Source organism: Nocardia acididurans, from assembly GCF_016741815.1.
Classification (GTDB): Bacteria; Actinomycetota; Actinomycetes; order Mycobacteriales; family Mycobacteriaceae; genus Nocardia; species Nocardia acididurans.
Map to the genome: position 1 here is coordinate 54930 of NZ_JAERRJ010000002.1, position 55156 is coordinate 110085.

A 55156-nucleotide genomic window follows, 5' to 3' on the forward strand; every position below is an offset into this window, starting at 1 on the left:
TTGTTCGTCGCCGACCTCGTACAGCGAGCAGAGCTCACGCACATCCTGCCGTCGCGGATTCACGGTGCGGCCGGTCTCCAGACGCTGCAGCGCATTGAAGCTCAACTGAACTTCCTTGGCCGCATTGGCAATCGACAGGCCCCGGCCCTCGCGAGCCTCGCGCAGAAACCTCCCCAGCTGCCGTCGCAGCAGTGTCGGCGGGGTGCCGTCTTCCCTTTCGGCCATGAATCGCTCCCGAATTTGTGAATGCCGGATCGAGCGGAATCTGCCTACCTATGTACCTCGAAACCGAATCGCATCTTGGCGTTTCGAATGAACTCATCTGAATATTCAGATTCCACTTATCCGGCGCACCCCCGGTGGTGTGCTGCGTCTGTCCGGTCAGCACCGTTCGTTCGATTCCCGAATCACGGGAGGTACCCACGATGGACGCCATGCGCGAGATCGAGCTCCGCGTACTGTGCGAGGTGATCGAGGCAGTCGAGGGGCTGCTGGTGAAGTTCGAAGCGACGGGCGGGGTGGTCGCCGTGACCAGGCCGCAGGCGTACGCGCTGGTCATTCAGGCGGTGATGGCCAGCGCGCGGGCCACCGGGCACCACGGTGCCGGGAGTCTGGCGCGTGCACCGCTACTGGACGCGATTCTCAGCGGCGCGGAGGAAACCCCCTGGGAGGCTGCGGTTTTCCGGGTACTCGTGGGGAGCCTGGCACTGCACTGATCCCGTCACGCTGCCCTCTGCGGAAAACTGGATGCGGAAAAGACTGGAACGGAATGCTTTGTTCCGATACTGTCGTAGGCAGAGCGGAACACCCCGCACTGCCTCCGAAGGAGCACGCCATGTCCGATATCCGCCCCTTCCGCATCGACATCCCGCAGGCCGACCTCGACGACCTGACCTACCGCCTCACCCACACCCGGTTCGCCGCCGAGCTGCCCGCCGAGCGCTTCGCCGGCAAGGTCGACCTCGGCATCCCGGTCCCGCCGGGGTGGGAGTACGGCGTGCCGGGGGCATTCGTCAAGCCGCTCATCCAGCGGTGGCGCGACGAATTCGATTGGCGCGCAGTGGAGAAGAAGCTCAACGAGTTCCCGCACTACCTCACCGAGATCGACGGGCAGACCATCCACTTCATCCACGTGCCCTCGGCGAACCCGGAGGCCACGCCGCTCATGCTGAACCACGGCTGGCCCAGCTCGTTCGTCGAATACCTGGGCCTGGTCGAGCGGCTCACCGACGACTTCCACCTGGTCATCCCGTCGTACCCGGGCTTCGCGTTCTCCGGCCCGACCACCGACATCGGCTGGACGCCCGAGCGCATGGCCGCCGCCTACGTCGAGCTGATGCGCCGCCTCGGCTACGAGCGGTACGGGGTGCACGGCAATGACGGCGGGTCCATCGTCTCCCCCGAAATGGGCCGCCTCGCACCCGAGGCGGTGATCGGCGTGCACGTCACCCAGATCTTCGCCTTCCCCAAGGGTGAGGAGGGCGAATTCGACGGCCTCAGCGAGCAGGACCTCGCCTACATCCAGTTCGGGCAGAAGTTCCTGGAACACTCCATCCACGACTTCACCCAGCGCGCCCAGCCGAGCACCATCGCCGCCGGGCTCTCCGACTCCCCCGCCGGGCAGCTGGCATGGAGCGGACAGTTGCTGGGCGCGCTCGATCCCGACGAGATCCTCACCAATGTCGCCATCTACTGGTTCACCAACACCTCGGCGTCCTCGGCGCGGTTCTACTACGAAAACGCCAAGGGCGTACACGCTTCCGAGCCGACCACGGTTCCGATCGGGCTGGCCTCCTTCGGTTACGACTACAAGCCGCCGCGCAAGTTCGCCGAGCGCGATCACGCCAATATCGTGCAGTGGAACGAGTACGCCGAGGGCGGGCACTGGTCGGCCTACGAGGTGCCCGATCTGCTCGCCACCGATATCCGTGGCTTCTTCGCCGCGCTGAAATAGCCCACGCAATCCGGCTCGGGGTCGTAGATTCGATGATCTGCGGCCCCGAGCCTTGTACATTTCATCCCCAGCGGATGAGGCCCCGGCGGCGATCACCCCGAATGATCGGTCGCAGGAGCCGAGTCACGTGGGAGGAACAGCATGACCTCACCGTCGGACAACCATCCGGTCTGGCAGGCGATCACGATCGGCGCCGCGGTCACCGCGGTGATGCTGCTGCTCTTGTTCGGCGCGATGGCACTGTTCCAGGGCCTCGCGACGACCTCGACGCTGTGCCCGTGATCGTGGCCACGATCCCACGCCGCGACACCGCGGTGCCCAGCCTCCCGGCAATTCGCACCTAAGCTGGAGGTGTGGGTCGCCTACTGTTGTTCCTCCTGGTCGCGGGCTTGCTGATATTCGTCGCGTGGTGGATTTCGCGGGAGTGGTCGGGAAACGCCGACCGCGTCGCCGCGGCCAAGGGCGAGGTGCGCGGCTACCTCGATCGGATGAGCAGCGAACTCATGCAGCTCGACCCCGACAACGACACCGCCTTGAACGCGCTCGGTGAGGCCGTCGACCGGATGACCGTCGCCCGCACCCAGCTGGCCTCCGCCACCACCCTCGGGCAGGTGCGCGTCGCGCGCGAAACCGCGCGTGGCGGACTGTATTTCATTCGCAAGGCCCGGGAAGCCATGGGGCTGGACCCGGGTCCGCCGATTCCGCGCTGAGCGGTGTGTCGGCGCGGACACACTCCGAATGTCGGTGCGTGAACGGACGCTTCACGCGGTGCACCGAACAATTGGCGGCATCACAACGACATCCGTCACCCGGAGGAAACCGTGTCCCGTTTGCGCATGATCTTGGGTGCGACCGCTGTAGCGTTCGCCGCGTCCAACGCACTGGCTCTGCCCACGGCGGTGCAGTCGCTGCCCGCAGCGCTCGCCGCACCCGCGAATCAGCCGGTTTCGATTCAGGCGCAACCGGTTCGGACACAGGGCTGGCTGAAGATCTACTCCGGCATCACCCCGCACGGCACCGAGGCCGTTCAGCTGCGCGTCGTCACCGATCCGACCGTCGGGCAGCGCGTCACCGACGGTGGCGGGCGCTCGCTGTACCGGTTCGACAAGGACACCGCCGATCCGTCGAAGTCCACCTGCGCGGGCGATTGCGCCGTCACCTGGCCGCCGCTGCTGGTCGCGAGCGGGCAGGCGCTGTATGTGGACGGAATCGACCCGGCCCAGGCGGGTTTCATCGAGCGGCCCGACGGAACCTGCCAGATCACCGTCGGCGGCTGGCCCGTCTACTACTTCTCGAAGGATCAGAAGGCGGGCGACCTGCTCGGGCAGGGCGTCGGCGGCACCTGGTTCGCGGTCGCGCCCACCGGCCAGAAGGCGATCGCCAAGTAGCCGAATCCCGCTACCGGACCGGCGAATTCGGCCGGCCGTCGCGGCGACGGTGCTGCACTCCTCCACATCACACGAGAGATCCGCGCACACCGAACCCCGTGCGCGGACCCCTCCACCCGATCAGCTGACCAGCGTCAAAAACTCCTCGAGACTGATCTTCTGGTCCCCGTTCAAATCCGCCTTCGCCAGAATCGCCAACGCGGCCTTCCGGGCATCCTCGTTCGAAAACCCATACGCCTCAACCGCCTGCGTGTACTCCTCGAGGGTGATGAAGCCGTCACTGTTGACATCGACCTTCGCGAATACCGCCTTGGCCTCCGCCACAGTAAACCCACCCATAACCCAACTCCTTCGTTCCGTACCGACAACCGAGCTAGCCCCAGGAGTATCGCACTCGCTCGATCAGGGTTTGCGGCCTACGCCGGACCAGCAGGAGACCTTGCTGTCGAAGGATGCGGGGAAGTCGGCGGAATCGCCCAGGGGCCAGCGGTGCGGGGGGACCACGCCGGGGGGCAGCAGATCGAGGGGGGTGAACCAGCCGGCGACCTCGTCGTGGGTGCGGACCTGGGCGGGGAGTTTGCGGACGCGGTAGACGTCTTGGGCAGAGAGCACCTGGTCGGGGGCGAAATCGGCGGTGATGGCGCAGATTACGAGGAAGGATCCGGGGGCCAGGGCGTCGAGGAAGGCTTTCAGGATCTCCGGGACGCTGGCCTCGACGAAATGCAGGACCGCGATCATGCTCAGCGAGACCGGCCGGGAGAGGTCCAGGGTGGCGGCGAGTTCGGGCGCCTCCAGGATGGCGGCCGGGTCGGTGACGTCGCCGTCGATGTAGGTCATGACGCCGGGGTCGCTGGCCGTCATGAGGGCGCGGGCATGCGCCAGCACGATCGGGTCGTTGTCCACGTAGACGACCCGGGAGTCGGGGGCGATCTCCTGGGCGATCTGATGCAGGTTGGGTTCGGTGGGGATGCCGGTGCCGATGTCGAGGAACTGGCGGATACCGGCCTCGGCCACATAGCGGGTGCTGCGCTGCATGAACTGACGGTTGATCCGCGCGGCGGTACGAATATCCGGCCACGCTTTCAAGATTTCCTCCGCGGCCTTGCGATCGGCCTCGTAGTTGTCCTTGCCGCCGAGAAAATAGTCGTACACGCGCGATGTATGAGGCTGGTCCAGCGAGAGATCTCCATCCATCCGAGCACCACTTCAATCGACTGATCGACACAAAGCTACATGCTCAGGCTAGACGCACCCGCCCAGGAACCGAGGGGTTTCAAACAGCAGGTCTTCGACTCTCGCTATCTGCCGGACAACTCCGGTGGAAAACCGCTCGGCACAACGCAACCGGCGCGCGTGCAGGAGAGGATCAGATGGGGCGGAAACCGGCTCCGACTCCGCCGGAGTTGTCGATCGCGGTCAGGATCGGGCCGATGGGCTGAAAGTAGGCCGGTGAATGCACGGGGAACGCGGCGGCGACACAGGGCACGTTGAAGCGGATTCCGCCGAGGCCGGCCAGCCGGCCCTGATTCATTCCCACGAGTTGATCGCCGACGGTGACCGGGCCGCCGGAATCCCCTGGCTGCGAACAGGATTGGTTGATCTCGCGACCGTCCACGGTGCCCCAGACCACACCGCAGTCGAAACCGCTGGAGCGGCCGTTGCCGCATACGGTGCCACCGGGGGCGGGCGGGCCCGCGAGTCCGGCAATGGTCGTGGCGCCGACCGTGCGCACCGGAGTGACCCGCGCCGGATCGAATTCGATGACCGCGTAATCCAACCCGGTTCCGCCGTCGGAGGCGGCGACGGTACCGATCACGCCCGCTCCGGGCGCGGCCTCGGCGCTCACCGCGGTGCCGGCCGGGCCGCAGTGCCCCGCTGTCAGACCGACCAGTCTCCCCGCGTTGTCGGTGCCGATGGAGGTCAGCGAGCAGGAGGTGGCACCGCCGAGGACGATGCCGGAGCTGCCGCCCAGCACAGCGGAGCCGGGCGCGGCCGAGGCGGTTCCCGCACTGAGAGCTGCCGCCGACGCGGCTGCGGCGACTACCGTCGCGGCACCGAAAATGAAGGTGGTTCGCATACTGTGCCCACTTCCCAGTTCGCCAGTGGCTAACTTTTAGCAATGGATGTTGAATCCTCCACCACGGCAGGAAAGGCAGCAAGCGGGATGTGACAGACGCCATGGATCCCGCAAAAGTCCAGCTTTCGCACTAATCGATCCGGGTGGGCCACCACCAGCTGACGTTTGCTAGAAGATTGCCATGTCGGCAACCGTCACACTCGCCACCACGACGCGCCACTAGGATCGCCGCGGTGCACGAATCCCTCATGTCCCTGCGCGCTGTCCGCCACTACCGGGCCGATCCGGTCCCTCGCGAACTCGTCGAGCGGATCGTCGCCGCGGCCCGCTGGACCGGATCGGCCCGCAACCGCCAGCCCTGGCGCTTCGTCGCGGTCACCACCCCCGAAGCACGCACCGCCCTCAGCCACTGCGGCGCTTACGCTCTGCACCTGGCCACAGCCCCGGTGGTCCTCGTCTTGGCCTCCACCGAAAACACTTTCAGCGACACCCTTTTCGATATGGGCCGGGTAACCCAATCACTCTGCCTGGCCGCCCACGAACTCGGCCTGGCCAGCTGCCCCACCACCTTTCACCCCCAGGACAACATCACCCGCGTCGCGCAGCTGCTCGAGCTCCCCGGCACCTGGCTCCCCCGCCACGCCATCGCGCTCGGCTACCCCGCCCCGGCACCGTCCCCCTCGGCCATCCCCACCGGCAGACTGCCCGTCGCCGAACTGCTGCGCTGGCATTGACCGAGAAGGCGGATCACCGTGCGGCGCAGGGGCTATGAGGCGACCTGGGTGCGGAGGAAGCCCAGCAGGGTTTGCACGTCCTCGGCGTAGTCGATGTGGGCGTTGGAGCCGTAGAAGGAGGCGAGGGCAGCGCCCTGACGAGCGAGTTGCACCAGTTCGTCGATACTTTCCGGACCGCCGATATCGAGGAGCGTGTCGACGGCGAGGGCCAGGTCGCCACGCACGGCGGTGAGCAGGGGGCCGAGGGTGGCGTCGGCGAGGTCGAAGACCGACGGGGTGAGGACGGCGAGTTCGGCGGCGGCCTGGAGATGGTCGTTGCGCGTGAGCGATTCCATTGTGCGCCAGAGTGTTTCCTGGATGTGACCGGCGGTGAAGGCGATGCGCTGGATGTCGACGTAGGCGAGGGCGTCGGCGATCACGCTGGCGGCGGAGGTCCAGCCGGACGGGTCCACGGCGGCGGCCGCCCGGATCACCGAGGCGACGAGGGTGAGATCGACGCTCGCGGCCGCCTGCACCATCGGGGACAGGGCGGCGTTCAAGCCGCTGGCGATCTGATGGGCGGCGGCGATGTCCCCGGAGGTGAGCAGGCGCGGGAGGGTGTCGAGGCCCTCCAGGATGGTGGGCAGGTTGGCGGCGGTGGCCGCCCAGCCCGCGCCGACGGTGACGGCCTGCTCGATGAGGGTGCCGGGGTCGGTGTAGGCCGGGATCAGATAGGCGATCGGGGCGGGATCGCCGCTGAGGACCTTGCCCAGTGCCGAGAGGAACGGGGAGGCGGTGGCATTGAGGGAGCAGTAGAGGTCGCCGTCGGCGCAGAGGGTGCGGACGCGCTCGGTGAGGGCGCCGAAGTCCTGGCTGCGGGCTCCGGCGATGCCGTCGCCGGGTTGCGGGTTGCCCAGGGAGAGGGTGGTGTCCGGGTCGCGGTGCGGGTCGGCGAGCAGGCCGACGCCGACCACTCGGTCGGCGCTGATCGGGCCCGCGCCGTTGCCGATCTCGGTGGCGAGGTCGCCGATGCCGTCGGCGCCCTGGCTGTAGCCGGCGAGGACGACCCGGGTCGAGCCGCACAGGGTGGCCACCATGTGGTGCAGGGTGGCTTCGAGGGTGCTCAGCGACTCCGCGTAGGTCAGGCCCTGGTCGAATGCGCTTGCGGCATAGGGCGCGTAGAGCACGGTGATGTCGCGGCCGAACTGCCATTGCAGGCCGTCGCCGAGGGGCCGGAGCATGCCGACGGGCACCGCCGGGTCGGCGTCGATATGCGTCTCCCAGGTTCCCGGGGCCAGGATCGCCGTGTATCGGGTGCAGGGCTGCGTCCGGGCCGTGTCCGCCCGCGCGTCGCCGACCACCGTGGTCCAGCTCGTCACAATCGCCACAACCAATGCCGCCGTGACCGAAGTCGCCAGCCTGCTCATTCGCCAATTCCTCAGGTGCCGAAGGGGTTTGGGTGGCGGCCCCGCAGGTACCCGATCCCGCTGTGTCGCCGTGGCCAATTCTCGCCATCGCGGCGCAATTTCGCAGGGTTTTCAGAATTATCCTTGTTTCAGATTCCTGATCGGCCTACCGTGGGCGGTTCACACCGCGCAGGCCGAACTCGGAGCAGGCGCGGTGTCGACACCGGCGAGGACATCGGTGCGGTACTCGAGCACCGGGCCGCCGAGAGGCTCGGTTCCCGCGAGCAGCCGCTCGACGGCACACATGCCCTGGAACCAGGCCGGGCCGATGCCGTGCATGCCCGGCAGCACGATGCCGTGATTCTCGCGGCCGGTGACGACCGTATAGAAGGACACCGGCTTACCCGCCGCGATCAGCGCGTCACGCAGATCGACCGACGCCTGGTAGGGAATCAGAAAGTCGTAGAGCCCGTGCACGAGAACGATGTGGCGCGCCTCGAGCGTCGGCGCGAGGGTGACGAGCGAACGGTCGAGGTAGGGCTGCGGGCAGACGGCCGGCGCGCAGCCACCGGCATCCCGTTCGAGCTGGGCGCGAACCGGCAGACCGAGCAGATTCGCCCTCGACCACAGCGCCCGCAGATCGCTGGGGCCGTAGTTGTCGACCCAGTAGTCGAACAGGCCGGCGGGAGCCTGCGCCAGGGCGAGACCCGTGACCGCGCCGCCCTGACTCCATCCCCAGAGCACCGTACGGCCGATGGCCGGATGCTCGGCGCGATACCACCGGGCCGCGGCGATGACATCGTGCGCACCGGCGGTGAGGTTGAACTCCCCCGCCTTCCACACGCTTTCACCGCCACGGGTGTCGAGGGTCAGCACCGGCGCACCGGTGCGGCGGGCCAGGCCCTCCATCAGATCCGGCGCCTCCGAGGCGGTTTCACCATTGCCGTGGACGGCGAGTATCAGCGCGCGCGGCTCCCCGCCCGCGCAGGCCGCCGGTTCGTAGACGCGGCCGGTGCCGAATTCTCCGTCCACGGGAAAGGTCACCGGCCGCATCGTCACCGCTCCACCGCATACCGGCTCGGCCCGTGCGGCCGATATCGGCCACCACGACATCGTCGCGACCATCACCGCCACGAGCGCCGCCACCCAGAATCCACGCCTGCTGCCCATGTCCCGAACTATGCCAGATATGATCGTTTATGATCGTTTTTCGCCATAACTTATAAGTAAACAATCACAGCGACGTAGCCGTGGGTGTCGGGCTATGTTGGCTTCATGGCGACACATCTCACCCACTGGGGTGCATTCGAGGCGACCAGCGACGGCACTCGACTGACCGAGGTGCGGCCGTGGCGCGGCGATCCGGAACCCACCCCGCTCATCACGAATGTGGCATCGGCACAGCATCATCCGACTCGCATCGATCAACCGTATGTGCGCCGAGGATGGCTGGAGGGCGGCCCCGGCCCGGCGGCCCGCGGCGCCGACGAGTTCGTCCCCGTCTCCTGGGAGACCGCGCTGGATCTGCTGGCCGGTGAATTGACCCGGGTCTACCGCGACCACGGTGCGGGCGCGGTGTACGGCGGCTCATACGGATGGGCCAGCGCGGGGCGCTTCCATCACGCGCAGAGCCAGGTGCATCGCTTCCTGAACTGCCTCGGTGGCTATGTGTCGCATCGCAACAGCTACAGCCTGGGCGCGTCGACGGTGCTGCTGCCGCATGTGCTCGCCGATATGGGCACGATCATGGCGCGCGCCACCACGAAATCGGTACTGGCGCAGCACTCCCGGTTGATCGTCGCGTTCGGCGGCCTGTCGCCGAAGAACTCGGCGGTATCACCGGGCGGCGTGTCCCGGCACAATACGCGCGGCTGGATCGAAGCAGCACAGGCCAACGGATGCCGGTTCATCACCATCAGCCCGCTGCGCGACGACATTCCGGGCGAGGCGCAGGCGGAGTGGATCGCGCCCCGGCCCGGCAGCGATGCCGCGCTCATGCTCGCCCTGGCCCAGGTCCTCGACGCGGAAGGGTTGGCGGACAACACATTCCTCGACGCCTACACCGTCGGCTATCAGCGGTTCGCACAGTACGTGCGCGGCGCGGCGGACGGTGTGGCCAAGACGCCGGAGTGGGCACAGACGCTCACCGGAGTTCCCGCGCAACGGATTCGGGAGCTCGCCCGCGAGATGGCGAGCACCCGGACGCTGATCACGGTGAGCTGGTCCCTGCAGCGCGCGCAGTACGGCGAGCAGCCGCTGTGGCTGGGCGTGGTGCTGGCGGCCATGCTCGGCCAGATCGGACTGCCGGGAGGCGGTTTCGGCCACGGCTACGGTTCGGCCGCGAATGTCGGCCTGGCCGTGCGGGCCGCCTCGCCGCCCCGGTTGCCGCAGGGCGTCAACGGCGTCGGCGACTACATTCCGGTGGCCCGCATCGCCGATATGCTGCTGCAACCGGGCACAGAGTACGAGTACAACGGCGAGCACCGCGTGTATCCCGATATCCGGCTGGTCTATTGGGCGGGCGGCAATCCGTTCCACCACCACCAGAATCTGGCCCGGCTGCGCCAAGCCTTCGGCCGGCCGGACACCGTGGTGGTGCACGATCCGTTCTGGTCGGCCACCGCCCGGCACGCCGATATCGTGCTGCCCTCGACCATGTCGATCGAACGCGACGACTACGGTGCGGGCGAGGGCGACCGCTTCTTCTTCCCGATGCGCGCGCTCACCGCCCCGCACGGCCAGGCCCGCGACGACTACTGGATGTTCGGCGAACTCGCCGAAAGGCTGGGATTCGCCAAGGAATTCACCGAGGGCCGCACCGCGCAGCAGTGGCTGCGGCACCTCTACGACGAATGGCACGAGCGCCTGACCGCCCGCGGCCACCACCTGCCCGACTTCGAAACCTTCTGGGCGGGTGCGGAAATCGAGCTGCCGATCGCGGACGAGGAGCATATCGCCTTCGCCGACTTCCGGGCCGATCCGGCGACCCACCCGCTGGCCACCCCGAGCGGGCGCATCGAGATCTTTTCCGAGACCATCGCGGGCTTCGGCTACGACGACTGCCCCGGCCATCCGGTGTGGCGGGAGCCGCAGGAGTGGCTCGGCAGCCCGCTGGCGGCGCGGTTCCCGATCCAGTTGGTGGCCAATCAACCTCGCACCAAACTGCACAGCCAGCTGGATGTCGGCGCGCACAGCCAGTCCACGAAGATCCAGGGCCGGGAGCCCGTCCGGATGCATCCCGACGACGCGGCGGCGCGCGGCCTGTCCACCGGCGATATCGTGCGCCTGTTCAATGATCGCGGCAGCTGCCTGGCCGGGCTCCTGATCGACGAGGCGGTGCGTCCCGGCGTGGCACAGCTGTCCACCGGAGCCTGGTACGACCCCGACCCCGCCGATCCGAGCTTCTGCCGCCACGGCAATCCCAACGCGCTCACCGTCGACCGCGGGACCTCCCGGCTCAGTCAGGGCTGCACCGGCCAGCTGTCGCTGGTCGAGATCGAACGCCACACCGGCCCGGTGCCGGAGCTGACCGTCACGAAAGCGCCGCGATGACGGCCGCGGCAGCCGGGAACGGGCGCACGGTGGAACTGCGCCGGATCACCGCGGACACCGTCTACGAGGTGTGCAAGCTGAGCGACACGCTGTCGAGTGATCAGCGGAAAGTGGTGGCGGACAACGGAATATCCATCGCCGAGGCGCACTTCTCGGATGCGGCGTGGTTCCGGGCCATCTACGTGGATGAGCAGGCCGTGGGTTTCGTGATGCTGGAACTCGGGATGGACGCCGACGAGCCCGGTGTGTCGCTGTGGCGGTTCATGATCGCCGGACCGCATCAGGGAAAGGGATACGGGCGGCAGACCATCGAGCAGCTCGCCGCCCTGCTGAAGGAGCGCGGAACCACCCTGCTCTACACCAGCTACGTGCGCGGCCCCGGAAGTCCCGAGGGCTTCTATCGGTCGCTGGGGTTCGAGACCACCGGCAACCTCGTGGACGGCGAGACCGAGGCGGTCCTGCGAATGTGAAGGCCCGGAATGTCGGCCGGGGAACACGGCGTTACAGGATTTCATGACGGCTGAACCCGAGCAGACGATGCGCGCCGTGGTGCTCGATGCTCCCGGGCCTCCCGAAGCCCTGCGGCTGCGCACGCTGCCGATTCCCCGGCCCGCGCCCGGACAGGTGCTGATCCGGGTCCGGGCGTTCGGGCTGAACCGCTCCGAACTGCACACCCGGCTCGGGCTCGCCGAGGGCGTCGTGTTCCCCCGCGTGCCGGGTATCGAGGCCGTCGGCGAGGTGGCCGCCGCGCCGGGCGGAGAGTTCGCGCCCGGTCAGCGGGTGGCCACCATGATGGGCGGCATGGGGCGCACCTTCGACGGCGGCTACGCCGAGTACACGTGTGTGCCCGCGGCGCAGGTGATTCCGTTCACCAGCGACCTGGACTGGGCCGTCCTCGGCGCGATTCCGGAAATGCTGCAGACCTCCTACGGTTCGCTCACCGTCGGCCTGGATGCCCGGCCCGGACAGTCGATTCTGATTCGCGGCGGCACCTCCTCGGTCGGCATGGCCACCGCCGTCCTGGCCAAACAGCGCGGCATGACCGTGCTGTCCACCACCCGCAGCCCCGCCAAAGCCGCGGCCCTCACCCGCCTCGGCGTGGATCACGTGCTCATCGACGACGGCGCGGTGGCCACGCGGGTCCGCGCCCTGCTCCCCGACGGCGTCGACACCGCCCTCGAACTCGTCGGCACCCCCACCCTGCCGGATACGCTGCGCGCCACCAGAATTCACGGCGTCGTCTGCTTCACCGGCATGCTGTCCAACCAGTGGATCGTGGAGAACTTCTACCCCATCGGATACCTGCCGCGCGGCGTCCGCCTGACCGCCTACGGCGGCGAGGCCGACGACCTGCCCGCACACGTCCTGCAGGGCTTCCTGGACGCGGTCGCGGCGGGCACTGCCACGGTCCCGATCGACCGCCGCTTCACCCTCGACGAGATCGCGAAGGCGCACGCCTACATGGAATCCGGTGCGGCCACCGGAAAACTCGTCGTCACCACGTAATTCCTAGGGGGCCAGCCGGTCCCGGAGGGTGGTGAGCCCGGGGCCGGACAGGTCGGCGCAGTACGCTGATCGGCCGGCCATCGCCATGGTCAGTGCGAGGGTGGTTCCGGTGACGAGGGGGCCGGACCCGGCGGTGAACGGTCCGTCGGTGGCCTCGAGCCGCAGGCCCTCGATGCTGGTTCGGCTGGAGACGGTGAAGTCTCGTTGCGCGTAGAAGCGGGCGACCTGGGTGGACGCCTCGATCGACGGGGTGCGGTGTAGGCCGAGCGGACGGCGGATGTCCTGGGCGTGGACGACGACTTCACCGAGCCAGGCGGCGGTGTGGCCGGAGGCCGCGGTCGTGCTGGTGCGGATCGCGTCGAATCGGTCGAGGGTCTGGGCGAGCGTGGCTCCACGATGGCGGGCGATCAGGCGGCGGTTGTGCTCGTCGAAGTCGAAGCGCGCACCGAGAACGCTGGCCAGCCAGCGGAATCGGCCGGTGCTCGCGCCGGCGACGAGGTGAGCTACGACGTCCTCCACCACCCAGTCGCCGCACAGCGATTTCTCGCGCCACTGCCGATCGTCCAGGAGGGCGAGATCCTCCGCCAGTGCGGCACGCTCGGCGTGCGCCAGCGTCCACAGGGTCTCGCGCGCAGCGATATTCGACACGGGATCCTCCGGTTCCGGCCGCCGAACGATGCGCGGCGCATGGGCTGTTCCGGACTTCAGACGACACGGGTCGCTCGGAATCATCGGTCGCTGTGCGCCGCATCGCCGCTACTTCGGGGTGGCGTTGCGGCGGAGCTGCCAGATGCGGGCTCCCCCGGCCAGAGCCATGAGCAGGGTGCCCGCGATGGCCGCGAAGAGAATCGCGACGCCGAGCGGCCACTCGAAATCCCAGCCGAGGAAGGAGATCACCACGCGCTGCAGGTTCTGCAGGATGAAGATCAACAGGATGATGAGGACCAGGGCCCCGGAGGCCAAGATCAGCCAGACTCGGCCGGTTCTGGTGTGTTTGATGGGGGTCCGCCGGTGTGGCTGGGCCGAAGGCGGTTCCGGGGGTGGGGTTTGCGGTCTGCCTGCCGGCGGCTGCGCCGGGGGCGGGGCCGGACGGGTTTCGGGCGGGGTGGGTAGTGGTTCCGGGGTGCTGGTCATGGGAATCGGGTACCCAGCACAGCCGGAACCAGCGGGTCAGTTGCGGCGGATGCCGCGGCGTTGGAGGCCGGAGCGGATGGAGGCGTGCGAGGCCCCGAGGGCATCGGCGATGCGCGCTATCGGTTCGCCGCCGCGGTAGAGCAGGACGGCCTGAGCCACCTCGGCGTCACTGAGCTGGCGGCCGGGGTCCGGGCGGGTGTGGCCGTTGCGGGCGGCCGGGGCGGGACGCAGGGTACGGACCTCCGCGCGCAGGGCCGTCAATTCACTGAGAATTGCTGCGAAGGCCGCGTTCTCGTCCGCGTTCTCCTGCTCGTGGCGTTCGCGATTCTCGTCCTCGCGAACCTCGTCGGCGGCACTCACCATGACGGCGAGGAAAAGGTTCAGGACCACGAAGGTGGAGATCAGGATATAGCCGAGGAAGAAAATCCAGGCGAGGGGCTTCGCCGCCATGACCTCGCGGGCGATATCGGGCCAGGCTTCACCGGTCATGATCTGGAAAAGGGTCCACATGGAGGTGCCCAGGCTGCCGAAGTAATCAGGGGTCACCGCGCCGAACAGCTTGGTCGCCATGACCGCCGCGACATAGAGCACGAGGGCGAGCAGACCGAGAATCGAGCCCATGCCGGGCAGGGCCGCGAGCAGATTCGTCACCACCTTGCGCATGCTCGGCGTGGCGGAGACCAGCCGTAGCGCGCGCAGAATACGGAAGGCTCGCAACACCGACAGACCGCCGGAGGACGGCAGCAGCGCCACCCCGACGACCGCGAAATCGAAGCAGTTCCACGGGTCGCGGAAATACTCGAATCGATAGGCGTACAGTTTCATCGCCATTTCGATGACGAAGATCAGCAAGGCAGCCGAATCCACGAAGGAAATCAATCCCCCGGCGGCGGCCATCATGGATTCGGACGTTTCCGCCCCCAGCGATACCGCATTGACGAGAATGATCGCGATGATGAACTTCTGAAACCTAGCTGAATCCACCAGTTTTCGGACACGTTCGCGCAGCAAAACAGAATTCCTCCTGATTCGGCACCGTACAGACGTCATCGTTGGCGTAACGAGCAGAGAGCGAAGGACCCGCGTTTCGGCCGAATTGTACGGTGCCGCACAGCATCCGGCACGAGAATGCCCGATCACGGACTACGCCCTGGACCACACCGAGGCTGCGTGCGCGGCCCGGCCCGCCCGGCCGGATGCCGCCGGAAGCTCTGACCGGCGGGACCAGAACTCGAACCTGCGGCCTGGATGCTGCTGCGCGGCTGCGTAATCCGACCGCGGTTGGCATGCGACCCGGCTGACGCGGCATACTGGGGTCGGGCGCGGGCGCAGGCAGGGCTGCCCGAATGGGTGCTGACCGATCAGCATGCCTTCGTTCCGACGCGCGATTACGTGCGGCTCTGGCGGCCGTTCGAACATGCCACCGACGACCCCGATATCGCTCTGCGCGTCGCCGCCGCCTCCGCGCAGGGAACGCACGGCCTGTTCGGTCATCTGTTCGCCACCGCACCCACGCTCGGCGCAGCCATGCAGCTGTACACCGGCCCGCACGTCGGGTTGATCAGCTCGCATATTCGTTTCGACCTGTGGACGCCGAACGAACAGGAGACCGTGTTCTCCGGGCCGACCGGAAGCTCTGTCGAATTATATTATGAGACAGCGCGATTCGGCCTTTCCGGACTAATCGTCCGCGCACGGCGGCTCACCGGCCAGGCGATTCGGCCGGTGCGGGTGTCATTCCGCTGCCCACCACCCCGCCACTCCGGCGTGTACTCCGAAATATTCGACTGCCCGGTCGATTTCGACGCGCCGGTCGATGCCATGACCTTCCGCAGCGCCGATCTGGCGCTGCCCCTGCGCACGGCCGATCCGAGCCTCGCCGCCATGCTGCGGCACTATGCCGCGATCCTGCCCGCCCCGCCGCTCCGGCCCACACAGTGGACCGATCGCTTCGAACGCGAGGTGGATTCCGCGCTGACCGAAGGAAACGCCACGCTGGAGCTGGTGGCGCGGCGGCTGGCGGTGAGTCCGCGCACCCTGCAACGCCGGCTCGCCGACGGCGGCACCACCTGGCGGCGCGAACTCGAGCGTGCCCGGCATCGCCGCCTGCAGGCCGCTGCCACTGCCTCGCTCACGCGGGGCGAGCAGGCGTCGCTGCTCGGCTACGCCGACACCGCGTCCATGCGCCGGGCCTTGCGCCGCTGGGCCTCCCGGAACTGACCACGCCCTCCCATGACGCGTCCGGCATGAGGATGTCGTCTTCGGTCCTGTGCCCGAGTCGTGCTCGTCCACCACCCTGATGACGGGAGGCCGCCCTCGAATTTGCCCAATTCCCGGCGGCCTCCCCTTGTCGCAGGATTCCGTGCGAAAACCTCAGCGCGGCACCGTGACCGGATCAGCGCAGCTGTCCATCGGGCGCGACCAACATGGACCGCAGGAGCGCCATTCGTAGTTGTCGGTGATGCGCCAATAGGTGCATCCGAGGACATCCATGCCGTCGGCCTTCGCACGGCGCAGCCAGTAGTCGTTCCCCCCGCAGGACCACGGCCCGGGTGTGGCCGTCGGCACGCGGTCGGGCGTTTGCCGGTCGGCATGCCGTTCGCCACCACATACAGCGGTCGTCCGGTGAAGCACCCGAATGGATGTAGCCGTAGATCTCCGGTGCGCCCGCGTGATCCGGTCGGCCCATCGCAGGCACGTCGGCGAGGCCGATACCGCCTGCGACAGCTCCGGGCACTTTCTCATTTCGCGTTTCCTTTCACCAATTCGCTGACGACGGCGGCCTGGACACACCTGGTAGCAATAGATTTCGCCAGTCCGGGTGTGCCACTCGGTATCGACCTTGCCTGTCGACGGGTCGCGTTGCGTCGTGATGCCAATTTGATGCCAATCCCATGCGGCCGCCACACCTGACGGTTCGGGTATCGAGTAGGGAACCGGCTGCGCGTCGATCGACCCGCGGACCTCCTTCGGGGCGCAACCTACGAACGAAATGACGCTACGCCGGGGTCGTGTTCGATCGGAATCAGCGCGGCGTAGCCCGCACACACCCCAGGAATTCGGTTCAGCACATACATGCAGGCAGTCGACGCGCCCCAGGGAAGGTCGATGGCCATGAGCAGCGAGCGCACCAAGGAACTGTTTCAACAGCACCTCGAGTACTGGAAGGCGGGTGATCTGGACGGGTTGATGAAGGACTTCCACCCGGACGCCTTCATGATCAGTGGCAGCGGAATCATCAAGGGCTCGGACAATATTCGCGACTTCTACGCCTATGTGTTCGCGAACGTCTTGCCCGCCGAGGTCCGTGCCGGGCTGACCTTCGACAAGCAGCAGTACGAGGGCGATGCCGCATTCAGCGAGTGGTCCGGGCCCGGGATCAAATACGCGGCCGACACCATGGTCGTCAAGGACGGACTCAAATGGGTGGAGACCTTCGCGGCCGTCTACGAGTAGCGCTGCCAGATATTGCCGGAGCGGACGTCAGGTCAACAGCAAATGGACCTGGAGTTCGCCAATGACGAACTCGAGCAACGCACCGACCGCGACGAGTTTCCACTCGTCTTGTTTGAAGGTGGGGCGCAGCAAGCCCTCGAATTCGTCGGGGGTCATCAGCTCCATCTTCGCCCGCTGGCTGTGAATGGCTGCGTGGCAAGGACATTCGCGAGGCCGCCGGCCGCGGTTCAGCGAGTCGCGATCGGCAGAGGCTGACGCGCGTAGTCAGTGTGCGCGGATCACGAGTACCGCACCACGCCACTGTGCCTCAACCTGCCCCCGCAACTGGTGCATCCTGCACCCCCACCTCGGTGCCGCCGATCGAACTCCCGTCGGTCAAACCGAAACGGGTTCTGCGGCTTCCGCTTTCGCCATCGATGGCAGAGGCAGTGTTTCACAGCACGCCGACATCCATCGCGAATCCGATCGGCCCGATCATCGCGTTGTGGCTGAACAGAAATCCGGCGAAAACCGCGATCATGGTCACCGCCGCCGCGGTGATCACTCGGGCGCTGCCGACGTAGCCCAGGCGCACCGCTTGCAGCGCTGAACTCATATTGCTGACATGGGCTTCCCGCATCCGGGACGTGAGGAAGACCTGGTAGTCCATGGCCAACCCGAACAGGACACCGATCAGCAGGATGGGCAGGAACGCCAGGATCGGGGCAGCCTTGTGCACGTTGAGGATCGAACCCAACCAGCCCACCGGTAGACCGCAGTGGTAGTGCCGAGTGCGACACCCAGCACTGAGCTCCATCGAACCGAGTGGTCCTATTCCGGACGGACCAAAAGATAGACATTTTGCCTAACTACTCGAAGGTTCTGGTCTTCACCTACGAAGACGGCCGCCCGGTGCACCCCAATTCGATCCGGGAGGGATTCAAACGTCTCACCGACCGTGCCGCCAGCTACATGCTGGGACGCCGTGAAACCCCCGCGACGGCACAGCATCCATGAAACTGAGTTTGGCTAATGATGCCAAACGTGATGCCAAACGAACGTGAAAACGGCCCGGAACCAGTAGGTCCCGGGCCGTTTCGCCTAGTAGCGGGGACAGGATTTGAACCTGCGACCTCTGGGTTATGAGCCCAGCGAGCTACCGAGCTGCTCCACCCCGCGTCGGAGTGGTTATAGCTTGGCACAGAACGGAGTTGGAAACCAAATCGCCTGGTCAGTGGGGGTTGTGTAGTTCTATGGCGAGGGATAGGAGGTCGGGCATGTGGGGGCCGTCGGTGGCGGCTAGGCGGAGGGCGTCGGGTGGGGGGAAGGCTTGGACTTCCAGGATTTGTTCCGCGCCTTCGGGATTGGTGGGTGGGCCGGTGAGGGCGACGTCGGCGGTGCACCAGAGCCAGGCTTTGTGGGGGTGGGGTTGCCAGGGGAGGTACGGGGCGGGGCGGTCGCTGGTGGTGTGGTGGGCGCCGATCCAGTGGGCGGGTCCCTGGAGCTCGGCGCCCGCTTCCTCGGCGAGTTCGCGAATGATGCAGGCGTCGATGGATTCTCGGGCCTCGCGGGTGCCGCCGGGGATCAGCCAGACGCCGCGGGCGTCGCGGCACAGGACTATTCGGTCGCCGACGAAGCTGATGACGTGGATGTTGGTGACCAGTTCGTCGGGCGGGAGGTCGGTGGAGAACTGGACGTCCAGGCCACCCCACTCCCAGCGGGCGGGGGCGTACAGCAGGGGGTAGCGGTCGGCGAGGGTCACGGGTTCACGGTAGCGGGCGGGCGGCGGAAGTGACTGGGGCCGTACGTGATTACCCGGAGCAGCCATTCGACGGGGCCGTAGCGGTGGTGGCGGACCCACCGGCGGGCCGCGGCCAGTTCGAGGAGGTAGAGAACGAGGGCGATCGCCAGCGCCGTCCAGACGGACACCCGGCCGGCGAGGGCGAAACCGTAGCCGGTGAAGATGATCGAGGTGAGCACGGACTGACCGAGGTAGGTGGTGGCGGCGATCTTGCCCGCGGGCGCGAAGATCGCGGTGACCGCGGGATGCGCGTGCATGATGCGCAGCAGGGTGGCGGCGTAGGCGGCGGTGAGCAGGGGTGCGGTCAGGGTGAGCGGGCCCATCAGCGGGAGCCAGTGGGTGCAGGCCACCAGGATGGAAACCGGTGCGCCGACACCGAACCCGATCCACTGGATGCGCGGGAGCACGGGCAGGTAGCGGGCGGGATCCTCCAGCACGCGGGACTTTCCGGCGGCCAGGCCGAGCAGGAACAGCGGCAGGATGTTCACCGTGCCGTAGGCGAGGTACAGCAGGACGCCGCCGGAGAAGTTCTCCCAGCGCCAGCTCGCCGCCACACCCCACCCGGCGCGCAGGGCCGCCACCCCGCGTTCGACCCGGGCGGGATCGGAGTCGGGACCGAGATTGTCGCCGGATTCGAGGAGGCTCAGAACGGTGAGGGCGGCCGCGCCGATCGCGAACAGGAAACCGGCCAGCCAGAGAGCGGCGCGCGGGCGTAAGGGGCTGAGCAGCAATAGGATCAGGCCGATCGCGCCGTAGCCGAAGAGTACGTCGCCGTTGAAGAAGAACACCGCGTGCAGCACGCCGATCACCATCAGCGCGAGGCAGCGGCGCAGGGTGCGCAGGCGGGCGCTGCCGCCGTCGCGTTCGGCGGAGCGGAACTGCATGGTCAGGGAGTAGCCGAAGAGGAAGGCGAACAGAACATAGAATTTGTTGTGGAACACCGCCTCGACCAGGCCGAGCGCCAGACCGCCGGAGTCCGGGTCGATACCCGCCATGACGGCGATGTTCACCAGAAATATTCCGCCGAGGGCGAATCCGCGGAGGGCGTCGAGTTCCGCCAGTCTCGGGACCTGGGTTGTGCGCGCCTGCACCATGGTCGAACCCTAGGTGCGGTCGGCGGTTGGGCGAATCACCCGCGAGTGTGAGAGCGGGGTCGCTCTGCGGGGGGTTGACCGAATCGGGTTGTGGGCTTCGCAATAGTTGCAGCGAGTATAGGTGAATCCGGGCGTTGATCAGTGTTTGTGTGGTGTGCGGGGCTGTGCCGGTTGGGCCGGTGCCGTGCGGGGTCGGTTGGTTGTCGGTGGTGCCCGTTAGGGTCGCCGGTGTGCGGGTGGTGCAGGCCTACAAATACGCGCTGGACCCGAACTCGACGGCCACCGCCGCCCTGTTCGGGCATTGCGGCGCGGCACGATTCGCCTACAACCACATGCTCGCGAGGGTGAAAGCCGTCCTCGGCCAACGCGCCGCCGAAATCAGCTACGGCCTGACCGGCGACGAGTTGACGCCCTTGTCGAACTGGTCCGCGTACGGTTTGCGCAAGGACTGGAACCAGCGCAAGAACACCGTCGCGGTCGACCGGGACACCGGGATGCCGTGGTGGAGCGCGTATTCCAAGGAGGCGTATGCGTCGGCGACCGCGGATCTGGCGGCGGCGCTGAAGAACTGGTCGGCCTCCCGTAGCGGGCAGCGGGCCGGGAAACCGATGGGCTTCCCACGGTTCAAGCGACGCAAGGGTGACGCGGTGGGGTCGGTGCGGTTCACCACCGGCACCATCCGCCTCGAGGGCCGCACGCGGGTGGTGTTGCCGGTGATCGGCCCGGTCAAAACCCACGAATCCACCCGCAAGCTGGCGCGGCGGGTCGAGGCGGGGACCGCGCGAATCATGGCCGCGACGATCAAGCGGGAGCGGGGGCGTTGGTGGGTGGTGTTCACCTGCGAGGTCGACCGCTGCGACCCGCCACCCCGGCAACCAGGGACGGCGGTCGGGGTCGATCTGGGAGTGAAGACCCTCGCGGTCACCAGTGACAGTGGCGTGCACCCGAACCCGAAACACCTGAACACCCGCCTGGCCCGGTTAAGGCGCGAGTCGCGGCGGGTGTCACGGCGGCAGGGGCCGGACCGGCGTGCCGGGTTCACCGGGTCGGCGCGCTGGCATCGCGCCAACCGCTCCCGTAACCGCGTCCACCACCGCGCGGCCGACGCGCGCCGCGACGGGCTGCACAAACTCACCAGCCACCTCGTCGGCACCTACGGTGCGATCGGTGTCGAGGACTTGAACGTGGCCGGCATGCTGGGTAACCGGCGGCTGGCCCGGGCCATCGCCGATTGCGGGTTTTCCACCCTGACCCATCAACTCGAGTACAAGACCGGTTGGCGCGGTAGTGTGTTCGCGGTGGCGGATCGCTGGTATCCGTCGAGTAAGACCTGTTCGGGCTGCAAGGCAGTGAAAACCAAACTGCCGCTGCGGGTTCGGGTGTTCGACTGTGACGTGTGCGGGCTGGTGTCGGATCGGGACCTCAATGCTGCCCGCAATCTGGCCGATCAGGTGTATGTCCTCTTCCCGGAGTGGCCGGGTGAGGTGAAACGTGGACGCGGAGGCGATGTCGGACCCGCAGTGTGGGCTGTCGCCGGTGAATCGTCTACCCGACGACCGCCTCTGGCGGTACAGGGACCTCCGGGCGCAAACGCCCGGATCACTGAGAATCACTGATACTCGAGTGAACGGTTCACCCTTGGCTGTGCCGCGAGTCGACGTCGTGGCCGGTGATGCCGTCGACGGTGAGGTCGCGCAGGCAACCGATCAGGCGGCGTTCGGTGTGGGTGCCGAGCGCCGGTTCCACCACGACGGTCCAGCGGCCCGCCGATTCCACCGGGCCGGAGACGATCCGCACGTGATTCACATGGCTGCGGCACTCTTTCCACAGGGTGAGCGCCGGATCCTCGGCGACGGTCGTACGGACGTCGGCATCGAAGGTGACGGTGGTGCGGCTGCCGGACGCGCCGGTGTCGGTGTGGAATTTCATGGACCCGGCCAGCCCGTACACGCCGCCGAGGAGGGCGGCCGCGAGCACCAGTGCGGCGAGTACGGCCCGCATGCGATCGACCTCTATCGCACGACGGGGCCGCGCAGCAGCCGCATGCCGTCGTCGACGGGGGCGAGGAATCCGTTGTCGGGCAACTGCAATCGGTCCAGGCCGGTGAGGATGCGCCGTTCCACCGCCGGTCCCGCGGTGACGCGCGCGACCCGCTCCACGACCCATGCCAGGCCCGTCAGCAGGACGCCGCCGGCGAGCAGCACGGGCACGAAAACGCCCAGCCGATCGGGTTTCCCGGCCAGCCAGCCGAAGGTCACCCGTGGGCGCGGTGAGGCGGCCTGCACGATGCGCTGGGTGCGCTGCCGATCACCGTTGCCGTCCAGCCGGGTCTGCACATCGCGCAGCCGATTGGTGAGCAGCATGGCGACCAGCGCCACCTCGGCGGCGATGAACACCGTAGCCGAGAGGATGGCCCGGTTCCACTCCCACCGGTACAGGTACACGAAAACGTAAGCGCCGGTGGCGATCACCGTGCCGATGGCCAGCAGTACCCCGATCCGCCGCGCGATCATGACAGTCCTCCCTCGTTGTCCGGAACCACCCGCACCTCCCCGGTGCGGCCATCCAGTTCGACCTGCGCCCCGTCCGGCAACCGCCGCGTCGCGTCCGCGTACCCGACCACCACCGGCACCCCATGCTCCCGGGCCAGAATCGCCACATGGCTGAGCGGGCTGCCGGTTTCGGCGATCAACCCGGCCAGCGTGGGCACCACCGCCGCCAGTCGCGGATCCAGATGCCGGACGACCAGGACCGATCCATCCGGTGGGCAATCACCGATATGAACCATGCCGCGCCCGCGCCCGCCGCCGGCGCCGATACCGTGTGTCACCGACGCCACGGAGCGCCGCACCGGAACCGGAACCTGGTCCGCGCTGAGCCGGAACTCGGCGGGTAGCGAAACAGCTTCCGCCGCACCGCGATTCGCAAAGTCCGCAGGCAGCAGACGCCGGGTGACCGCCTGCCGCAACTCCCCCAGCGAAAGCAGCGCGACCGTATCCGGTGCGCCGAGCAACCCGGCCGCGCTCAGCCGCACGCCGAGCTCAGCCGCCGCACGCGCCGCAAGCTCCTGCACCCAGCGCACGCGCAGCCGGAGGGCTTCGCGGACGAGGGCCAGCTCGTCGAACTCCGGAGCCCCGGCCGTCGCGCTGCCTGATCCCGCAGTCGCCGAGCCTTTTTCGCGCCGCGCATCGCCACCGCGGGCCACGACGGCCCGCCACGATCCCGCCTTGCCGTTCCCGGAAAGGTCGCCTGTCCCAGGCGGCTCGTCCGCTGGCGTCATTGCCGCGCCGCCGGTTCCGAGGTACTCCTCGAACGCGGTGTGGACCGGCCCGCCGATACGGGGTGGCACCAGCGCCAGGACGACGGGGTATTGTTCGACCACCTGCTCGGCGGGTACGCCCGCGGCGCGGGCGTCGGCGAGGGCTTCCAGGGCCATTGCCGCACCGGTGGGTGCGGATCGGCTGCCGGGGCCGAGCATTCCGGCGAGAGCCTCGTAGCCGTGCAGGCTGGTCAGCGCGGTTCCGGTGTGCTGCAGCAGGTCCAGCAGGTTGTCGTTGGCGAGTTGGGTGAGCGGCGGGACTTCGGCCAGGTCGCAGTCGACGCGTTCGCACACTCGGCGGCCGAGTTCGGGCAGGGCGGCGGCGAGGCGGCCGACCCGTACCGCCGCACCGAGACGGCGGGCGCCGGGGCGCGGGTCGATCCAGCGCAGCACTCCCCCGGCCGGGCGAACGACACCCAGTGCTTGCAGGTCGGCGACCGCGATGCCGGAAACCGACAGTGCGACAGGGCCTTCGCGCAGGCGTCGCGCGGGCGCGGCGCCCGCGAGCTCGAGCGCGACCCGCAGGCCGTCGTTCAGCGGGGTCAGCCAGAGGTCTTGCTCCAAGGGACGCAACGGATCCGGGAAGGTCTCGGCGAGCGGGCCGGGCCCGAGCACAGGGCCTTCACCGGGACCGTGCAGGGCGGTGATCGGACGGGCCTGCAGCAGAACGGGATTGCCGAGCTGGTCGATGGCCCATTCGATGTCCAGCGGCGCGCCGAACACGCGTTCGGCGCGCACCGCCATGCGAACCACGCTGCGCCGCAGCCCGATCGGGAACTCCGGCCCCTCGGTGGCGAGCACCTCACCGATTCGGCCGCCGCGGGTGAGGGTGGCGGTCCAGCCCGCGTCGATGCCGCCGACCACCACATCGGGTCCGCCACGGACCGCCGTGAGGACCATGCGGTCGCGCCGCCCGCTCACCGGGTCGGCGGTGAAAAGCACTCCGCCCCAGGCGGCCCGGAGGAACGGCTGCACGAGCACGGCCATGGCCGCGTCCTCCGGCACCTGGGTGCGCACGCCGTTCGAGTTCCCGGCGACCGCGTCGCTCATCGCCTGCGCGCCGGCGGCCGACGCCCGCACCTCGGCCACGGCCGCGCGGAACCTCTCCCAGCCGCGTACGTCCAGCACCGAGGTGAACATGCCCGCCAGCGACTGTTGCGCGCCGTCCTCGGCGACCGAGGACGAGCGCACCACCAATGCCCGCAGGCCGCCGTGTGACAGTCTGCGCCAAGGGTTTTGGGGTGGATCGCCGTCGCCGGGCCAGGCCGTGGTGAGGACGAAACCGTCCAGTACAGGGAGACCGTGTCCGGCGGCGCGCGCCAGGGATGCGGCTTTCGCGCCGGTGAGTGCGGGGTCGTAGGCTCGCGGGTCACGCAGCGACACGACACCGGGCTGCTGGGTGGTGATGACAGTCATCGAAACACTGCCTTACAGAAGCAACTTCGATTCATAAATAGGAGGTATCCCCTCCGCTTAGATCCGAGTGTTCACCCGGACTACACCCATTGTCAAGAACGGTCGTTCGTTTTAGATGACTGAAAGATCACAGGGGTACGACGGTAGAACTCGTTTCAGTATTGTGCTCCCATGGCCTTCGTCATCGACATCACCGTGGACATCGACGCCCCCGCCGAACTGGTGTGGCGCGTCCTCACCGACGTGGACAAATACGGCGAGTGGAACCCCTTCTGCCTCGAGTGCAGCACCACCCTGGAACCGGGCACGCCCATCGATATGAAGGTGCGTCTGGTCGGGTCGACGCCGAAGACGCAGCGCGAGTACATCCGCACCCACACCCCGGGCCATGAATTCAGCTACAGCATGAAGCCCGCTCCCCTGGGCCTGCTGCGCAGCCACCGCTCGCACACCCTCACCGATCTCGGCGACGGCCGCACCCGCTACGACTCGCACTTCCAGCTGGACGGCCCGCTCGCGCCGGTGGTCAGCGGACTGCTCGGCTCGGCCCTGAAGCGCGGCTTCGGTGGCATGACAGCCGCGGTGAAAACACGCTCCGAAACGCTGAAAGCCGCCGCGCGCGACTGATTCTCGCGGCGACGGCCGGGATACGAACCGGTCGCGCTCTTGGAATACGCAGGGCCGCTGGGTAATTCACCGGCGGCGGCCCTGCGTTACCTGAACCTTCGTGACCGGCACGGTCGCCGTTACCAGGCGACACGCCGAATCACGCCTCGAAGGGAATCACATTGCCGACCGCGTCGCGCTGACCGGCCTCGGCTTCGACCGCCTGCGCCAGATCCGTGACGGTCGACCAGGCGCGCGGCGGCTCACCCTCGAGATTGCCGATGGTGTACCAGACGTCCGTGCCGCGGTAGCGCACCAAACCCTTGCCCGCTTCGTCCACGGCGACATCGAGGTCGCCGGACACCGTCCCTTCCTCCTCGGTCATGACGGCAGCGTCGGCATAGATCGCGATGATGTCGATTATCCGAACCCTCCTTCACGCGTACAGGCATCCACTGCGGTGCGCAGCGCTGTCTGTTCAGCCGAATCGACGGTCAGTTCGTACTTTACTTTGATCTGCAGGTAGCGATAGATATAGGCACACCGGAACTTTCCGGGCGGCAGATAGTTGGCCGCGTCCTGATCACCCTTGGAGCGATTGGCCGTCGGATCGGACGCCTCCAGATTGATGGCGTCATTGGCGATGCGGCGACGGGTGGCCTCGTCCTTCTTGTCGGCGCCCGAGCGCCATGCCTCGGCCAGCGCGACGATGTGCTCGGCGTCCACGGCCGAGGGATCGGTGATGAACTTGTACTCCTTGAGGCTGCCCGCCTTGCGGTCGAGCACGCCGTACTCGTCGCGCCAGCCGCCGCCCGAACCGACCTTCAGCTCACAGGTTTTGGCGTCCAGGGTGACCGCGCCGGTGGCGTCGCGCAGCATCATCACCTCGCGCGTGGTGCATTTGGCGTACTGGGTGAACTGGTCGCCGAAACCGTGTTCGGCCTTGTTGGTGTCCCAGTGCGGGAATTTCTCCCGGCTGTAGCCGGTCATCGAAGCTTCCTTGGCCACAGTCAGTTTCGCGAGCAGCGCGGAGACGTCCCCGGCGGGTACCGACACCTTGTCGGGCGACCCGGTGCCCGCCTGCGGCTGCCCCGCGTCCTTCCCCTGCTCCACACAGGACACGGCGACGGCCACCAGGACCGCGACGAGCACCGAGCCGCACAATGTCGCCAGGCGGCGAAATCGGGGGGATGACAACACCTTCACACACCACACTTACTGTCAGAAGTCCGAATCAGCCCGAACACCGTCGCAATCCTGTACCGAAACAGCAAGCCGCACCGCCGGTTCGGAGACCGGTGTCACACCGTCACCCAGCGGAGGGGAGCTGCCGGCGAACGCGACGCTACTTACATAGTGAGGCCCGCCAAGATCGAGAACAATGGATTGGCAAATGAATTCGCAGGTCTTCGGCGCGCCGCGCTAGGCCTGATGCGACCACGCGACGAAAAACACCACGCCCCCGGCGAACAGCAGGATCGCCAGCGGGATGGGCCACCACGGACCGTTCCGGCCGAGCAGTCGCTGGGTGAGCCGCAGCTGGACCATCCCCAAACCCGCGAGCAGCACACCCCATATCGGCAGCAACCCGACCCCGAGCGCGGCATGCACCGCCCACGCTCCCGCCAATGTCGGCCCACCCCAGGAATTCTCGTAGCCGTCCGCGGCGACCAGCGGATAGGCGACGCCGCGGAAGGCGGCGACCGCCGCCAGGAACACCACGAACCAGGCCACCCACCCGACCGACGCGGCCAGCACGGTGTGCGCGATCGCGCGGACCGGACCGGGCGCGGCCAGCGCGAACGGGCGCTGGAACGCCCGCCGGGTCATCCGCGCGCGAACTTTGGTGGGCGCGAAGGCGAACGGCAGCGACCCGACCGCGTAGTACGCAGCCCGGGCCATGCGCTCATAGTTCGCCACGCCCACACCGTAACCCCACCGACACGCCGCGAGCCGAACCCCCACCAACAAATTCGTCGCGCCGCCGGAGCCGGACCGGGCGGTCAGCCGCCGGCGCGGGCGATGGCCTCGGCCACCCGATCCAGATGCTCGGACATGGCTCGGCGGGCGGCGTCCGGATCACCGGCTTCGATGGCGGCGACGATGGCCTCGTGCTCACGGTCGGAATCCGTGCGGCGGTCCTGGGTGGAGTTGAGGAATTCCGACTGCGGATCCAGGGCGCGGCGGGTGTCGGCGACGAAGGTGACCAGCATGGCGTTACCGCTGGCGGCGGCGATGGCGGTGTGCAGTTCGCCGTCGCAGCGCACCCAGTCGCGGGCGTCGTCGGCGGTCGCCAGACTGCCCAGGATCTCGAACAGCCGATCCAGCTGCCCGGGGGTGCGGCGCTCGGCGGCGTAACCCGCGGCGGGCACCTCGACCAGGCGGCGGGCCTCGATGAGGTCGGCGGCATCGATACCGGCGAAGGTGAGCCGCGGGTTCTCCTTCTTGCTGACGACGAATGTGCCACGGCCCGTGAACGTTTCGGTGAGTCCGAGGGTGGCGCAGGCGTGCAGGGCCTCGCGAACCACGGGGCGGCTGACGCCGAACTGCTTGGCCAGCGCCAGTTCCCCGGGCAGCCGGTCGCCGATGGCGTACCGCTCGCTGCGAATGAGCTCCTTGAGACGGCGAAAGACCGCTTCCGTGGCGCCGATGCGCTCCACCTGTCCTTCTTCGACCGTCACGCGACCAAGTATGGGGAGCCGGGCGAGTGAGCGTCAAAGCGCGCGGACCGGCATGTCGGGATTGTTGACACGTAGTGTGACCTCCATTACGGTCAACCTGTCTTACAGCCTGACAGCTAGGCAGGAACCGTGCATCGGGTCGCCGCGACAGGCTGGATCCCTCAGGAAGGTTTTCGATGCAACGCCACGACGAGCCGCCGTCGCACACGGCCCCCGCGCCTGCCACGGCACCGGCACCCACGGTCGACCTCGGTGACACCGGGTACCGGAAAGACCTGCGCAACAGGCATATGCAGATGATCGCCATCGGCGGATCCATCGGCACCGGCCTGTTCCTGGGCGCGGGCGGGCGCATGACCCTGGCCGGGCCGTCACTGGCCATCGTCTACATCGTGTGCGGCATCTTCACCTTCCTGGTGGTGCGCGCACTGGGCGAACTGGTGGTGTACCGGCCGTCCTCGGGAGCCTTCGTCTCCTACGCCCGCGAATTCCTCGGCGAGCGCGGCGCGTACTCGGTGGGGTGGCTGTACTTCCTGAACTGGTCGACCACCCTGGTCGCCGACATCACCGCCGTCGCCCTGTACGCGCACTTCTGGTCGATGTTCGTACCGGTGCCGCAGTGGCTGCTCGCGCTCATCGCGCTGGTGGTCGTGGTCGCGCTGAATGTGGTCTCGGTGAAGCTGTTCGGCGAGATGGAGTTCTGGTTCGCGCTCGTCAAGATCGGCGCGATCGTGGCCTTCATGCTGGTGGCCATTGGTTTCATCGTCACCGGCACTCCGGTCGACGGGCATGTGCCGGGTATTTCCACCATCACCGACAACGGTGGACTGTTCCCGCAGGGGCTGGCCCCGATGCTCACCATCGCGCTCGGCGTGGTGTTCGCCTTCGGCGGTACGGAGATGATCGGCGTGGCCGCGGGCGAATCCGATAATCCGCGGGCCGTGGTGCCGCGCGCGGTGAACTCGATCATGTGGCGGATCATCCTGTTCTACGCCGGATCGGTCATCCTGTTCACGCTCATGCTGCCGTGGAACGCCTACTCCGCCTCGGAGAGCCCGTTCGTGACCGTCATGAGTTCGATCGGCGTGCCACACGCCGGTGACGTCATGAATCTGGTGGTGCTCACCGCCGCCATGTCCAGTCTCAACGCCGGGCTGTACGCGACCGGCCGCACCCTGCGGTCCATGGCGGTCGCCGGCACCGCGCCGCGCTTCGCCGCCCGGATGAACCGCAGCGGCGTGCCCTACGGCGGCATTCTGATGACGGCGGCCGTGGGCATCCTGGGCGTGGTGCTGAACCTGCTCATGCCCGCGCACGCGTTCGAGATCGTGCTGAACCTGTCCGGACTCGGCATCGTCGGCACCTGGGCCTCGATCATGGTGTGCCACTGGATCTTCGTGCGGCGCAGCCGCGCGGGGCAGTACCCGCGACCGGAGTTCCGCCTGCCGTTCGCACCGGTGCTGAATATCGCGACGCTGGTCTTCCTGGCCGGGGTGGTGATCCTCATGTGCTTCGACGCCTCGATCGGCCGGATCACCGTCGCGGTATTCGGCATCGTGGTGGTCGCCATGGTGGTGGGCTGGTTCCGGGTGCGGGGCCGCCTGAACTCCGATGTGCTGACCGCGCAGGAGAATTCGTGACGCCGGGCGCCCGGCCCGGCGGCGCGATCGTGCGGGTCGACGTGCTGTACACCGGCGGCACCTTCGGGATGGCCGACCACGGTGCGGGGATGAGTCCGCGCAGCGGCCTGGGCGCCGAAATCGCGGAACTGGTCGGCGAATTCGTGGCCGAGACCGGAATCACCGTCGATCTGCGCTACGACGAGCTGGATCAGGTCATCGACAGCGCGGACGCCGATGCGGGCACCGCGGCGCGGATCGCCGAGCGGGTCCGTTCCGGCCGCACCGCCGGACGGGCACACGGGGTGATCATCATTCACGGCACCGACACCATGGCCTACGTGGGTGCGCGGCTGGCCTTCGAGCTGTGGGACAGCGCGGTGCCGATCGTGCTCACCGGGGCGCAGATTCCGCTCGGACAGCCGGGCAGCGATGCCCGCGCCAACCTGCACCTGGCCCTGCGATCGCTGGCCGCGCAACTCGATCCGTCGACCAGTCTGGCCTTCGGCAGCGGACTGCACCCGGCGGTGCGGGCCAGCAAGCGCGCGGTCGACGAGTACGCCGGGTTCATGACCGTGCGCGCGGCCACTCCCCCGGCCGCGCCGGTCACGCTGCCCGCCACCGCGGGCGGTCCGGGCGGCCCGGTCGGACTGCTCACCGTCTTTCCCGGGCTGCACGCCGATCTGCTCGAGGCGGCGCTGCGGCACTATCACGGCGGTCTGGTGCTCGAATGCTATGGCTCCGGCACCGCGCCGATGAGCGATCCGGCGCTGCTCGCGGCCGTGCGGCGGGCGTCCGAACGCGGCACGCCGATCCTGGTGATCACCCAGTGTGACAGCGGCGCGGTGGATCTCGCCCGCTATCAGCCCGGTCGCGCGCTGCTGGAGGCCGGGGCCGTCAGCGGCGGCGATATGACCAGGGAGGCGGCGCTGGCCAAACTCTCGTATCTGGTCGAGCGCGGCTACTCGGGTCCACAGCTGCGCAGGCAGTTGACCACGAACCTGCTCGGCGAGCTCTCCGATCCGCTCGCCGCGGTACCGATTCCGTCGGCGAAGGCCGACATCCCTTCTCGTGACAGGAGTTCCGTTGTCTGACCGCTACCGCGTCGAATCCGACTCGCTGGGTACCCGGCGGATTCCGGAGGACGCCTACTGGGGTGTGCACACCGCGCGCGCACTGGAGAACTTCACCGTCACCGGCGACAGCATCGGCAAGTATCCGGCGTTGATCACCGCGCTGGCCGCGGTCAAACAGGCTGCCTGCCGGGCGAATCGGGAGCTGGGCGTCCTCGACGCGCGACGCGCCGACGCCATCGAGCGGGCCTGCGCCGAGATTCGCGCGGGCGCGCTGCACGATCAGTTCCCGATCGATCCGATCCAGGGCGGCGCGGGCACCTCGACCAATATGAACGCCAACGAGGTGATCGCCAATCGCGCGCTGGAACTGCTCGGCCACGCGCGCGGCGACTATGCCGAACTCGATCCGCTCGATCACGTGAATCTCGGGCAGTCCACCAACGACGTCTACCCGACCTCGGTGAATCTCGCTGTGGTGCAGCATGTCCGGGGCCTGGTGGCGGCGCTGGGCCGGTTGGCGGACGCGTTCGAGGCCAAGTCGGCCGAATTCGCCGGAATCATCAAGATGGGCCGCACCCAGTTGCAGGACGCGGTGCCGATGACCCTCGGCCAGGAGTTCGCCACCTTCGCCGTCATGGTGCGTGAGGATCGGCTGCGGCTCGAGGAGGGCATCGCGCTGCTGTGCGAGAGCAATCTGGGCGGCACCGCCATCGGCACCGGAATCAACGGGCACCCGGGCTATTCCGCGCTGGCGTGCGCGCATCTGACCGAACTCACCGGGGAGCGGGTGACGCCCGCCGAGAATCTCATCGAGGCCACGCAGGACGCGGGGGCCTTCGTGCAGATGTCGGGGATTCTCAAGCGGGTGGCGGTGAAGCTCTCCAAGACCTGTAATGACCTGCGGCTCATGTCGTCCGGGCCGAGCACGGGTTTCGGCGAGATCCGGTTGCCCGCCATGCAGGCCGGGTCCTCGATCATGCCGGGCAAGGTGAATCCGGTGGTGCCCGAACTCATGAATCAGATCGCCTTCGAGGCCATCGGCAACGATATGACGGTCACCATGGCCGCCGAGGCCGGGCAGTTGCAGCTCAACGCGTTCGAGCCGATCATCGCCTACAGCCTGCTCAAGACGACCGCGCATCTGAGCGCAGGGGCCGACGCGCTGGCCACCAAGTGCGTGCCCGGTATCACCGCCGATGCCGAACATCTGCGTGCGGGCGTCTACCGCTCGGTGGGCATCGTGACCGCGCTGACGCCGCACCTCGGGTACGCGGCCAGTGCGGCCATCGCCAAGCAGGCCATGGCCACCGGCCGTCCGGTGGCCGAGGTCGTCGCCGACCTCGGCCTGCTCTCACCCGACCAGGTGGCCGAACTGCTTGCGCCGCAACGCTTGGCGGGAATCAGCTGAGTGCGATCCGCTCCGGGGTCGCCGGGGCCGTCTGCTGACGGTCCGGGCGACCCCGGCGGCTACGCGTTGTTGAGCTTGTTGAGCCGCTCGCAGGATTCGAGGTACTCGGTGATGAGGCGCTGCACGACCTCCGACGACCGCTCGACCTTGTTCATCATGCCGACGACCTGACCGACCGGGTTGAAGTTCACGTCCTTGGCGGCCTCGGGGTAGCGGTGGCCGCGCTTGACGCCGTCCAGGGCCACCATCATCTGCAGCGGCATGGGCAGCGGGTTCGGGGTGTCGGCCTGCTCCCAGGCTTCGGTCCAGTCGTTCTTGAGCATGCGGCAGGGCTTGCCGGTCCAGGACCGCGAGCGCACGGTGTCGTGGCTGGTGGCGTCGATGTAGGTCTGCATCTGGGCGGGCGGCACATTGGCCTCCTCGACCGTCAGCCACAGCGAGCCGGTCCACGCGCCCGCCGCGCCCATGGCCAGCGCGGCCGCGACCTGACGGCCGTTGCCGATACCGCCGGCGGCGAGGGCGGGCATATCGCCGATGGCGTCGATCACCTGCGGCCACAGCACCATCGAGGAGACCTCGCCGCAGTGGCCGCCGCCCTCGGTGCCCTGCATGACGACGAAGTCCAGGCCCGCGTTCTTGTGGTTGAGGGCGTGCTTGACCGAACCGCACAGCGCGCCGATGAGGCGGCCGGAGTCCTGGATCTGCTTGATCACGTCATCGGGCGGGGTGCCCAGGGCGTTGGCGACCAGTTTGGCCTTGGGGTGCTTCAGGATCACCTCGATCTGCGGGGCGACCGTGGTGGCGGTCCAGCCCAGCAGCTGGTTGTGGTGCTCCTCCGGCGGCAGGTGCGGGACGCCGTGGTCCTCGAGGATCTTCTCCGCGAAGTCGCGGTGGCCCTGCGGAACCAGTTCGCCCAGTTTGGCTTCCAGCTCCTCGGGCGAGAGGCCCTCGACGCCCTTGCCCTCGTACTTGGAGGGGATCACCAGGTCGACGCCGTAGACGCCGGTGACGTGCTCGTCGAGCCAGGTCAGCTCCACCTCGAGCTGTTCGGCGGTGAAGCCGACCGCGCCGAGTACGCCCAGACCGCCGGCATTGCTGACCGCGGCCGCCACGTCGCGGCAGTGTGTGAACGCGAAGATGGGGACGTCGATGCCCAGCCGATCGCAGATCTCGGTACGCATGGGTTGGTGGACTCCTCTGACTGTCCTGGACGGGAACGTTACGCCCATCACAGTAGAACAGGTTTCAGATTGGAGCTAGTACCTCCACGCAAGGTGACCGGAAGCTGTCAACAACTTGTTCTAATTGCTGGTCAGGGATTCGGGTGGCGGGCCAGCAGGCCATCGGCGAGGAGATCGTCGAACAGCAGCTGATCGACCGGTGGGACGTGCGGGCGATCGGCGTAGGTGAACCAGGCGATCTCGTCGATCTCGGAACTGGCGGCGAGGACGCCGGAGTAGTCGGCGGTGTAGCAGGCCATGCGCACCAGGGCATTCGGAATCGCGGCCTCGTAGGTGCCGACGTGCGCGACGGTGTCCGGGAGCAGTGCGACGGTCAGCTCCTCGTCGATTTCGCGCAGTAGGGTCTGCAGATCCGTCTCGGCCCCTTCACGTTTGCCGCCCGGGATGTAGAAGACGTCCTTGCCGCGCGGGCGCGCGCACAGGATGCGCCCCTCTTCGATGCGCACCCATGCCACCGTGTCGATCAGCCGCTGCTCCCGCTCCGTCCGCATTCGGACAGGCTAGCGGGCAGTGGGCGGCGACCTCTCACGCGCGGGATCAGGCCCGCGCGAAGGCGGGTGCGCGTTCCCGACGGATGCCGATGCCGCCCAGGTAGGCCGTCAACCCGGCCAGCGCGGGGACGCGGCCGACGAGCCGCAGCGCCCCGGGAACCGCGGTGAGGGTGTCGTCGAGCGCGGGCCCCAGCAGCGTGTCGTGCTCGTTCAATTGCGACTTCTGCGTCAGCTTGACCGGCCATTCGCGGCGACGCTGCACCTTGGCCAGATCCGCGCGCCGCAGCGTTCCGGTGCGCAGCGGTTCAGCGAGGATGCGGGCGGCGGCCACCGCGTCCTGGATGGCGAAGTTCACGCCGACGCCGCCGACGGGCGACATGGTGTGCGCGGCATCGCCCAGGCACAGCAGCCCCTCGGCGTGCCAGATCGGCAGGCGGCCCATGGTGACCTCGAGCAGCTTCACGTCGTGCCAGTCGCGAATGGCGGCGAGCAGTTCGGCGTCCCAGCCGAACATCTCCGCGAATTCGTCGCGCAGCCATTGGATTCCCTTGGCGCGCAAGCGTTCGTCCGCGCCCTTCGGGATGAGGTAGGAGGTCTGGTAGTAGTCGCCGCGATCGAGGGTGACCGCGGCGCGGCCGCCGCCGAAGCGGGCGAAGACCTGTGCGTCGTGTCGATCGTCGGCGCCGCGCGCGAGCGCGGGGATGCGGACCCACCAGACATCCATGGGAACGTCGAACATCTGCTGGCGCAGTCCGGCGGCCTCGCGGGCAGTCGATGCGCGGCCGTCGCAGGCGAGCACCAGGTCCGCCGAGAGGGTTTCGACGTCGCCGTCGCGGTCCCGGATCTCGACGCCGGTCACCCGGCCGGATTCCGTTGTGAGGCCGACGAACTCGGTGGCGACGCAGAGCGTGAAGCTCGGCTCCTCGGCGGCCGCCTCGGCCAGCAGGCCCAGGAAATCCCACTGCGGGACCATGGCGATGTAGCGGTGCGGACCGGGGATGCGGCGAAAATCGGCGGCCACGATGGTGCGGTCGCCGATGTGCATGCGCATCTGTTCCAGTTTGCGCTGCGGCAGTTTCGCGAATCGCTCCCCCAGACCGAGTTCGTCGAGCAGGCGCAGGGTGGACGGGTGCACGGTGTCGCCGCGGAAGTCGCGCAGGAAGTCGTGGTGCTTCTCCAGCACGGTGACCTCGACTCCGGCGCGGGCGAGCAGCAGGCCCGCCATCATTCCCGCCGGACCCCCACCGACTATGCAGCACTGCGTATGTGGCACTGTCCCAACCCCTTCGGCATGTCACCGTCAACTACAGGACCGACTACTACAGATGATAGTAGACGAATTCAGCACAGCGCGTGCTCCAGCAGCTTCTCGGTATCGGGCGGGCTGGACGGCGGTTCGGTGAGCGTGATGGTGACGGCGCGCCCCTCCGGCGTCGCGCCCGCCACGGTGAGGTAACCGAAAATGCCGCCCGTATGGCCGAAATACTGTGCGCCGCAGGACAATCGCATGGAGCCGATACCCAGGCCGTACTTGAAGGCACTGCCTTCCATCTGCGACTCCCCGGCGATCATCTCCTCCAGTTGCGTCCCGGCCATCAGCTTGCCCGCGAGCAGCGACATGTAGAAGTGATTGATGTCGGCGCCGGTGGACACCAGCGCTCCCGACGCCCACGGCACGGAGGGTTCGATCCGGGAGACGTCGGTGCGCACGCCGTCGATGGTGGCGTAGCCCTTCGGATGCGGGCCGCGGATATCGAGTTCACCGGCCGCCGGGAGGTAGGTGTCCGGAAGCGGCAACGCCGCGGTCACCCGCCGGGTGAGCTCTTCGGAATACGTGCTGCCGGTGACCTTTTCGATGATCATGGCGGCGATCAGATAGTTCGTGTTGGTGTACTCGAAGCGCGCGCCGGGCGCGAACTGCGCGGGGTTGCGCAGGGCGATCGCCAACTCCTGCTCCGGGGTCATGGTCTGCCCGCGCAATCCGGCGCGGTACTCGTCGATTTCGGCGTCACTGCTGAATTCCGGTAGGCCGCTGCGATGTTGGAGGATCTGGCGCACGGTGATGGCGCGACCGTCCACACCGTTGCCCGTCACCTTGCCCGGCAGGTAGACCTCGATCGAGTCGTCGAGCCGGATCTTCCCCTCCCCCACCAGCTGCATGATGATGGTGGCGACGAAGGTCTTGCCGATACTGCCCACCCGCACCTGCTGCGGCGGGGCCATCGGGATCGGCGCGCCGGTGGCGATATCGGCGACACCCGCTGTGAGAGTGACGGTTTGGCCGTTCTCGGTCAGGGTCGCGAGCACGCCGGCGATACCCGAGCGAACGATCTCGTCGATATCGGCGCGCACCTGGTCCACCCGCGTCGGCGATACGGTGACCGCCGACGGGGCGATCTGGGGTGGACTGTCCATATCCATGACCGAGCAGCCGGAAGCCGCCAGCACTGCCGCAATGACCAGGACGCTCGGCGCGATTCGCATGTATCGACCGTAGGAAGTCGGGCCCGTCGGGCACATCCGGGCCAACCCTGAGGCGGCCCCTGAGAACCCGGTCCGCCGCAAGGTTGATCACGTGTTGCGGCGCAGGCCCCGCACGGTGGTGCCGAGCCGGTCGCGCAGCAGAATCCGTAGCGCACTGGGACTTTCGTAGCCGACGGTGCGGGCGACCGCCGCCAGCGACATATCCGTGGTGCGGATCAGGTGGGTGGCCTGCTCGACGCGCAGGTTCTGCACCAGGCGAATCGGCGTGCAGCCCAAGGTCCGGACCACGGTGCGCTGCAGGGTTCGTTCACTCACCCCCAGATCGTGCGCGGCCTCGGCGATGGACAGCGAACTGTCCAGCCGATCACGCACCCACTGCTCGAAGCGGGAGACCAGCGGGTCGTAACGGGTGAGCGCGCTGGGGATGGCGTACGCGGATTGTGCCGCGCGGTCGTCGATTACGAGATAGCTGCGCACCAGATCGGCCAGGGCCGGGCTCCGCAGGGCCACGATGGCCAGCGCCAGATCCAGGTGCCCGAAGGCGGCCCCGGCGGTGGTGACGCCGTCGCAGCTGGTGACCATGCGGGTTTCGTCGAGATCGACCTTGGGGTAGCGCTCCCGGAACACCGGGGAGAGCCACCAGCTGGTGGTGGCGCGCAGGCCGTCGAGGACACCGGATTCGGCCAGCAGAAAGGTGCCCGTGCAGGAGGAGGCCAGGGGTGTGCCCCGGGCGCGGGTGGCGGCCAGCAGCTCGCGAATGGGCCGCAGGCCCGGGGCGCTGACCCGCTCGAGCAGTGCCGCCGGATCCCGTTCGGCCAGCGCGGGCAGCACCACCAGGTCGGCGTCGGCGGCCACGACCGGGGGTTCCACATCGATGCGATGCCCGAGCCCGGTGTGCACAACCGGCTGCACGCCTACCGTATGAATACCGAAACCCGCTGGGCGAGTGGACATTCGGCCTCGCAATGCGTTCGCCGAATGCAGCACGTCGAGCACCGCCGACACCCCGGAGTCGAAGACACCGTCCGCCACGAGAACCGCCACCTTCATGTCGGAAACCATATCAAAGGTGTCGTATCCGACTCTTTCGATCGGCTCGATCCGGTTCTACGTTTGCTGACATGACCATGACGCACGCCCTCCGGACCCGCACCCACACCTGGCAGCCCCGCCCCGAGATGACCCCCGACCTGCTGAACATGACCGGTCGCGAAATCCTGCAGGGCCTGATGGACGGTCGCTTCCCCGAGGCGTCGATCATGAGCACCCTGGGCTTCCGGCTGGTCGAGGTCGGCGACGGCGTGGTGGTCTTCGACGGCGACCCGGGCGACCACCTGCTCAACCCGATGGGCACCGTGCACGGCGGCTTCATGGCCACCCTGCTCGACTCCGCGCTCGGATCGGCGGTGATGAGCAAACTCCCCGCCCGCACCTCGTACACCACCATGCAGCTGAACATCAATCTGCTGCGGGCGGTGCAGGCCGACACCCCGGCCCTGCGCTGCACCGGCACCGCGATCCATGTCGGCCGCACAACGGCGACCGCGGAGGCGCGCATCGCCGGCACCCACGACGGCAAGCTCTACGCCCACGCCACCACCACCTGCGCGATTCTGCGCGGCTGAGCTCTCCCGCAGCCTGATTCGTGGCCCGGCACGAGGAGGCTGACCGCTTCTCAGGCGATGCGGACTGTCGGTTTCGACTGCCCGAGGGCGCGAGCTACGTGGCTCGCTTCTCGCTCCAGTTCGGACCGCGGAGGGGGCGCATCGTCGAACATGGTGACGGCGAGTTCGTCGCCGGTGGTTTCCCAGGTGCCCGCGATGCGGCCGTTCACCAGCACCAGCGGTGAGATCCAGCCGGCCGCGCGGCTCACCTTGGGGCGGTGCTCTTTCGGCAGCAGGGCGGTGTCGCTGGTCCCCGGGCCGAGTACGTACTGGTCGAAGGAACCGAGCAGGTGCACGGATGGTGTGGGCTTGATCGCGGCCAGCTCATCGACATGCTCGGTGAGCAGATAGCCCGTGCGGCCTTCCACCTCGACCTCGGTGAGGCGATCCCCGAGCTCCGAGAACCAGCGGCGCACAGTGGTTTTCTTGAGATTGCCGCGAGTCAGCCAGGCGTCGAAGGATTCCGGTGTGGCCGGGCCGTACGCGCCGAGGTACGCGGCGATGAAGTCGGGCGCGGCGGCATCGGCGTCGGGGATGCCGGGCCAGGCCGGGATGAGGTGCGAGGGGCTGGTGAAGGTGACCGTATTGCCCTGGGCGGGACCGTGACACAGCGCGCCCTGCCAGGCGAGCGGCTTGAGCAGTGCACCCCAGCCGGAGCGCAGCTGCTGTTCGAGGGGGTGGAAACGGGGTTCGGCGACCAGTGCGGTCACCAGTTCGTCGCGGGTGAGCACCGTGCCGTCAAGGATTTCGCCGACCGCCTTGACCAGTGCGGTCACATCCTCCGGGGTGGGCCCGAAATTCTTGGTCCACGAAGGCTTTTCCCAGATGCGGGTGGCCGCCATGAGTGAGAGCGCCGCTGCCGCGTGGCCCGGTGTCAGCGCGTGCAGGGTGCCGCGCATGGCCCAGGTCTTCACCAGTGCGCGGTCGGCCAGCGCGTCGACGACCGCGCCGGGTTCACCCGTGCTCCGGCGCAGTGCCACAGCGGTTTCCGCCGCCGAGGTGACCTGTGCCTGTACCCCGCACAGGCGCTCGACGATCTCGACCGCGCCCGCTTTCGCGCGCGGTGCGACGAACTGCCGCCGCAGCCGCCACGCGAATACCTGATCCCACGTCACCCGCATTGCTCCGCCTCCTCGGCGTCCACTGCGACGCCGAGTTCACCCTATCGACGGCGGCCGACAAGAGCAGCGATCAGAGCCGTTCGATGATGGTGGCGTTGGCCAGGCCGCCGGCCTCGCACATGGTCATCAGGCCGTAGCGGCCGCCGGTCTGCTCGAGGTGGTTGAGCATGGTGGCCAGGATGCGGGTGCCGGACGCGCCGAGCGGGTGGCCGAGGGCGATCGCGCCGCCGCGCGGGTTGAGCTTGGCGAGGTCCGCGCCGAGCTCCCGCGCCCAGACCAGCGGGACGGGGGCGAACGCCTCGTTCACCTCGAAGGCGTCGATGTCGTCGATGGTGAGACCGACGCGGGCGAGGGCCTTGCGGGTGGCGGGGATGACGGCCGTGAGCATGAGCAGCGGGTCGTCGCCGGTGACGGCGAAGGAGTGGAAGCGGGCGCGCGGGCGCAGGCCCAGCTGGTGTGCCTTGGCTTCGCTCATGATCAGTGCGGCGGACGCGCCGTCGGTGAGCGGTGAGGAGTTGCCGGGGGTGATCGACCATTCGATCTCCGGGAAGCGGGCCTTGAATTCGGCGTCCACGAAGGCGGGCTTCAGGCCCGCGAGGCCCTCGACCGTGGTGGTGGCGCGGATGGTCTCGTCGGCGGAAATGGTTCCGGCGGGCACGATCTCGTTGTCGAAACCACCCGCGGCGGCGGTCTCGGCGGCCAGGCGATGCGAGCGCGCCGCGAACTCGTCGAGCGCGGCGCGATCGAACTTCCAACGCGCGGAGATGATTTCGGCGGCGATGCCCTGCTGGATCAGGCCGTCCGGGAAGCGGTGCAGCAGCGGGCCGCGGTTCGCGTCCTTACCCTGCGCGTTGGAGAACATGGGCGTCCGGGACATGGATTCCACGCCGCAGGCGACGGCGATGTCGTACGCACCGGCGAGCACGCCCTGCGCGGCGAAGTGCGCGGCCTGCTGGCTGGATCCGCACTGGCGGTCGACGGTGGTGGCGGGCACGGAATCCGGGAATCCGGCGGCCAGGGCGGCGGTGCGCGAAATATTGAACGCCTGCTCACCGCTCTGCGTGACGCAACCACCGATCACATCGTCGATGAGGGCCGGGTCGATCCCGGTGCGTTCGACCAGGTTCTGCAGCACCCCGGCCAGCAGGGTTGCCGGATGGACTTCCGACAGTCCGCCACCGGCTTTCCCCTTACCGGACGGTGTGCGCACCACGTCGACGATGACGGCGGAGGTCATGATTTCTCCCTACTCGATCCAGCCGAACCGGTTGTGAATTCCGGTTAACATCAGCACTGTACCCCAGCGGAAAGCGGTCCGGACCCAGCGATTTCTCATCTGCGATTGCTAGCCTGTTGCCCATGCGCCCGACCAGGGAAGAATCGGAAACGAAGAAGCGGCCACGGGAGCCGTTCTGGGAACTGGAGATGCGCCTGTCGGCGGTGCTGTCGGTGCTCGCCGGCTTCATCGGCGCGGCGGCCTACACGCACTCCGAGGGTTACTTCGTCACCTTCATGACGGGCAATACCGAGCGCGCGGTGCTCGGCGGTTTCGGCGGCGACTACGCGCTCGCGGTCGGCGCAGCGACCATCATTCTCTGCTTCCTCATGGGCGTTTTCGTGGCGTCGCTGTGCCGGCGCTATCTGTGGCGCAATCACCCGCACGGCGCGACCGTGCTCACCACCATCGCCCTGGTGGGCGCGTCCATCGCGGACCACATCCTGGGCGAACGCGGAATCGGCCTGACGCCGATCCTTTTCGTGGCCTTCGGCATGGGCGCGATCAACACCTCGTTCGTGAAGAACGGCGAGGTATCCATCCCCGTCTCCTATGTCACCGGCACGCTGGTGAAATTCGCGCAGGGCGTGGAACGACATCTGGCCGGTGGCGGCAGCGCCCGCGACTGGCTCGGCTATGCGGTGCAATACGGCTCGTTCGCGCTCGGCGCGCTCATCGGCGGCCTGGTCAGCCTGGTGGTCGAGGGCCGATTCATGCTGGATACGGCCGTGGTGGCCTCCGCGCTGGTGGCGGGTTACACCTGGCGGGCCGATCCGGACTGGGCCTGCGATCACCCCGAATGCGCCCCCGGCGCCAAGCACTAGGCGAATCAGACAACCTTCACCCGGATGTTGCCCGCCATCACATGCCCACAACACGTTGGCAAATATTCCGCAATGCGTGTTGATGTGGTCTTATCCTGACGCACATGACAACCAGCAAAGAGGAAGTTTCCGAGGGGCCGATGCACGCACTCGCCCGGAGCGCCTGGCAGTGGATCCTGGTCACCGGCGTTCTCTCGGTCATTCTCGGCATTCTGATCCTTGCGTGGCCCGGCAAGACCATTCTTGTCGCGGGCATCCTCTTCGGCATCTACCTCATCGTGTCTGGCATTTTCCAGCTCGTCGCCGCATTCGGCGCGCACCTGAGCGCCGGTATGCGCATCCTCGCCTTCGTGAGCGCGGCGCTGTCGCTCATCCTGGGCTTCCTGTGCTTCCACGACTGGCGCGACAGCGGTGAGGCGACCGCGGTTCTCCTGCTGGCGATCTGGATCGGCATCAGCTGGATCTTCCGCGGCGTCACCTCGCTCATCACCGGTCTGTCCGCGGACGGCATTCCCGGTCGCGGGTGGGCGATCTTCTTCGGCATCGTGCTGATCATCGGCGGTGGCTGGCTGATCGCGGCCCCCTTCTCCTCCATCGTCGCGCTGACGCTGGTGGCGGGCTGGTGGCTCATCTTCGTCGGCATCATGGAGATCATCTCCGCGTTCCAGGCCAAGAGCGCGGCCAAGGACATCCCCGCGGGCCTCTGATCGTCCCGCACCGGACATCCGGCGGTCACCTTTTCGGGTGGCCGCCGGATTCTTTTGTGGCACGCTGTATTTCAGGGCAATCGACGGACGCGGAGGAGTGTTCGGATGACGAAGTACATGATCTCGTTCCCGGCCGAGGCGATGGTGATCTCCGAGGACGATTTCCAGGCCGTGGTCGACGACTCCCACGCCGTCATCGAGGAGGCCAAGGCGGCCGGGGTGTACGTCTTCGGCGGCGGGCTCGACGCGGAGGTCGCCCCGGTGCGCGTGGCCGGTGACGGCACCGTCCTCGAAGGCCCCTACCCCGACCGCGCGGTCCCGCACGGCGGCTACACGATTCTCGAACTGCCCACCCGGGAGGCGGCCCTGGAATGGGCGGCCAAGATCGCCGCGGCCTGCCGCTGCCCACAGGAGCTGCGGCAGTTCGGATTCGACCCGGCCAGCTGATCCGGCGGCTTCAGCGCAGGCGTTTGGGGCGCTTGTCCATCAACCGCAGGATGAGCGGCGTGAAGATCAGCTGCATGGCCAGATCCATCTTGCCGCCGGGTACCACGATGCAGTTGGGCCGCGACATGAACGAATCGTGCAGCATGGACAGCAGATACGGGAAGTCGATCACCTTGGGGTCGGCGAAGCGGATCACCACGAAGCTCTCGTCGGCGGTGGGAATCGTCCTGGCGGTGAAGGGATTCGAGGTGTCGACGGTCGGAACCCGTTGGAAATTCACGTAGGTCCGGGAGAACTGCGGGCAGATGTGGTTCACGTAGTCGGGCATGCGGCGCAGAATCGTGTCGATGATGGCCTCGCTGGAGTAGCCGCGTTCGTTCTTGTCGCGGTGCACCTTCTGGATCCATTCGAGGTTCACGATGGGCACCACGCCCACCAGCAGGTCGGCGTGCTGGGCGACATCGATGCCGACGGTGGTGGCCGCGCCGTGCAGACCCTCGTAGAACAGCAGATCGCTGCCGGGCGGTAGCTCCTCCCAGGGGGTGAAGGTGCCGGCGGGCTGGCCGTAGGGTTTGGCCTCGCCGTCGTTGTGCAAGTACTTGCGCACCATGCCGACCCCGGTCTCACCGTAGTCGCGGAACAGTGCCTCGAGTTCGGCGAGCAGATTGGCTTCCGGCCCGAAGTGCGAGAATTCGCGATTGCCGTTCTGTTCGGCCTCGGTCATGGCCAGCTTCATCTCGTTGCGGTCGAAGCGGTGGAACGAGTCACCCTCCACGATCACCGCGTTGATGCCCTCGCGGCGGAATATCTCCTGGAAGGTTCGGGTGACGCTGGTGGTTCCGGCACCGGAGGATCCGGTGATCGCGACCACGGGATGTTTGACCGACATGGCGCTTCCTCGTCTCAGCGGGCCGGGCGGAACAGGGACCGGGTGCCGAACAGGGAGGCGTCGAAGGACGGCCCCTCCTCGGGTTCGCGGTGATAGCGCTCGATGCGCTCGACCTCGTTGCGCGAACCGAAGATGAACGGGATCTTCTGATGCAGTTCCTCGGGTCGCACCTCGAGCACGCGTTCGTGTCCGGTGGTGGCGGCTCCCCCGGCCTGTTCGACGATGAAGGCGATGGGGTTCGCGCCGTAGAGCAGGGAGACGCGGCCGGGACGATTCGGATGCCGGGTATCGCGCGGATACATGTACAGCCCACCGCGCGTGAGGATGTGGAAGGTGTCGGCCACCAGCGAGGCCACCCACCGCATGTTGAAGTCCCGCCCGCGCGGCCCGTCCACACCCTCGAGGCATTCGTGAACGTAACGCCGGACGGGCCGCTCCCAGAACCGCTCATTGGCGGCGTTGATGGCGAATCCCTTGGTGTCCTCGGGAATTCGCATCTTAGGGTGGGTCAGGACGAAGGCGCCGATCTCGCGATCGAGGGTGAACCCGTCGACCCCCTGGCCGACGGTGAGCACCAGCATGGTCGCCGGGCCGTACAGCGTGAACCCCGCGCACACCTGCTGTGATCCCGCCTGCAGGAAGTCCTCCCGCGTCGGCTCGCGCCCGTCCTCCGGCGCGCGCAGCACACTGAAAATCGTTCCGACAGGCAGATTCACGTCGATATTGCTCGACCCGTCGAGTGCGTCGAACGCCAGTAGATACTTCCCGCGCCGGTATTCGCTGGGCACCAGGTGGAATCCGTCCATCTGCTCCGACACCAGCCCCGAAAGCGGTCCCGTCCACTGACTTTCGGCCACCATGATGTCGTGCGCGATGGCATCCATCTTCCGGTGCACGGTGATCGGCAGATTCCCGGCCTCCGCCGCTCCGAGCGAGCCCACGATCGCACCCCGCGTCACCTGATTGGCGATCATCTTCGTCGCCGTCACAACGACATTCAGCAGCGCCGAGAACTCCCCGGACGACCCGGGATGCCGATGCTCGGACTCGATGGTGTAGCGGGTGAGGGTCTTCAGTCCTTCGGGCATCGGCCCTCTCATTTCCTCATAGTGGCGCCCCCTCACTCGGGGCGTCCGTGAACACACTGCTGCCGTAGACGTCGCTGTCCGTCAGGGTGATCAGGTCGGTGCGGCTCACGGGCCGGTGCAGTTCGACGAGGCGCTTGGCTTGGCGCAGCCGGCAGCGGTCCAGGGCGTTGCGGACGCTGCGGGCATTGGCGAAGCGGGGGCGGGTCATGCGCCGTTCCAGGTAGTGCGCGAAGGCCTGGGTGGCGGGCTCGTCGAAGCGGAAGTTCTCCTGGGCCACCATGAGATCGGCGATGGCGCAGAGCTCGGCGTGGGTGTAGTCGGGGAACTCGATGTGGTGGGCGACGCGGGAGGACAGGCCGGGGTTGGCGGAGAAGAAGGTTTCCATGCGGTCGGGGTAACCGGCGAAGATGACGACCAGGGTGTTGCGTTCGTTCTCCATCTCCTGCAGCAGGATTTCGATCACCTCCTGGCCGTAGTCGCGTTCGTTCTCGGGGCGGAACAGGTAGTAGGCCTCGTCGATGAACAGGACGCCCCCGGCGGCTTTGGCGAGGGCTTCCTTGGTCTTCGGCGCGGTGTGGCCGATGAACTGGCCCACCAGGTCGTCGCGGGTCACGGTGTGCACCTTGGGTTTCCGGATGTAGCCCAGGGCGTGCAGCATCTCGGCCATGCGCAGCGCCACCGTGGTCTTGCCGGTGCCCGGACCGCCGGTGAAGCTCATGTGCATGGTGGGCCGGGTGGCCTGCAGGCCGAAGCGCTGGCGGGCGCGGTCGATCAGCAGCAGCGCCGCGATCTCCCGCACCCTGCGCTTCACGTTGGCCAGGCCGACCAGTTCGGCGTCGAGCCGGTTGAGGGTGTCCTCGACGTCCTTGCCCGCGATATCCGTGGACAGGTCGAGCAGGGCGTCATCGGCGAGTAGGTGGTCGGCCGCCTGGTCGTCGGGTGCGGGACCAGCGGCCGTACCGCGCAGCGGGTCGGGGTTCGTGGCCCCGGGCCGATGCATCTGGAACCCGTTGGCGGCGCGGCCGGTTGCAGGCGCCCGGCTGCCCGGGCCGACGGGACTGTCCGTGTTCACCCTTCATCCTCCCGCATCGAAAGCCGTTCAGCGGCCGTATCGTTCACCGGGCCGGTCATCGAGCGCATAGGCGTGGAAGCCGTAGTGCTGACGCCGGTCGTCGGTGTCGGTGCGGTTGAGCCGGAAGCCCGGTTCGTGCTCGGGCCGCTGCACGATGAAGCTCAGTGCCGTGGTCTGGCGGCCGTAGGTGGCGTCGTAGGCGTTGACGCGAATGTAGTGGCGCGGGAACGTGGCCCGGCAGCTGTTGATCTCGGCGAGCACGCCGTCGGGTTCGTCGAGATCGAACAGCGGCAGGCCCCACATCTCCCAGTACACATTGCGCGGATGCGGATCGTCGGTGTACTCGATGGAGACCGGCCAGTTGTTGAGCAGTGCGTAGCGGACCTGCGCGGCGATTTCGGCGTCGGTGAGGTCCGGCAGGTGCGAGAAGGTGCCCTGACGCAGATGCATTGCGGTGTCCTGCCTTTCAGCGCGAGGCCGTGGGAACGGCGTCGGGGGCGTCGGTGGAGGTGTAGTCGAAAGTGACGTCACCCCAGACGGTCAGCGCGGCGTCGAGCGGCTTGCAGTGCTCGGCGGCCTTGCGCAGCACCTCGGGGCCTTCCTTCAACAGATCGCGACCTTCGTTGCGCGCCTTGGCAATCGCCTCGGCGGCCACGCGGTTGGCTTCGGCGCCCGCGGCGATGCCCATGGGGTGGCCGATGGTGCCGCCGCCGAACTGCAGGATGACGTCGTCGCCGAAGAGGTCCACCAGCTGATGCATCTGCCCGGCGTGGATACCGCCGGAGGCGACCGGCATCACGCCCGGCAGACTCGCCCACTCCTGGTCGAAGAAGATGCCGTTGCCCGGGTTGGTGGGAATGTAGTTGTCGCGCAACGTGTCATAGAAGCCTTTGACCGTGTGCGGGTCACCCTCCAGCTTGCCGACCACCGTGCCCGCGTGCAGGTGATCCACCCCGATCAACCGGCACCACTTGGCCAGCACCCGGAAGCTCACGCCGTGCGTCTTCTGCCGTGTGAACGTGGCGTGCCCGGCGCGATGCAGGTGCAGCAGCATGCCGTTGCGGCGTGCCCAGGTCGACATGGACTGCATGGCGGTGTACCCGACCGTCAGGTCCTGCATGATGATGACGCTGCCCAGCGATTTGGCGAACTCGGCGCGCTCGTACATGTCCTCCATGCTGGCGGCGGTGACATTGAGGTAGTGCCCCTTCATCTCACCGGTTTCGGCGATGGCGCGGTTGACGCCCTCCATGGCGTACAGGTAGCGGTCGCGCCAGCGCATGAACGGCTGCGAGTTGATGTTCTCGTCGTCCTTGGTGAAATCGAGTCCGCCCTTACAGGCTTCGTACACGACACGCCCGTAGTTGCGTGCGGACAGGCCGAGTTTCGGTTTCACCGTGGCGCCGAGGAACGGGCGGCCGTATTTGTTGAGATATTCCCGTTCCATAACGATTCCGTGCGGCGGACCCTGGAAGGTCTTGACATAGGCCACGGGAATCCGCATATCCTCCAGCCGCAATGCCGCCAAAGGCTTGAAGCCGAATACATTTCCGATCACCGAGGAAGTCAGATTGGTGATCGACCCCTCTTCGAACAGGTCCAGATCGTAAGCGATGTAGGCGAAGTACTCACCGGGCCGGCCCGGCACCTCGTCGATCCGGTAGCACTTGGCCTGGTAGCGCTCGTGCGCTGTCAACCGGTCGGTCCACACCACAGTCCATGTGGCCGTGGAGGATTCGCCCGCCACCGCGGCGGCCGCCTCGATCGGATCGACGCCCTGCTGCGGCGTCACCCGGAACACGGCGAGTACATCGGTATCCTTGGGCTGATAGTCGGGGGCGTAGTATCCCATCGAGGCATACGTCTGCACACCCGGATCCCACCGGCCGCGTCCGGCGTTCTGGTCGTCGTCAGATCCGGCCATCATTCCTCCTGCGAACCGGGTTGGGCCACTTGCGATTCCCAGGATGAGGGCAGCGTTAACGACAAACAATTCGATTATTTCGCGTCTCGCTCAATCATTTAGTGGAGTTTGCTACCGTCTGAAGATGGGTACGGTGAGTGCGGTCCGAATGGAAACCTTTCTCGCCGTTGCCAAGCACTCCAGCATCCGCCGCGCCGCCGCCCAGTTGCACATCACCGAGGCCGCCGCCTCGGCCGCCGTCGCGCACATCGAAAAACAACTCGGTGCGAAGCTCATCGCGAAATCCGGGCGCGGGATCGCGCTCACCGAGGCCGGGCGCGTGTACGCCGACTACTGCCGCAGCATCCTCGGGCTCATGAAGGAGGCGCACGCCGCGGTGCGCGAGGCCGAGACGGGCAAACTCCGGATCGGGGTGGTGGCGACCGCCGGCGAGTACGTGCTGCTGCGGCTGCTGGCGTCCTTCCGCAACCGGTATCCGGATATCGAACTGGGGCTGTCGATTCAGCCGCGCGATGTGCTGTTCGTCGAATTGTCGCACCATGAAACGGATCTCGTGGTCGCGGGCCGCCCACCGCGCGACACCACCCTGGTCACCCGCGCGCGCCGCCCCAGCCAACTGGTGGTGGTCGGCGCGCCGGGTTCCTGGTCCGATCCGGCCGAGGCCACCTGGCTACTGCGCGGCAAAGGCTCCGGCACCCGGGAGACCACCCTCGCCCTGTTCGACCGGCTGCAGATCCGCCCGCCCACGCTGACCCTCGGCACGCACGGCGCGGCCCTGGCCGCCGCGCGAGAAGGCTTGGGCGTCACGCTGATTCACACCGACGCCATCGAGAACGACGTCTCCGACGGCTTCCTCGACATCCTCACCGTGGACGGCACACCGCTGAGCAGGCCCTGGCATGCCGTCACCACCCGCACGCCGACCCCGGCGGCCCGGCTGTTCCTGTCCCACATCACCGACCCGGAGCGGGTCGGTGACAAGGCTTTCCGCTGTCCCTGACGTATCCCCGCCGCTATCGCCGTCCGGCCACCAGGTCGCCGTCGACGAGCCGCAACCGGCGTGCCAGGTCGGAGACGAACACCCGCTCCGGGTCGACGGCGTCGCGCACCCGCCGCCACTCGTCCAGGCGCGGATACATGGCGCGCACCATCTCCGGCGTGGTGCGGGAATCCTTCGCGAAGTAGAGCCGTCCACCGGCGGCGAGCACCCGTTCATCCAGCTCGGCGCAGAACTCCCCCAGCCCCGGTACGAGCGGAAAGTCCAGGGACAGCATGAATCCCGGATGCGGCCAGGACAGCGGGGCCGGGTTACCCGGTCCCATCCGCTTGAAGACGTTCAGGAACGACCGATGCCCGGAATGCGCGATGGCCCGGACCGTGTCGGCCAGCTGGGTTTCCGCACCGAACGGCATGGAGAATTGGTACTGCATGAACCCGCGCTGCCCGTAGGCGCGATTCCACTCCCCCATCAGATCCAGCGGGTGATAGAACTGCGTCAGGTTCTGGATGCGCCCGCGCGCGTGCTTGGGGAAGAACCGGTAGGCCACCTCGCCCGCCATCCGTGTGGTGACCTTGTTGACCATCCCGTTCGGGAACACGTCCGGCACCGTGAACAGTTGGGGCGCATCGAATTTCAGCGGGTTCGCGCGCAGTTTCACCGGCAGTTCGTCGCGCTTGGCGAGTGAGCCCCGGCTGAATCCCGCCCGGCCGAGCTTGGCCCCGGTGCTGATGGTGTCCGGCACCGACATCGAGTACTCGTACCCGTCGTCCGACCCGCCGGTCAGCAACTCCATGGTCTCGTCGAGGTTGTCGGTGCGGTCGTTGTCGACGAGGAAGTACGCGGTCTCGGTGTGCTTCATGCGAATCCGGGCGCGAACGATGATGCCCGTCAATCCCATACCGCCCACGGTGGCCCAGAACAGCTCGGCCTGCGCGCCGTCCGGGGTGATGGTGCGGATCTCGCCGTCCGCGGTGAGCAGGTCCAGCGCGAGCACGTGGTTGCCGAAACTCCCGTGCGAATGATGGTTCTTGCCATGGATATCCGAGCCGATGGCGCCGCCGACCGTCACCTGCCGCGTGCCCGGCAGCACCGGCACCCACAGCCCGTGCGGCAGTCCGGCCCGCATCAGCGCGTCCAGGCTCACGCCGGCGTCGACATCCACCACGCCGCTGTCCGGGTCGATGGCGTGGATGCGGTCGAACGCGGTCATGTCGACGACCAGGCCGCCCCCGTTCTGCGCGGGATCCCCGTAGCTGCGGCCCAACCCGCGCGCGATCACCCCGCGCGGTCCCGCCTCGCGTACCGCCCGTGCGACGGCCTCGATATCCCGGGTGGACAACACCTGCGCGACAGTCGGTGCGGTGCGGCTCCAGCCGCTGAGCCGACGCTGTTCCATGACCGATCCCCCATACGTGAAATTCACCTGCGCCACCCTAGTCGCCGGTGCCGCTCCTTTCGAGGGCGACGGCAGTGCGGATGGTCGCCGCGCACAGGGCCGGATCGTCGATCATCGGGACGTGGCTGGCGCCGGGGAGCTCCAGATGGCGCGCCCGCGGAATGCGCTGCCGGGCAACGGCTCCGTTCACCGACGGTGGGAAGATGCGGTCCCGCTGCCCCCAGGCCAGGGTGATGGGACAGGGCGGTTCCGGCAGGGGCGCGATGCTCTCCCGGCTGTCGAGGATGTCGTCGGCGGCGGTGCAGGCCGCCACGTCCCGCACCGCGCCCAGCGCCTGGGCGGCGGTTAGCCGATCACCGTGCACCGCAACATCATCGAAGACCAGACGGCGGACGAGGGGGACGTGCAGCGGCAGCGCGGCGATCCGGTGACCGGCCCGCGCCAGCAGGATCGAGCGCCGCAGCCTGCCGGTCGCCGCGGTGTTGTCGGCGGCTCCGGCGGTCCAGAACCCGGCCGGGGACAGCGCGCAGACCGAGCGGGCGCGGCCACGGCGCGCGAGTTCGACACCCATCCACCCGCCCAGCGAGTTTCCCGCGACGTGCACCGCATTCAGGCCGCGCTCGTCGAGCAACTGCTCGGTGTGGTCGACCAGCCGCTCGATGGTCACGGCGCCCTCGAGCCGGGGTCCGCCCCGATGTCCGGGAATCGTGGGGACGAGCGGTTCGAAATCGTCGGCGAGCAGCGGGATCACGTCATCCCAGGCCATCGCCGACATGGTCACGCCGTGCAACAGCAGCAGGGGCTCTCTGTCCACGAGAATTCACTCCTTCGCGGCCGGGTCGTGCCGCCGACTTCCGCAGCACTGTGAAACATGCCTGCGCCACCCTAGCCTCCCTACTGTGGCTGGTATGACACCTGAACAACTCGACTACATCGCCGGCCTGCCGCGCAAGCGCATGGGGTCGGGCATCCTGTTCGTCGACGACGCCGATCGGGTGCTCCTGGTCGAACCGACCTACAAGGATCACTGGGAGTTGCCGGGCGGGGTGGTGGAGGCCGGGGAATCGCCCTATGCGACCGCGGTGCGCGAGGTCCGGGAGGAACTCGGGCTGACGGTCACCCCCGGGCCGCTGCTGGTGGTGGATTGGCTTCCGCCCGGCCGCTATCCGGATGACTCGATCATGTATCTGTTCGACGGCGGCGTGCTCGGCGCGGACCGGACGCGGGCGATAACGCTGCAGGCCGAGGAGCTGCGGAGCTGGGCGTGGTGCGATGCGGCGGCGGTCGCGGACCGGCTCCCGGACCGGATGGTGCGGCGGGTGGAGGGTGCACTGCGGGCTCGCCGCGACAGGACCGCGCTGTACCTCGAGCACGGGTACGCGGTCGGATAGCGGTGGAACGCCCACGGGGACGGCGCTATTCGGGGAGACGGTAGCCGAAGGTGGCGGCGAAGACGTCGTCGCCGTGACTGGTGGGCTCGGGGGCCGCGGGCGTCAGGTGGTAGGTGCGCGCACCGTCGCCGGTGCGCGCGGGGCGCAGGAACAGGTCGGTCGGGTGGGCGGCGGCGTGACGCTGGTGGGCGTAGTCGTAGAGGTGGGTCACCAGGACGACGGTGACGCCGGAGGCCAGCAGCGCCGACAGGATCGGGGTGGCGATGGCGGTGGCGTCACGATCGTTGGTGGAGGCGAAAGGTTCGTTGCACAGCAGCATTCCGGCCGGGCGCAGCGCGTCGGTGATGGCCCGCATGCGGGCCAGTTCCTCGTCGAGGCGGCCGTGGGTCATGGTGGGGTCCTCGGCGCGGACGAAGTGGGTGAAGACGCCGTCGCGCAGGCCCGCGGTGAAAGTGCGGGCGGGGACGAATATTCCGGCCTGCATGAGCAGTTGGGCGGTGCCCACACTGCGGAGGAAGGTGGATTTGCCGCCGCTGTTGGCCCCGGTGACCACGAGGAAGGTGATGCCCGCGCCCGTGATGTCGTTGCCCACCACCGCTGTCGAGGTCAGCGCCAGGGCGGTGTCGCGCAGATCCCGGCAGTCGAGTGCGGCCGCGCCCATCGGCGCGGGGTCCGGGAAGCACACCGGCGCGCCCATGGCGGTCAGGCGCTCGTGCAGGTGCACGCAGCCCAGGTAGAAGGCGAGTTCGGTGCGCAGGCGGCGGAAGAACTCCTGCACATTGTCGGTGACCCGGGCGACGACCTCGGTCACCGCGGCGATGGCGGGCTGGATCACCGGTTTCAGCGGGTCGTGGTTGTGTTCGAAATGGCTGGTGGCCTCGAAGCCGGAACCCGAACGACGGCCGAACAGGCCACGTTTGGCCGGTTTCGCGGGTTCGTGGAGCATGATGCGGGCGGGTTTGTTGCCCACCCCGAGTGCGGCACTGAAGAGCAGACCGTCCTCGAAATACAGTGCGGCCGCGTGCTTTTCGAGGCTGTCCAGGTAGTCGTCATCGAGCTGGGCGCGTACGGTGTCGCGGAACCGGACCAGGCCCGGCGCGGTGCAGGAGGCCGCGTACCGCTCACAGGTGCGGCGCAATCGGCGCAGGTGGCCGATCAGCGCTTCGAGGGGTTGCAGCAGCACCGCCAGTCCGCCCATGTAGCGGCGCACCGTGGTCGCCTCGGCGGCGATGGCGTAGAGGGCGCGCAGCATGGCCGGGTCGGCGCAGCAGTCCGCGAGGACGCGCTGCCGGTAGCGGATCACCTCGATGTCGGTGAGGCTCACGGGGACAATGGTTCTCACCACGTCGGCGAGGAATTCGTCACCGGCCGCCATGACCGTGAAGAGCTCGTCCAGGCCCAGATCGGTGGCGAGGTCGGGCCCGTTGCGCGCCACTCGCACGGGATGCCCGGCGGGGTGCAGCAGATCGATGGGGATCATCGGATGCGCTCCCGGATGGCATCGTAGGTCAGGCCGTGGCGGTGGGTGAGCATGGCCGCGTAGGCCAGACCGTCGGGCGGGCGGCGTTCGAGGCGGAAGGTCCGGACGGGATCGTCGGGGGTGGCGACGCCGGCGACCATGCTGACCACTCGCGGCCCCAGGGTCGCGAGCTCCTCGACGAAGGTCACGTACACCGTGACCGCGCCCTGAGTGAGCAGTTGTCGCACCACCTCCCCGCCGATGTGCGCGGCGTCGGCGGCCGTGGTGGTGCTGAGGCTCTCGTTGAGGATGACGACGCTGTGTTCCGTTGTGCGCGCGAGGATGTCACGCATGCGGGTGAGTTCCTGCGCGAGCGCCCCGGCGGGGTCGGTCAGGTCGTCCGCGCGCACGAAATGGGTGAACAGCCTGTCCGGCAGCATGATCCGGGCACGGGTGGCGGGAACCGGGCAGCCCAGGGCGGCCAGATACACCAGCTGACCGACCATGCGCGCGAAGGTGCTCTTGCCGCCCTGGTTGGGGCCGGTCACCACCAACACCCGCTCGCGGTCGTCGAGGCGGAAGTCATTGCGTACCACCGTCTTCCCGGTACCCGCGAGTGTGTGGGCCAGTGCCGCGTCGTATCCGCCGTCGGCGGACACCCCGGCGAAATCGGCGGTCACCTCGGGGTAGCAGTACGGCAGCCCCTGTGCGGCGAGGGTGCGCACGAAGCCGAGATAGTCGAGATAGAAGCGCAATTCGGCGTCGAACCGTGCGATCATCGGGTCGACGAAGCCGCGGAAGCGCTGGGCGTGCCGGGCCAACTCGTCGAACACCGCCGGAAACTGTTCGGTCACCGCCGAGATGACCTGCTCCTCCACCTCGTTCATATCCGGCCAGGGGTCACCGGCGCGCGGGCGGACAGCATCGTCACCGGGCCGGAATCGCGCGAAGGCCGCCGCGACGGTGTCGCTGTAGTCGGACTGCCCCGTGTACCGGTCGACCACCACATGCCGGCCGGTCACGTGGAGGGTGTAGCGCACGGCGTCCAACTCGGCGCGCACCCGGGCCTGCCCGGCCGACAGCTCCCGGAACTCGGGGCCGTCGGCATACGCGTCCAGCCAGGCCCGCCACTGCCGTAATCCGCTTGCGCGCAAGGTCAATTCGCGCAGTGCGTCGCGCATCTCGCGCACGGTCCGGCAGTACACCGCCTCGGCGTCCAGCTGCCAGCGGTCGCGCTGCTGCGGATGATGCAGCCGCTGCCCGCGCTCGGAATGCCTTCGCACCGAACGCATTCCGAGCGTGAAGGTTTCGAAGGCGGCGCGCGTGGCGTCCGCCTCGAGATCGCCGAACACCTCGTGCCGGTAGGCGATGGTGGTCAGGTCGCGGACCGGCCGCACCGCCGCCTCCTGTGCCGCGATCCCGGCGGCCGCGAAGATCTGATCGAGATTGAGATCGGTCAGCATGTCCGGGGCTTCGATCTCGCTATCTGGCGCGCCCACCCAGAGAATGCCGCCATTCCACTCCACGCGCAGTCCCTCCTGCATCGGCCGACACCGCCCCGGGTTTCCGGCAAGATCGAATTCGACTATGCCACGAATCGCCGGTCCCGATCCGTATCGTTTAGTCCGAGGGTCGAAGGCACTGATGGAGTCGTGTGATGCAGGTGCGAAATCCGTTTGCGATCGATGGACGATTCCCGGAGGTGGTGGTCACCGGGGTGGCGGCCTCCACCTGTCTGGCCGGCGATATCGACGGCACCTGGTCGGGCCTGCTGGCCGGTGAATCCGGAATCGAACTGCTGGATCATCCGTGGGTCGAGCAGCATCAACTCCCCGTGCGGATCGGCGGGCCGTTGAAGGTCCGGCCCGAAACGCTGTTGAGCCGCGTCGAAATGCGGCGGATGGCCTATGTGGAGCAGTTGGCGACCGTGCTCGGGCGGCAGGTGTGGGCCGCGGCGGGCAATCCGGAGGTCGACCCCCGGCGGCTCGCGGTGTCCATCGGGACCGGCCAGGGCGGGGCGGACGCGGTGGTGCATTCCAAGGACGCGCTCACCTCGGCCGGATATCGGCGGGTGTCACCACTGGCCGTGCAGATGATGATGCCGAACGGCCCGGCAGCGGTGGTCGGCTTGGAGATCGGGGCCAAAGCGGGCGTGGTGACGCCGGTGTCGGCATGCGCGTCCGGGTCCGAGGCCATCGCCACCGCGTGGCGGATGATCGCCATGGGTGACGCCGACATCGTCGTCACCGGCGGCGTCGAAGGATATATCGATCCCGTTGTCATGGCGGCCTTCTCGATGATGCGCGCGGTCAGCACCCGCAACGACGACCCGAAGGGCGCGTCCCGCCCCTTCGACGCCGACCGCGACGGCTTCGTATTCGGCGAGGCGGGCGCGCTCCTGGTCATCGAGACCGCCGAGCACGCCCGAACCCGGGGCGCGGCCGTACTCGGACGGCTCCTCGGCGCGGCCATCACCTCCGACGGATACCACCTGGTC

60 protein-coding genes and 1 tRNA gene (2 of these 61 only partly in view) are annotated in these 55156 nt (G+C 67.9%); 24 read left to right on the plus strand and 37 right to left on the minus strand.

The genetic code is table 11. The features are described 5' to 3' along the window. Positions 1–225, minus strand: the start of a protein-coding gene (locus JK358_RS04620) for a helix-turn-helix domain-containing protein (RefSeq protein WP_201943996.1). Its footprint begins 684 nt before the window's first position; only the first 225 of its 909 coding nucleotides appear in the window; its start codon is at positions 223–225; its stop codon lies off the left edge, out of view. A gap of 200 nt (positions 226–425) precedes the next feature. On the opposite strand from JK358_RS04620, the gene JK358_RS04625 reads away from it, so the two are divergent. The 5 genes from JK358_RS04625 to JK358_RS04645 all read left to right on the plus strand — a co-directional run bounded on the left by JK358_RS04625 (position 426) and on the right by JK358_RS04645 (position 3342). After that, on the plus strand, positions 426–716 hold the full coding sequence (locus JK358_RS04625) for a hypothetical protein (RefSeq protein WP_201943998.1): 291 nt from the start codon (positions 426–428) through the stop codon (positions 714–716). 119 nt (positions 717–835) lie between these two features. Continuing rightward, positions 836–1954, plus strand: a complete 1119-nt coding sequence (locus JK358_RS04630) for an epoxide hydrolase family protein (RefSeq protein ID WP_201944000.1) — start codon at positions 836–838, stop codon at positions 1952–1954. 141 nt (positions 1955–2095) lie between these two features. Further along, entirely contained in the window at positions 2096–2236 is a 141-nt protein-coding gene (locus tag JK358_RS04635) for a hypothetical protein (RefSeq protein WP_201944007.1), read from the plus strand. Between the two features lie 71 nt (positions 2237–2307). Further along, the gene (locus JK358_RS04640) at positions 2308–2664 is read left to right on the plus strand and encodes a hypothetical protein (RefSeq protein WP_201944009.1); all 357 of its coding nucleotides are present in this window, start codon (positions 2308–2310) and stop codon (positions 2662–2664) included. 126 nt (positions 2665–2790) lie between these two features. Next, the gene (locus JK358_RS04645; protein ID WP_201944011.1) at positions 2791–3342 is read left to right on the plus strand and encodes a hypothetical protein; all 552 of its coding nucleotides are present in this window, start codon (positions 2791–2793) and stop codon (positions 3340–3342) included. Between the two features lie 120 nt (positions 3343–3462). On the opposite strand, the gene JK358_RS04650 is transcribed toward JK358_RS04645, so the two are convergent. The 3 genes from JK358_RS04650 to JK358_RS04660 form a co-directional block, all read right to left on the minus strand. Further along, positions 3463–3666 (minus strand): EF-hand domain-containing protein, encoded by a 204-nt coding sequence (locus tag JK358_RS04650; RefSeq protein ID WP_201944014.1) that lies wholly within the window; start codon positions 3664–3666, stop codon positions 3463–3465. Between the two features lie 78 nt (positions 3667–3744). After that, positions 3745–4536 (minus strand): SAM-dependent methyltransferase, encoded by a 792-nt coding sequence (locus JK358_RS04655; protein ID WP_201944016.1) that lies wholly within the window; start codon positions 4534–4536, stop codon positions 3745–3747. Positions 4537–4708: 172 nt separating this feature from the next. Further along, positions 4709–5419: a S1 family peptidase gene (locus JK358_RS04660; protein WP_232850793.1), complete on the minus strand. Its 711-nt coding sequence runs from the start codon at positions 5417–5419 to the stop codon at positions 4709–4711. 233 nt (positions 5420–5652) lie between these two features. Between JK358_RS04660 and JK358_RS04665 the strand changes: the two genes are divergently transcribed. Continuing rightward, positions 5653–6153, plus strand: coding sequence for a nitroreductase family protein (locus JK358_RS04665; protein ID WP_201944017.1), 501 nt, complete (start codon positions 5653–5655; stop codon positions 6151–6153). 32 nt (positions 6154–6185) lie between these two features. Here the strand turns inward: JK358_RS04665 and JK358_RS04670 are convergent, their stop codons facing one another. Together JK358_RS04670 and JK358_RS04675 are read right to left on the minus strand one after the other, a co-directional pair. Beyond that, entirely contained in the window at positions 6186–7559 is a 1374-nt protein-coding gene (locus tag JK358_RS04670; protein WP_201944018.1) for a cutinase family protein, read from the minus strand. A 159-nt stretch (positions 7560–7718) separates the two neighbouring features. Continuing rightward, positions 7719–8708 carry an alpha/beta hydrolase family protein gene (locus JK358_RS04675; protein WP_232850794.1) on the minus strand — a complete coding sequence of 330 codons (990 nt, stop codon included), beginning with the start codon at positions 8706–8708 and terminating at the stop codon, positions 7719–7721. Positions 8709–8813: 105 nt separating this feature from the next. Between JK358_RS04675 and JK358_RS04680 the strand changes: the two genes are divergently transcribed. The 3 genes from JK358_RS04680 to JK358_RS04690 are packed head-to-tail and all read left to right on the plus strand — an operon-like array spanning position 8814 to position 12596. Next, entirely contained in the window at positions 8814–11090 is a 2277-nt protein-coding gene (locus tag JK358_RS04680) for a molybdopterin guanine dinucleotide-containing S/N-oxide reductase (RefSeq protein WP_201944019.1), read from the plus strand. Then, the gene (locus tag JK358_RS04685) at positions 11087–11560 is read left to right on the plus strand and encodes a GNAT family N-acetyltransferase (protein WP_232850795.1); all 474 of its coding nucleotides are present in this window, start codon (positions 11087–11089) and stop codon (positions 11558–11560) included. The genes JK358_RS04680 and JK358_RS04685 overlap by 4 nt, the downstream gene beginning before the upstream one ends. A gap of 43 nt (positions 11561–11603) precedes the next feature. Next, complete coding sequence (locus tag JK358_RS04690; protein ID WP_201944020.1) at positions 11604–12596, plus strand: zinc-binding alcohol dehydrogenase family protein; 993 nt, start codon at positions 11604–11606, stop codon at positions 12594–12596. Positions 12597–12599: 3 nt separating this feature from the next. Here the strand turns inward: JK358_RS04690 and JK358_RS04695 are convergent, their stop codons facing one another. The 3 genes from JK358_RS04695 to JK358_RS04705 all read right to left on the minus strand — a co-directional run bounded on the left by JK358_RS04695 (position 12600) and on the right by JK358_RS04705 (position 14741). Next, the gene (locus JK358_RS04695; protein WP_307817291.1) at positions 12600–13244 is read right to left on the minus strand and encodes a maleylpyruvate isomerase family mycothiol-dependent enzyme; all 645 of its coding nucleotides are present in this window, start codon (positions 13242–13244) and stop codon (positions 12600–12602) included. A 108-nt stretch (positions 13245–13352) separates the two neighbouring features. Beyond that, positions 13353–13559, minus strand: coding sequence for a lipopolysaccharide assembly protein LapA domain-containing protein (locus tag JK358_RS38970; RefSeq protein WP_232850796.1), 207 nt, complete (start codon positions 13557–13559; stop codon positions 13353–13355). Between the two features lie 207 nt (positions 13560–13766). Further along, positions 13767–14741: an ion transporter gene (locus JK358_RS04705; protein WP_201944023.1), complete on the minus strand. Its 975-nt coding sequence runs from the start codon at positions 14739–14741 to the stop codon at positions 13767–13769. Positions 14742–14978: 237 nt separating this feature from the next. Here JK358_RS04705 and JK358_RS04710 point away from each other — a divergent pair, with 237 nt between their 5' ends. After that, on the plus strand, positions 14979–15950 hold the full coding sequence (locus tag JK358_RS04710) for an AraC family transcriptional regulator (RefSeq protein WP_269811733.1): 972 nt from the start codon (positions 14979–14981) through the stop codon (positions 15948–15950). An 888-nt stretch (positions 15951–16838) separates the two neighbouring features. Further along, positions 16839–17186, plus strand: coding sequence for a nuclear transport factor 2 family protein (locus tag JK358_RS04715; RefSeq protein WP_201944033.1), 348 nt, complete (start codon positions 16839–16841; stop codon positions 17184–17186). Between the two features lie 27 nt (positions 17187–17213). On the opposite strand, the gene JK358_RS39845 is transcribed toward JK358_RS04715, so the two are convergent. Together JK358_RS39845 and JK358_RS04720 are read right to left on the minus strand one after the other, a co-directional pair. After that, a complete protein-coding gene (locus JK358_RS39845) occupies positions 17214–17342 on the minus strand; it encodes a hypothetical protein (RefSeq protein WP_269811734.1) in 129 nt (42 codons plus the stop codon). Between the two features lie 277 nt (positions 17343–17619). Next, on the minus strand, positions 17620–17931 hold the full coding sequence (locus tag JK358_RS04720) for an MMPL family transporter (protein WP_307817293.1): 312 nt from the start codon (positions 17929–17931) through the stop codon (positions 17620–17622). A gap of 95 nt (positions 17932–18026) precedes the next feature. Here JK358_RS04720 and JK358_RS04725 point away from each other — a divergent pair, with 95 nt between their 5' ends. Continuing rightward, the gene (locus JK358_RS04725) at positions 18027–18182 is read left to right on the plus strand and encodes a hypothetical protein (RefSeq protein ID WP_201944037.1); all 156 of its coding nucleotides are present in this window, start codon (positions 18027–18029) and stop codon (positions 18180–18182) included. Between the two features lie 88 nt (positions 18183–18270). Here the strand turns inward: JK358_RS04725 and JK358_RS04730 are convergent. From JK358_RS04730 to JK358_RS04740, 3 genes are all read right to left on the minus strand, one after another. Next, positions 18271–18344: transfer RNA gene (locus JK358_RS04730), tRNA-Met, on the minus strand. 52 nt (positions 18345–18396) lie between these two features. Then, positions 18397–18927 carry an NUDIX hydrolase gene (locus JK358_RS04735; protein WP_201944039.1) on the minus strand — a complete coding sequence of 177 codons (531 nt, stop codon included), beginning with the start codon at positions 18925–18927 and terminating at the stop codon, positions 18397–18399. Then, the gene (locus JK358_RS04740) at positions 18924–20060 is read right to left on the minus strand and encodes a DUF418 domain-containing protein (protein WP_201944041.1); all 1137 of its coding nucleotides are present in this window, start codon (positions 20058–20060) and stop codon (positions 18924–18926) included. Before JK358_RS04740 ends, JK358_RS04735 begins: the two co-directional genes overlap by 4 nt. A 230-nt stretch (positions 20061–20290) precedes the next feature. Between JK358_RS04740 and tnpB the strand changes: the two genes are divergently transcribed. Further along, positions 20291–21676, plus strand: a complete 1386-nt coding sequence (gene tnpB, locus JK358_RS04745) for an IS607 family element RNA-guided endonuclease TnpB (protein WP_201944043.1) — start codon at positions 20291–20293, stop codon at positions 21674–21676. A gap of 16 nt (positions 21677–21692) precedes the next feature. Here the strand turns inward: tnpB and JK358_RS04750 are convergent, their stop codons facing one another. Genes JK358_RS04750 through JK358_RS04760 form a run of 3 tightly spaced genes read right to left on the minus strand, consistent with a single transcriptional unit; the run spans position 21693 to position 24795 of the window. After that, on the minus strand, positions 21693–22061 hold the full coding sequence (locus JK358_RS04750) for a hypothetical protein (protein WP_201944045.1): 369 nt from the start codon (positions 22059–22061) through the stop codon (positions 21693–21695). 11 nt (positions 22062–22072) lie between these two features. Beyond that, positions 22073–22573, minus strand: a complete 501-nt coding sequence (locus JK358_RS04755) for a hypothetical protein (RefSeq protein ID WP_201944047.1) — start codon at positions 22571–22573, stop codon at positions 22073–22075. Continuing rightward, the gene (locus tag JK358_RS04760) at positions 22570–24795 is read right to left on the minus strand and encodes a PEP/pyruvate-binding domain-containing protein (RefSeq protein ID WP_201944048.1); all 2226 of its coding nucleotides are present in this window, start codon (positions 24793–24795) and stop codon (positions 22570–22572) included. The genes JK358_RS04755 and JK358_RS04760 overlap by 4 nt, the downstream gene beginning before the upstream one ends. Positions 24796–24966: 171 nt before the next feature. Here JK358_RS04760 and JK358_RS04765 point away from each other — a divergent pair, with 171 nt between their 5' ends. Further along, positions 24967–25422, plus strand: coding sequence for an SRPBCC domain-containing protein (locus JK358_RS04765; RefSeq protein WP_201944050.1), 456 nt, complete (start codon positions 24967–24969; stop codon positions 25420–25422). 139 nt (positions 25423–25561) lie between these two features. Here the strand turns inward: JK358_RS04765 and JK358_RS04770 are convergent, their stop codons facing one another. The 4 genes from JK358_RS04770 to JK358_RS39850 all read right to left on the minus strand — a co-directional run bounded on the left by JK358_RS04770 (position 25562) and on the right by JK358_RS39850 (position 28082). Next, entirely contained in the window at positions 25562–25786 is a 225-nt protein-coding gene (locus JK358_RS04770; RefSeq protein ID WP_201944052.1) for a hypothetical protein, read from the minus strand. A 35-nt stretch (positions 25787–25821) separates the two neighbouring features. Further along, positions 25822–26553, minus strand: coding sequence for an HNH endonuclease family protein (locus tag JK358_RS04775; protein ID WP_307817294.1), 732 nt, complete (start codon positions 26551–26553; stop codon positions 25822–25824). Positions 26554–26823: 270 nt separating this feature from the next. Further along, entirely contained in the window at positions 26824–27321 is a 498-nt protein-coding gene (locus tag JK358_RS04780; RefSeq protein WP_307817295.1) for a hypothetical protein, read from the minus strand. 83 nt (positions 27322–27404) lie between these two features. Next, the gene (locus JK358_RS39850) at positions 27405–28082 is read right to left on the minus strand and encodes a FadR/GntR family transcriptional regulator (protein ID WP_201944056.1); all 678 of its coding nucleotides are present in this window, start codon (positions 28080–28082) and stop codon (positions 27405–27407) included. A gap of 176 nt (positions 28083–28258) precedes the next feature. Here JK358_RS39850 and JK358_RS04790 point away from each other — a divergent pair, with 176 nt between their 5' ends. Genes JK358_RS04790 through JK358_RS04800 form a run of 3 tightly spaced genes read left to right on the plus strand, consistent with a single transcriptional unit; the run spans position 28259 to position 32185 of the window. Then, complete coding sequence (locus tag JK358_RS04790; RefSeq protein WP_201944058.1) at positions 28259–29722, plus strand: amino acid permease; 1464 nt, start codon at positions 28259–28261, stop codon at positions 29720–29722. After that, positions 29719–30795, plus strand: a complete 1077-nt coding sequence (locus tag JK358_RS04795; RefSeq protein WP_201944060.1) for an asparaginase domain-containing protein — start codon at positions 29719–29721, stop codon at positions 30793–30795. The genes JK358_RS04790 and JK358_RS04795 overlap by 4 nt, the downstream gene beginning before the upstream one ends. Continuing rightward, on the plus strand, positions 30788–32185 hold the full coding sequence (locus JK358_RS04800; protein ID WP_201944062.1) for an aspartate ammonia-lyase: 1398 nt from the start codon (positions 30788–30790) through the stop codon (positions 32183–32185). Before JK358_RS04795 ends, JK358_RS04800 begins: the two co-directional genes overlap by 8 nt. A gap of 59 nt (positions 32186–32244) precedes the next feature. On the opposite strand, the gene JK358_RS04805 is transcribed toward JK358_RS04800, so the two are convergent. From JK358_RS04805 to JK358_RS04825, 5 genes are all read right to left on the minus strand, one after another. After that, the gene (locus JK358_RS04805) at positions 32245–33366 is read right to left on the minus strand and encodes an NAD(P)H-dependent flavin oxidoreductase (RefSeq protein WP_201944064.1); all 1122 of its coding nucleotides are present in this window, start codon (positions 33364–33366) and stop codon (positions 32245–32247) included. Positions 33367–33497: 131 nt separating this feature from the next. Beyond that, positions 33498–33917, minus strand: a complete 420-nt coding sequence (locus JK358_RS04810) for an NUDIX hydrolase (RefSeq protein ID WP_201944066.1) — start codon at positions 33915–33917, stop codon at positions 33498–33500. A 46-nt stretch (positions 33918–33963) separates the two neighbouring features. After that, positions 33964–35190 (minus strand): FAD-dependent oxidoreductase, encoded by a 1227-nt coding sequence (locus JK358_RS04815; RefSeq protein ID WP_201944068.1) that lies wholly within the window; start codon positions 35188–35190, stop codon positions 33964–33966. Positions 35191–35258: 68 nt separating this feature from the next. Further along, a complete protein-coding gene (locus tag JK358_RS04820; RefSeq protein WP_201944070.1) occupies positions 35259–36401 on the minus strand; it encodes a serine hydrolase domain-containing protein in 1143 nt (380 codons plus the stop codon). Between the two features lie 87 nt (positions 36402–36488). Beyond that, positions 36489–37451: a GlxA family transcriptional regulator gene (locus JK358_RS04825; protein WP_201944072.1), complete on the minus strand. Its 963-nt coding sequence runs from the start codon at positions 37449–37451 to the stop codon at positions 36489–36491. A 71-nt stretch (positions 37452–37522) separates the two neighbouring features. Here JK358_RS04825 and JK358_RS04830 point away from each other — a divergent pair, with 71 nt between their 5' ends. Then, positions 37523–38026, plus strand: coding sequence for a PaaI family thioesterase (locus tag JK358_RS04830; RefSeq protein WP_232850799.1), 504 nt, complete (start codon positions 37523–37525; stop codon positions 38024–38026). A gap of 50 nt (positions 38027–38076) precedes the next feature. On the opposite strand, the gene JK358_RS04835 is transcribed toward JK358_RS04830, so the two are convergent. After that, on the minus strand, positions 38077–39186 hold the full coding sequence (locus tag JK358_RS04835) for a winged helix DNA-binding domain-containing protein (RefSeq protein ID WP_201944075.1): 1110 nt from the start codon (positions 39184–39186) through the stop codon (positions 38077–38079). A 70-nt stretch (positions 39187–39256) separates the two neighbouring features. Continuing rightward, complete coding sequence (locus JK358_RS04840; protein WP_201944077.1) at positions 39257–40423, minus strand: thiolase family protein; 1167 nt, start codon at positions 40421–40423, stop codon at positions 39257–39259. A gap of 188 nt (positions 40424–40611) precedes the next feature. Here JK358_RS04840 and JK358_RS04845 point away from each other — a divergent pair, with 188 nt between their 5' ends. The 3 genes from JK358_RS04845 to JK358_RS04855 all read left to right on the plus strand — a co-directional run bounded on the left by JK358_RS04845 (position 40612) and on the right by JK358_RS04855 (position 42440). Next, positions 40612–41286, plus strand: a complete 675-nt coding sequence (locus JK358_RS04845) for a YoaK family protein (protein ID WP_232850873.1) — start codon at positions 40612–40614, stop codon at positions 41284–41286. A 104-nt stretch (positions 41287–41390) separates the two neighbouring features. Next, entirely contained in the window at positions 41391–41993 is a 603-nt protein-coding gene (locus tag JK358_RS04850) for an HdeD family acid-resistance protein (RefSeq protein WP_201944081.1), read from the plus strand. Positions 41994–42098: 105 nt separating this feature from the next. Next, positions 42099–42440, plus strand: coding sequence for a YciI family protein (locus JK358_RS04855; protein WP_201944083.1), 342 nt, complete (start codon positions 42099–42101; stop codon positions 42438–42440). A gap of 10 nt (positions 42441–42450) precedes the next feature. Here JK358_RS04855 and JK358_RS04860 read toward each other — a convergent pair whose 3' ends face one another. Genes JK358_RS04860 through JK358_RS04880 form a run of 5 tightly spaced genes read right to left on the minus strand, consistent with a single transcriptional unit; the run spans position 42451 to position 47413 of the window. Further along, the gene (locus JK358_RS04860) at positions 42451–43329 is read right to left on the minus strand and encodes a phosphoribulokinase (protein WP_201944085.1); all 879 of its coding nucleotides are present in this window, start codon (positions 43327–43329) and stop codon (positions 42451–42453) included. Between the two features lie 14 nt (positions 43330–43343). Beyond that, positions 43344–44417 carry a class 1 fructose-bisphosphatase gene (locus tag JK358_RS04865; RefSeq protein ID WP_201944087.1) on the minus strand — a complete coding sequence of 358 codons (1074 nt, stop codon included), beginning with the start codon at positions 44415–44417 and terminating at the stop codon, positions 43344–43346. 16 nt (positions 44418–44433) lie between these two features. Next, on the minus strand, positions 44434–45489 hold the full coding sequence (locus JK358_RS04870) for an AAA family ATPase (RefSeq protein ID WP_307817298.1): 1056 nt from the start codon (positions 45487–45489) through the stop codon (positions 44434–44436). A gap of 27 nt (positions 45490–45516) precedes the next feature. Further along, the gene (locus JK358_RS04875) at positions 45517–45939 is read right to left on the minus strand and encodes a ribulose bisphosphate carboxylase small subunit (RefSeq protein ID WP_201944090.1); all 423 of its coding nucleotides are present in this window, start codon (positions 45937–45939) and stop codon (positions 45517–45519) included. Positions 45940–45955: 16 nt separating this feature from the next. After that, positions 45956–47413, minus strand: a complete 1458-nt coding sequence (locus JK358_RS04880; RefSeq protein WP_201944092.1) for a form I ribulose bisphosphate carboxylase large subunit — start codon at positions 47411–47413, stop codon at positions 45956–45958. Positions 47414–47537: 124 nt separating this feature from the next. Between JK358_RS04880 and JK358_RS04885 the strand changes: the two genes are divergently transcribed. Beyond that, entirely contained in the window at positions 47538–48413 is an 876-nt protein-coding gene (locus tag JK358_RS04885; protein ID WP_232850800.1) for a LysR family transcriptional regulator, read from the plus strand. Positions 48414–48426: 13 nt separating this feature from the next. On the opposite strand, the gene dprE1 is transcribed toward JK358_RS04885, so the two are convergent. After that, on the minus strand, positions 48427–49809 hold the full coding sequence (gene dprE1 / locus JK358_RS04890) for a decaprenylphosphoryl-beta-D-ribose oxidase (protein ID WP_201944094.1): 1383 nt from the start codon (positions 49807–49809) through the stop codon (positions 48427–48429). Positions 49810–49846: 37 nt separating this feature from the next. Then, positions 49847–50623: an alpha/beta fold hydrolase gene (locus tag JK358_RS04895; protein ID WP_201944096.1), complete on the minus strand. Its 777-nt coding sequence runs from the start codon at positions 50621–50623 to the stop codon at positions 49847–49849. 94 nt (positions 50624–50717) lie between these two features. Between JK358_RS04895 and JK358_RS04900 the strand changes: the two genes are divergently transcribed. Continuing rightward, positions 50718–51200, plus strand: coding sequence for an NUDIX domain-containing protein (locus JK358_RS04900; protein ID WP_201944098.1), 483 nt, complete (start codon positions 50718–50720; stop codon positions 51198–51200). Positions 51201–51225: 25 nt separating this feature from the next. Here JK358_RS04900 and JK358_RS04905 read toward each other — a convergent pair whose 3' ends face one another. Together JK358_RS04905 and JK358_RS04910 are read right to left on the minus strand one after the other, a co-directional pair. Then, positions 51226–52680 carry a MutS-related protein gene (locus JK358_RS04905; protein WP_201944100.1) on the minus strand — a complete coding sequence of 485 codons (1455 nt, stop codon included), beginning with the start codon at positions 52678–52680 and terminating at the stop codon, positions 51226–51228. Beyond that, on the minus strand, positions 52677–54203 hold the full coding sequence (locus JK358_RS04910; protein WP_201944102.1) for a MutS-related protein: 1527 nt from the start codon (positions 54201–54203) through the stop codon (positions 52677–52679). Before JK358_RS04910 ends, JK358_RS04905 begins: the two co-directional genes overlap by 4 nt. 119 nt (positions 54204–54322) lie before the next feature. On the opposite strand from JK358_RS04910, the gene JK358_RS04915 reads away from it, so the two are divergent. Next, a protein-coding gene (locus JK358_RS04915) for a KasA/KasB family beta-ketoacyl-ACP synthase (protein ID WP_307817299.1) crosses the window boundary here: on the plus strand, positions 54323–55156 show its 5' portion. 414 nt of this gene lie beyond the right edge of the window; the window shows 834 of its 1248 coding nt (coding positions 1–834); its start codon is at positions 54323–54325; the stop codon falls past the right edge of the window.

What these genes read in the sequence shown, in the direction of transcription:
- JK358_RS04860 (WP_201944085.1), bottom strand. Translation starts at nt 43,329, where the DNA reads ATGTCGGTCAAACATCCCGTGGTCGCGATCACCGGATCCTCCGGTGCC.
- JK358_RS04715 (WP_201944033.1), top strand. Translation starts at nt 16,839, where the DNA reads ATGGCCATGAGCAGCGAGCGCACCAAGGAACTGTTTCAACAGCACCTC.
- JK358_RS04885 (WP_232850800.1), top strand. Translation starts at nt 47,538, where the DNA reads ATGGGTACGGTGAGTGCGGTCCGAATGGAAACCTTTCTCGCCGTTGCC.
- JK358_RS04655 (WP_201944016.1), bottom strand. Translation starts at nt 4,536, where the DNA reads ATGGATGGAGATCTCTCGCTGGACCAGCCTCATACATCGCGCGTGTAC.
- JK358_RS04835 (WP_201944075.1), bottom strand. Translation starts at nt 39,186, where the DNA reads ATGCGGGTGACGTGGGATCAGGTATTCGCGTGGCGGCTGCGGCGGCAG.
- JK358_RS04770 (WP_201944052.1), bottom strand. Translation starts at nt 25,786, where the DNA reads ATGACCGAGGAGGAAGGGACGGTGTCCGGCGACCTCGATGTCGCCGTG.
- JK358_RS04755 (WP_201944047.1), bottom strand. Translation starts at nt 22,573, where the DNA reads ATGATCGCGCGGCGGATCGGGGTACTGCTGGCCATCGGCACGGTGATC.
- JK358_RS04660 (WP_232850793.1), bottom strand. Translation starts at nt 5,419, where the DNA reads ATGCGAACCACCTTCATTTTCGGTGCCGCGACGGTAGTCGCCGCAGCC.
- JK358_RS04875 (WP_201944090.1), bottom strand. Translation starts at nt 45,939, where the DNA reads ATGCATCTGCGTCAGGGCACCTTCTCGCACCTGCCGGACCTCACCGAC.
- JK358_RS04805 (WP_201944064.1), bottom strand. Translation starts at nt 33,366, where the DNA reads ATGCGTACCGAGATCTGCGATCGGCTGGGCATCGACGTCCCCATCTTC.
- dprE1 (WP_201944094.1), bottom strand. Translation starts at nt 49,809, where the DNA reads ATGGAACAGCGTCGGCTCAGCGGCTGGAGCCGCACCGCACCGACTGTC.
- JK358_RS04900 (WP_201944098.1), top strand. Translation starts at nt 50,718, where the DNA reads ATGACACCTGAACAACTCGACTACATCGCCGGCCTGCCGCGCAAGCGC.
- JK358_RS04675 (WP_232850794.1), bottom strand. Translation starts at nt 8,708, where the DNA reads ATGGGCAGCAGGCGTGGATTCTGGGTGGCGGCGCTCGTGGCGGTGATG.
- JK358_RS04865 (WP_201944087.1), bottom strand. Translation starts at nt 44,417, where the DNA reads ATGCCCGAAGGACTGAAGACCCTCACCCGCTACACCATCGAGTCCGAG.
- JK358_RS04635 (WP_201944007.1), top strand. Translation starts at nt 2,096, where the DNA reads ATGACCTCACCGTCGGACAACCATCCGGTCTGGCAGGCGATCACGATC.
- JK358_RS04820 (WP_201944070.1), bottom strand. Translation starts at nt 36,401, where the DNA reads ATGCGAATCGCGCCGAGCGTCCTGGTCATTGCGGCAGTGCTGGCGGCT.
- JK358_RS04670 (WP_201944018.1), bottom strand. Translation starts at nt 7,559, where the DNA reads ATGAGCAGGCTGGCGACTTCGGTCACGGCGGCATTGGTTGTGGCGATT.
- JK358_RS04790 (WP_201944058.1), top strand. Translation starts at nt 28,259, where the DNA reads ATGCAACGCCACGACGAGCCGCCGTCGCACACGGCCCCCGCGCCTGCC.
- JK358_RS04630 (WP_201944000.1), top strand. Translation starts at nt 836, where the DNA reads ATGTCCGATATCCGCCCCTTCCGCATCGACATCCCGCAGGCCGACCTC.
- JK358_RS04750 (WP_201944045.1), bottom strand. Translation starts at nt 22,061, where the DNA reads ATGCGGGCCGTACTCGCCGCACTGGTGCTCGCGGCCGCCCTCCTCGGC.
- JK358_RS39845 (WP_269811734.1), bottom strand. Translation starts at nt 17,342, where the DNA reads ATGACCCCCGACGAATTCGAGGGCTTGCTGCGCCCCACCTTCAAACAA.
- JK358_RS04685 (WP_232850795.1), top strand. Translation starts at nt 11,087, where the DNA reads ATGACGGCCGCGGCAGCCGGGAACGGGCGCACGGTGGAACTGCGCCGG.
- JK358_RS04850 (WP_201944081.1), top strand. Translation starts at nt 41,391, where the DNA reads ATGACAACCAGCAAAGAGGAAGTTTCCGAGGGGCCGATGCACGCACTC.
- JK358_RS04760 (WP_201944048.1), bottom strand. Translation starts at nt 24,795, where the DNA reads ATGACTGTCATCACCACCCAGCAGCCCGGTGTCGTGTCGCTGCGTGAC.
- JK358_RS04680 (WP_201944019.1), top strand. Translation starts at nt 8,814, where the DNA reads ATGGCGACACATCTCACCCACTGGGGTGCATTCGAGGCGACCAGCGAC.
- JK358_RS04825 (WP_201944072.1), bottom strand. Translation starts at nt 37,451, where the DNA reads ATGAAGGTGGCGGTTCTCGTGGCGGACGGTGTCTTCGACTCCGGGGTG.
- JK358_RS04625 (WP_201943998.1), top strand. Translation starts at nt 426, where the DNA reads ATGGACGCCATGCGCGAGATCGAGCTCCGCGTACTGTGCGAGGTGATC.
- JK358_RS04855 (WP_201944083.1), top strand. Translation starts at nt 42,099, where the DNA reads ATGACGAAGTACATGATCTCGTTCCCGGCCGAGGCGATGGTGATCTCC.
- JK358_RS04830 (WP_232850799.1), top strand. Translation starts at nt 37,523, where the DNA reads ATGACCATGACGCACGCCCTCCGGACCCGCACCCACACCTGGCAGCCC.
- JK358_RS04690 (WP_201944020.1), top strand. Translation starts at nt 11,604, where the DNA reads ATGACGGCTGAACCCGAGCAGACGATGCGCGCCGTGGTGCTCGATGCT.
- JK358_RS04845 (WP_232850873.1), top strand. Translation starts at nt 40,612, where the DNA reads ATGCGCCTGTCGGCGGTGCTGTCGGTGCTCGCCGGCTTCATCGGCGCG.
- JK358_RS04880 (WP_201944092.1), bottom strand. Translation starts at nt 47,413, where the DNA reads ATGGCCGGATCTGACGACGACCAGAACGCCGGACGCGGCCGGTGGGAT.
- JK358_RS04710 (WP_269811733.1), top strand. Translation starts at nt 14,979, where the DNA reads ATGCTGCTGCGCGGCTGCGTAATCCGACCGCGGTTGGCATGCGACCCG.
- JK358_RS04840 (WP_201944077.1), bottom strand. Translation starts at nt 40,423, where the DNA reads ATGACCTCCGCCGTCATCGTCGACGTGGTGCGCACACCGTCCGGTAAG.
- JK358_RS04810 (WP_201944066.1), bottom strand. Translation starts at nt 33,917, where the DNA reads ATGCGGACGGAGCGGGAGCAGCGGCTGATCGACACGGTGGCATGGGTG.
- JK358_RS04765 (WP_201944050.1), top strand. Translation starts at nt 24,967, where the DNA reads ATGGCCTTCGTCATCGACATCACCGTGGACATCGACGCCCCCGCCGAA.
- JK358_RS04645 (WP_201944011.1), top strand. Translation starts at nt 2,791, where the DNA reads ATGATCTTGGGTGCGACCGCTGTAGCGTTCGCCGCGTCCAACGCACTG.
- JK358_RS04905 (WP_201944100.1), bottom strand. Translation starts at nt 52,680, where the DNA reads ATGATCCCCATCGATCTGCTGCACCCCGCCGGGCATCCCGTGCGAGTG.
- JK358_RS04910 (WP_201944102.1), bottom strand. Translation starts at nt 54,203, where the DNA reads ATGCAGGAGGGACTGCGCGTGGAGTGGAATGGCGGCATTCTCTGGGTG.
- JK358_RS04740 (WP_201944041.1), bottom strand. Translation starts at nt 20,060, where the DNA reads ATGGTGCAGGCGCGCACAACCCAGGTCCCGAGACTGGCGGAACTCGAC.